We start from the raw sequence: 55,224 nt of genomic DNA on the forward strand, positions 1-55,224 counted from the left end.
TAGACGGCCGTGGCCGCCGAGTTGAGGCGCTGCCCGAGCGCGCGCATGTTCAGCCCTTCGAGGCCCTCCTCGTCGAGGAGTTCGACGGCGGTCGTGACGATCTGGTCGCGGGTCAGCGTGGAGCGAGGCATGGGGTCACGATAGGGCGGCGCGGCCGCATTGCACAAAGTTCAAGAGACCACTTGCACATAGTTCAAGTCGGCCCCTACTGTTCTCGGTGTCGCCACTTGAACTAAGTGCAAGTGGCTCGGACCGACAGGAGCCCTCCCCGTGCAGACCCTCACTGCCCTCGCCGCGACCGCCCAGATCCTCGTCGCCGCCGCCTTCGTCAGCATCCCCGTCCTCCGCCACCGCTTCGGCGCCGCCGCCAAGGCCGCGGCCGTCGCCGAACTGGAGCGCCAGGGCGTCCGCCCCGCCGTCCTGGAGGAGAACCGCCTCCGCTTCGACGCGAGGGGCCACGAGTGGTGGGCGCCCGGCGCCTTCGCCGCCGCCTCCCTCACCGCCGCCGCGCTCAACCTGGCCGGGAGCCCCTGGGGAACCACCCTGACCTGGGTCTTCTCCTCGATCGCCTTCCTCGCCAACATCGCGATCCTGCAGAGCCAGGTCGGCGCGGTGACGTCCGTCCGGGCCGCCTTCCGGCGCAAGGGCGACCCCGAGCTGCTCCGGATCGACGTCCCCGCCTTCCTCGCGGCCGCCGAGGGCGCCTTCCCCGCCTGGACCCGCACCCTCCAGAACGTCCGCCACACCGTCGTCTTCGCCGGCTCGGCCCTCGCCCTGACCGCCGCCGCCCTCGTCTGAACCCCGCCCGCGAGCCGGGGTGCCCCCCGCCCCGGGGCCGAGGCGCCCCCCGCGTAGGCCGTTCCCTCGGACGGGTCGCCGGCACCGGCCCAGTAGACTCCGCGCTCTTGGTTCAGCGCACGCGGGGTGGGGGACGACGTGGCGGGTGGCGGCAACGGCTCCGGCAGAACTCGGCGTGTCGACTTCGGCGTGACGATGCTGTTCGGCGCGGTGTACGCCGGTGCGTTGTTCCTGGTCGTCACGGGCTTCTCCGTGGAGCCGGGTGGGTGCGGAGGGCGCTTCGCTGCCTCGTGCTCGGGCGAGACGTACTGGCGCCTCGGCGCCGGCTTCGGCCTCCTCGCGGTCGTGGCGCCTGTGCTGCACAAGGTCGTGCCGAGCGTCCCGTACGAGGAGGGTGTCGGCCGGGCGGCGACCGTCACCGCTCTGGTGGTGGGCGCAGCGGCCGGTATCGCCCTGACCGTGGCGATGGCCCGAGCGGTGGTCTGAGGCGCCGCCACCCGGGTCAGCGGGTGGCCGCGACAATCCGCTGGGCGGTCTCGGCGGGGGTGAGGTGCGTGGTGTCGACGACCTCGGCCTCGCTGTGCAGCCAGGTGCGGGCCGCCTCCGCGTACGGTTCGAGGTACTGGAGCCGGAACGGGGAGTCGGGGCCGATGACGGTGTCGCCCGCGATACGCGCGCGGAGGGTCTCCTGGTCGGCGTGGAGGACGAAGTGCCGGACCGGCACGGCATGCTGAGCGAGGCCCGAGGTGATCTCGCGCCAGTACTGCTCGACCAGGACAGTCATGGGCATCACCAGGGTCCCACCGGTGTAGTCCAGGACGCGCCGGGCGGTCTCGACCACGAGGGGCCGCCAGGGCGGCCAGTGCTGGAAGTTGTCCGTCGCGGGGAGCCCCGGCGAGATGTCCATGAGCGTCTCGCCGACCTTCTCGGCGTCGAACACCCGTGAGTCCGGGATCAGCCGCTGCACCAGTGCACTGGTCGTCGTCTTGCCCACGCCGTGGGTGCCGTTGAGCCATACGATCATGCGGCCGACGCTAGCGCCGCTCGGCGCACAGGCCCAGCGGCGGATGGCGGCCGGGCTGCTTGAGGCCCGTCCTGCGGCGGGGTCCGCTGGATCCGACCGGCCCAGCGGGCCCCGCCGGGGACCGGACCGAGCGGGCTCAGCCGGGGAACCCGTACTCCGTCAGCGCCTTCTCGATCCGGGCGCGGTGGTTCGCCTCCCAGTCGTCCAGGGACTCCGCCTCCTCCTTGGCCAGCTTCGTACGAGCCGCCGCGAGCACCTCCTCGCGCCGCCCGCCGGGTACGACGACGATCCCGTCCTCGTCGGCGACCACCTCGTCCTCGGGACGCACCAGCACGCCGCCGACCCGCACCGGCTCGCCCAGCGCGCCGATCCGCTCCTTCGTCCCCGGAATGGGAACGACCCCGCGCCCGTAGACCGGGAAGCCGGCCTCCCGCACCTCGCCGATGTCCCGGAGGACCCCGTCCAGGACGAAGGCCGCCACCCCGCGCCGCTGGGCGACCGCGCACACATTGCCCCCGGCCAGGGCGTACTCCACGTCACCGGACTCCACCACGACCACCGAGCCCGGCTCCGCCCGGTAGATCGCGGCATGCAGCATCAGGTTGTCCCCGGGCACGCACCGCACGGTGTACGCCGGCCCCGCGACCCGGGGCGCCCCCCACAGCGGCCGCACCCCGCCGTCCACCACCTGGGCCCGGCCCAGCAGATCGGCGAGGGTGGTGGTGGGAACGTCCTTGAATCCGTCGTTCATGATCTCCGCTTCCTCATTCCGTCGCGTCGCATTCCACTCGACCGCCCGAGCGTAGGGGGTGGCACGTGCCCGCCGCCCGCCACCGTGCACCTCCGGCCCGCCCGACGGCCAAGCCGCAGAGCCTCTGAGCTGCGGCGACGTACATATCGGCATGCGCCCCGGCAGGCCCGTCGGGCATCATCACGGGATGATCGGCAACCGGATCACCCATCGCACGGCGGACGGCGTCCGCGTCCCCGGCACCTGGCGCCACGCCTTCATCTGCAACGGCGGCTCCTACTTCCTCACCGACCTCTTCATCTACGCCGACGGTCTCATCGACTGCTGGGACCTCGTCACGCTCGACGAGTTCGAGAAGAAGCTCCGCAGCGGGTGGGTGGCCACCAGCCTTCCCGACGGCGGCATGGCGTCCGCGCACCGCCTGGCCTCGTGGACCTTCGACGGGCCGCAGACCTGGCTCACCCCGGAGCTGCTGCTCGCCGAGGTCCGCGACACCGTCGACGAGCTGAACGGCCGCCCCGATTCGACCGACCGCTGCCTGGCGGCGGTGGACGTGTTCCTCGCCGAGCGGACGGAGGAGAACCGGTCCGCGGCCAGGGCCGCCTATCTGGCCATCCCCGAGACGGTGCGTCACTACGCCCTCGGCGACATGGACCGCAAGGACCGGCCCCTGCAGGCCCTGGTGGCGGGCCCGGGCGGTCGCCTTCCCGGACGGCCCGACCAGAGCGTGTCACCGGAGGAGTACGACGCGGCCGTCGCGTACTTCGAGGAGCGCGACCGATGGCGTGCCGAAGCGCCCTCACGGGTGCCGGCGGACGGGGCGGAACACTCCTCCGCCCCCGCGCTGAAGCTGCCGGACACGTACCCGCAGCGCGCCCTCGAACGTCCCGACAAGCGGGCCCTGCGCAACGACTATCCTGCACCCATCGCCCTGGACGACGTCACCTACCCGTCGGTGGCGCACGCCTACTGGGCCCAGTCCGTCGCCGAACCGGAAGCGCGCAACGCGGTCGCCACCGCGGAGACCGGCGCCCACGCCCAGATGCTCGCGGCCGAGGCACCCCGCCGCGAGGGCTGGGAACGGACCCGCACGGCAGTCATGGCCCGCCTGCTGCGCGCCAAGTATGCGCAGCACGCCGACCTCGCCGAGGTCCTCCTGGCCACGGGTGACGCGACCCTGCTCTACGACGACGCGGACTCGGCCTACTGGGGTGACAACGGAGGCCAGGGCCGGAACTGGATGGGCCGCCTCCTGGAACTCGTCCGCTCCGAACTGCTCGCCGGCCGGGCACAGATCGGGCGGGGCCTTCCTACAGCCAGTCCTTCCGCTTGAACACCACGTACAGACTCGTGCACACCACTGCCATCAGCACCACCGCGAACGGGTAGCCGTACACCCAGTGCAGTTCCGGCATGTGATCGAAGTTCATGCCGTAGATCGTCCCCACGAGGGTGGGTGCGAACAGGATCGCGGCCCACGAGGAGATCTTCTTGATCTCCTCGTTCTGCTCGAAGCCCGCCTCCGCGAGCGCCCGCATCTCGGCGTTCTGCTGCTGGGTGACGAGCGTCGCGTTGACGGTGAGGATCTCGGTGAGGGCCTGCCGGAAGCCGTCGACGCGCTCGCTGGTGTGGGTGACGTGGTCCGCGACGTCCCGCAGGTGGCGCTGGAGCTCCTCGTCGGTGCCGTACTTGGCGAAGCCGGCCATCAGGTTGTGCAGCATGCCGACCAGCGGGCGGGTGGCGCGCTGGAACTCGACCATTTCGCGGGAGAGTTCGTAGATCCGGCGGGACACCTCGGGGTCGCCGCGGAACACCTCCGTCTCGATCTCGTCGACGTCGTTCTGCACCCCCTCCACCACCGGCGCGTAGCCGTCGACGACCGCGTCCAGGATGGCGTACAGCACCGCCTCCGGGCCCAGGGCGAGGAGTTCGGGGGCCTCCTCCATCCGGCGGCGCACGGCGGACAGGTCGGGCGCCGCTCCATGGCGGACCGTGATGAGGAAGTCCGGGCCGACGAACACGTGCAGCTCGCCGAAGTCCACCTCCTCCTGCGCGTCGAGATAGCGCGCGGCACGCAGGACGACGAAGAGCGTGTCGCCGTACCGCTCCAGCTTGGGGCGCTGGTGGGCCTCCATCGCGTCCTCGACGGCCAGCTCGTGCAGGTCGAACTCGGCCGCAAGGGAGAGCAGTTCCGCCTCCGAGGGGCGGTGCAGCCCTATCCACGCCATGCCGTCCGGCTCGGCGCGCAGCAGGCGGAACGTCTCGGCGAGGGTGCCCGGCGAGGAGACCTTCCGGCCGTCCCGGTACAGCGTCGCCCGCACCACGCTGCCCCCGTCCGGCGACACGGGCGGTGCGGGCTGCGGGGGCGGCACCGGGGGACCCGGCGGCGCGGTCGCGGGATCGTCGGCGCGCCGGCGCCGGTGGGGCCTCTTCGAGGGCAGGGTCATACGGGGGTCACCTCCCGGTCGAACCATATACGCACCGGTATGCACCGGCATGGCCGGACCGGATACGCTCGGAGGACAGCAGCTGTCCGCAAGGGCGCGTAGCGTGCCGGACATGGCCTCCCGGAACGAGCCCGTGCTCTCCACCCGCGCCCTCAACCGCGCCACCCTGGCACGCCAGCTCCTGCTGCGTCGTACCCCCATGGCGGCCGAACACGCCGTCGCCCACCTCGTCGGGCTCCAGGCGCAGAACACCAAACCGCCCTACTACGCCCTCGCCGCCCGCCTCGCGGATTTCCGGCCCGAGGAGCTGTCCGGCCTGATGGAGAGCCGCCGGGTCGCACGGATCGTCACCCTGCGCTCCACCATCCACACCCACACCGCCGACGACGTCCTCTCCCTGCGCCCGCTCGTCCAAGCGGCCCGCGACCGGGAGATCACGGTCTTCCGCAAGGGCCTGGACGGCGTCGACCTGGAACGGCTCGCCGCGCTCGCCCGCGACCTGGTCGAGGAGGCGCCCCGCACCCCCAAGGAGATCCGCGAGGCCCTGCTCGGCGAGTGGCCCGGCGCCGACCCGCTCGCCCTCTCCGTCGCCGCCCGGTGCCTGCTGCCCCTGGTCCAGGTCACGCCCCGGGGCCTGTGGGGGCGCGGCGGCCAGGTGGCCCTCACCACCGCCGAGACCTGGCTCGGCAGGTCCGCCGGGCCCGCGTCGCCCGACGAGACGGTCCTCCGCTACCTCGGCGCCTTCGGGCCCGCCTCCGTCAAGGACATGCAGACCTGGTCCGGGCTGACCCGGCAGCGCGAGGTCTTCGAACGGCTCCGGCCCCGGCTGCTCACCTTCCGGGACGAGCACGGCACCGAACTCTTCGACCTGCCCGACGCCCCCCGCCCCGACCCCGGCACTCCGGCGCCGCCCCGGCTGCTGCCCGAGTTCGACAACCTGCTGCTCTCGCACGCCGACCGCACCCGCGTCGTCCCGCCCGAGCACAAGGACCGCACCTGGAAGGGCAACCAGGCGTACCGCACCTTCCTCGTCGACGGCTTCCTCGCCGGCGTCTGGCACCTGGAGGAGACCCGGACGGCGGCCACCGTGACGCTCTCGCCGTTCGGCCGGCTCACCCGCGACCGGCGCGCCGCGCTGGAGGCCGAGGCCGCGAGCACCCTGGCCGGCCTGCTCCCGGGCAAGGCGCACGACGTACGGGTCGGAACCTTCTGACGCCCCGGCCCGGCTCCATTCAAGGCCCCGGGCCCGCGGGACCCGCCCCGGCCCGGCTCGATTCCAGGGGCTCCGTCAGTCCGCGCGTCCCGTCGCGGCCACCGTCACTCCCAGGCCGATCATCGCGAACCCGCCCGCGCCGCCCACCATCGCCAGCCGGCGGTCCGAGCGGGCGAACCAGCCGCGGGCCGCCGCCGCGCCCAGGCCCCACAGGGTGTCGGTCACCAGGCCGATGCAGATCGGCACCAGGCCCAGCAGCAGCATCTGCACCGCCACCCCGCCGGCGCCGTGGTCCACGAACTGGGGGAGCACCGCGGCGAAGAAGACGATGCCCTTGGGGTTGGTCACGCCCACGACGACACCGTCCAGCAGCGTGCGGAGGTCGCCCCGCGACGCGGCCGGGGGAGGCGCGGCCAGCAGCGCCGCCCGCATCTCCTTGCGGTGCCGGAACGCCTGCACCCCCAGGTACACCAGGTACGCCGCCCCGGCCAGCTTCACCGCCGTGAAGACGGCCACCGACCGCTCCACCACCGTCCCTACGCCCAGCGCCACGGCCACGACCAGGACGTACGAGCCGAGGACGTTGCCGAACACGGTCGCCATCGCCGTACGGCGGCCGTGCGCGAGGGCGCGGCCGATCACGAACAGCACGCTGGGGCCCGGGATCACGATCACGAGCAGGGACATCGCCGCGAAGGCCAGGACACGGTCCGCCGACACCATGGCGACACCCTACGCCGGGCCGCGGCCGCCCCGCCGGGTCCGCCCGAGGGCCGCGCCACCGGAGCCTCCGGGGCCTCACCGCGCTGCGGTCACCCCGCCGCCCCGCCCGAGGCGAGGCCCCGGGGCCTCACCACGCCGCACGCCGCCCGGCCGCCCCGCCCGAGGCGAGGCCCCGGGGCCTCACCGCAACAACCCCGCCGCCCCGCCCGAGGCGAGCCCCCCGGGGCCGCGCCACACGCAGCCCCCGGGCGCCTCACCGCAGCAGACCCGCCCGGCGCGCCGCCAGGACCGCTTCCAGCCGCGAGTGCGCGCCCAGCTTCCGCATCGCCGACCGCAGGTAGCCCTTCACCGTCTCGGGCCGCAGGCCCAGCCGCTCGGCCGCCGCCGCGTTGGTCGCGCCGGCCGCCACCGCCGCCAGCACGTCCACCTCGCGCGGCGCGAGCACCGTCCGCACCGGGGCCGGACCGTTCCGCTCGCCCCGCGCCTCCGCCAGCCGGGCGCACACCGCGAGCAGCTCCGCGCGCACCCCCGGGTCGGCGACGCGCGCCGCCAGGGCCCGCAGCTCGCCGTGCGCCTCCCGCACGGTCTCCCGTACCGCCTCGCAGGAGACCTGATCGTCCGCCACCGCGGTGAGCCGGTGCGCCTCGTCGCGAACCGCCAGCGCCTGCTCCACGTCCCGGGCCGCCGCCACCGCCGCGTCGAACACCCGGTCGCCCAGCGGCAACGGCTCGCGCAACGCGCCGTACAGCACTCCCCGTACCCGCCGGCGCACCACCACCGGCACCGCGAGCACCGACCGCAGGCCCTCCGCCGCCACCGGACCGTCGTACTCATGGCTGATGTGGCGGGCCTCCGGGTAGTCGGTGACCGCGCACGGCCGGGCCAGCGCGATCGCCCGGCCGCCCAGGCCGCTGCCCGTCCCGATCGCCAGCCCGCTCAGCGCGGCGGACCGGGCCCCGCTCAGTTCGGCGATCCGCATGCGCCGGCCGTCGTGCAGCAGGCCCCCGAAGACGATCGGCAGCCCCCCGCTCCTGCGCAGCCGCAGCAGCGCCGCGCGCATCTCCACACCTTCCGCGTGCTCGGGCACGTGCACCGCTCCTTCACCCCCGTTCGGGGGTAGTGAGACCTGGGTCACCGATTACACGATGACGGTGACGGGTCCCGCAACGAGGAGGACGTATGGCGGCGAGCGGCGCGACGCGCGAGTTCCGGGAGGCCCGGGACTTCCTGCTGCGGCACCGGGAGGACTACGAGGCGGCGTACGCGGGCTTCACCTGGCCCCGCCCCCGCCGGTTCAACTGGGCGCTCGATTGGTTCGACGTCATCGCCGAGGGCAACGACGCGACCGCGCTGCACATCGTTGAGGAGGACGGCACCGAGCAGCGGGTGAGCTTCGCCGCGATGCGCACCCGCTCCGACCGGGTCGCCACCTGGCTGCGCGGCCTCGGGGTGCGGCCGGGCGACCGGATCGTCGTCATGCTCGGCAACCAGACCGAGCTGTGGGAGACCGCCCTCGCGGCGATGAAGCTGCGGGCCGTGGTCATCCCCGCGACACCGCTGCTCGGCCCGGCCGACCTGGCGGACCGCGTCGCGCGCGGCGGGGCGCGGCATGTGATCGTACGCGCCGGGGACACCGGCAAGTTCGACGGCGTGCCCGGCGACTACACCCGTATCGCGGTCGGCGCGCGCGTGCCGCACTGGATCGCGTACGAGGACGCCGACGCGGCCTGCGTGCCCTTCGAGCCCGACGGCCCGACCCACGCCGACGACCCCCTGATGCTGTACTTCACCTCGGGCACCACCGCGCGCCCCAAACTCGTCGAGCACTCCCATGTCTCGTACCCCGTCGGCCACTTGGCGACGATGTACTGGATCGGCCTGCGCCCCGGCGACGTCCACCTCAACATCTCCTCGCCCGGCTGGGCCAAGCACGCCTGGTCCAACCTCTTCGCGCCCTGGAACGCCGAGGCGACCGTCTTCATCCACAACTACACGCGCTTCGACGCCGCCCGTCTGATGGCCGAGATGGACCGGCACGGCGTCACCAGCTTCTGCGCCCCGCCCACCGTGTGGCGCATGCTCATCCAGGCCGACCTGTCCGCGCTGCGCACCCCGCCGCGCGAGGTGGTGGCCGCGGGCGAGCCGCTGAACCCCGAGGTCATCGAGACCGTCCGGCGCGCGTGGGGCGTCACCGTCCGGGACGGCTTCGGGCAGACGGAGACCGCCGTCCAGGTCTCCAACAGCCCCGGCCAGCCGCTGCGGCCGGGCTCCATGGGCCGCCCGAGCCCCGGCTTCCGCATCGAGCTGCTCGACCCCGTGACCGGCGAACCGGGCGCCGGGGAGGGCGAGATCGCCGTCGACCTGTCGGACGCCCCGGTGGGCGTGATGACCGGCTACCACGGCGACCCGGCCCGTACCGCCGAGGCGATGGCCGGCGGCTACTACCGCACCGGCGACATCGGCACCCGGGGCGCCGACGGTCATGTGACCTATGTGGGCCGGTCCGACGACGTGTTCAAGGCGTCCGACTACAAGATCTCGCCCTTCGAGCTGGAGAGCGCGCTGCTGGAGCACGAGGCGGTGGCGGAGGCGGCGGTCGTCCGGCCCCCGACCCGGTCCGGCTCGCCGTGCCCAAGGCGTACGTCGTCCTCGCCGAGGGCTGGGAGCCGGGCCCGGACACGGCGAAGGTCCTGTTCGCGCACGCGCGCGCCGTCCTCGCGCCGTACCAGCGGATCCGGCGCATCGAGTTCGCCGACCTGCCCAAGACCGTGTCGGGCAAGATCCGCCGCGTCGAGCTGCGGGAACGCACCGCCGCCGGATCGACCGCCGAGTACACCGAAGGAGACCTCGCATGAGCCCCTCGTCCGGCAGCCCCGCGCCCTCGTCCGTGCCCGGCGGCCCCTCGTCCGGCAGCCCCTCGTCCGTGCCCGGCGGTCCCGAGCCGTACGGCCTTTCGTACGCGCACGGCACCGGCTCCACCGCCCTGCTCGGCGACACCGTCGGTGCAAACCTGGCCCGGACCGTGGCGCGCTTCCCCGGGCGGGACGCGCTCGTCGACGTCCCCTCGGGGCGGCGCTGGACCTACGCCGAGTTCGGCACCGCCGTGGAGCAACTGGCGCTCGGGCTGCTCGCGGCGGGCGTCGGCAAGGGCGACCGGGTCGGGATCTGGGCGGTGAACTGCCCTGAGTGGGTGCTCACCCAGTACGCCACGGCCCGCGCCGGCGCCGTCCTGGTGAACATCAACCCCGCCTATCGGGCCCACGAACTGCGGTACGTCCTCGACCAGGCGGGCGTCTCGCTGCTGATCGCCTCGCTCGCCCACAAGACCAGCGACTACCGGGCCCTGGTGGACCAGGTCCGCGCCGACTGCCCCCGCCTGCGGGCCGTGCACTACATCGGCGACCCGACCTGGGACGAGCTGACCGCCGGGGCCGCCCCCGCGGAGGCGCTGGCCGCCCGCGAGGCGGAGCTGTCCTGCGACGACCCCGTCAACATCCAGTACACCTCCGGCACCACCGGCTTCCCCAAGGGCGCCACCCTCACCCACCACAACATCCTCAACAACGGGTACTTCGTGGGAGAGACCCTCGGCTACACCGAGCAGGACCGGATCTGCCTGCCGGTGCCCTTCTACCACTGCTTCGGCATGGTCATGGGCAATCTCGCCGCCACCAGCCACGGCGCCGCCATGGTGATCCCGGCGCCCTCCTTCGAGCCCGCCGCCACCCTGCGGGCCGTCGAGCGGGAGCGGTGCACCTCGCTGTACGGCGTGCCGACGATGTTCATCGCGGAGCTGAACCTCCCGGACTTCGCCTCGTACGACCTCTCCTCGCTGCGCACCGGAATCATGGCCGGATCGCCCTGCCCGGTCGAGGTGATGAAACGGGTCGTCGCCGAGATGCACCTGGCGGAGGTGTCGATCTGCTACGGCATGACCGAGACCTCGCCCGTCTCCACCCAGACCCGGCGCGACGACGACCTGGAGCGCCGCACGGAGACGGTCGGGCGCGTCCTGCCGCACGTCGAGGTCAAGATCGTGGACCCCGCCACCGGGATCACCGTGCCACGAGGCGAGGCGGGGGAGCTGTGCACCCGCGGCTACGGCGTGATGCTCGGCTACTGGGACGAGCCGGAGAAGACCGCCGAGGCGATCGACGCGGGCCGCTGGATGCACACCGGAGACCTGGCGGTGATGCGCGAGGACGGGTACGTACAGATCGTCGGCCGTATCAAGGACATGATCATCCGGGGCGGGGAGAACGTCTACCCGCGCGAGATCGAGGAGTTCCTGTACGCCCACCCCAAGATCGCCGACGTACAGGTGGTGGGGGTGCCGGACGAGCGGTACGGGGAGGAGATCCTCGCTTGTGTGATCCCGCGCGACCCGGCCGACCCGCCGACGCTCGACGACCTCACCGCGTTCTGCCGCGAACGGCTGGCGCACTACAAGATCCCGCGCCGGATCGAGATCCTCGACTCCTTCCCGATGACCGTGAGCGGCAAGGTCCGCAAGGTGGAGCTGCGGGCGGCGTACGGGGGTTAGCGGCTACGTACGGGGGTTGGCGGCGGCGTACGGGGATTGGCGGACGCGCACGGGGGCGCGTGCCCCGCACGGATCCCGGCCTACGCGCCCCTGGCGACCAGCTCGTCGGCGGCACCGTTGAGGGGCTGGGGGACCCCGGTGAGGTCCATGACGAACAGCGGGACCCGCAGCCGGTCCGCGCGGGCGCGCGCCCGCTCCTCGTAACCGGCCAGCGAGAAGGACACGCTCGTCGCGGACTCGGCGAGACCGGTCAGCCACAGGCACTCGACGGCGCGCAGCGACGTGGGCCGGGTGGTCGGGTCGACCTGGGCGACCAGTCCGGGGCCGCGCAGGTCGACACCGGGCAGCGCGCCGGGCGCCGCCCCCGGTCCCGGGCCGGCGCCCGTACTCATGCCCATGCCCATGCCTGGGCCCATGCTGGTGCCCGCCCCTGTGCCCGCGCCCGGCTCGGCGGCTCCCGGGCGGTCCTCGGGCTGGACGACGTCGCGGAAGCCGAGCCACCGGAGGTAGCGGGCGGCGGTGGTGACCGCGTCGCGCGCGGTGCGGATGGTCACCGGCCGGAAGGACGGGCGCGGTACGGCTGCCGTGCGCGGCAGCGGAATGTGCGACGGCGCCGTGGAGATCCCTGTGGTGGCCGCCGTGGACCCGGGCGGCACGGAGGCCCGGCCCCCGGCGCCCCGGTCGCCGGCGCCCTGGTCGGTACCGGGCTGTTCGGCGCCGCCCTGGTCACCGGGGTGTTCGGCGCCGGGCTCGGCGGCGTACTCGGAGCCCCGCTCCTCAGATCCCCGCTCCTCGGCGCCCGGCTCAGCGCCCGACCCGGCCGGCGCCCGCGTGTCCGCCGAGCGCACGCCCGCCGGGCCCGCCGACAGCGGGGCGGTGGTCACCGGCCGTACCGGGACGCGCAGCACGGTGCCGCACGGGCACCCCAGTTCGGGCTGCGGCCACTGGTCCTGGCGCCCGCAGGCCCCGCAGCGCACGGTGACCCACTCGTCGGTCCAGGTGCGGTGGGTGACCGGCTCGGCGGGGGCGCCCCGGTGCAGCGGGGGGACGACCGGGGCGCCGCAGGGACACGGATAGACCGGCGGGGCGTAGCCGTGGGTGCGGCGGCAGGCCGGGCAGCGGACCGGGACGTTCTCTCCCACGTATGACCCCCTTCGTTCCGTCGTCCATCGTCCACCACGGGCGGGCCGTTGGGGAGTGCGTCGGGCCATCCCTTGACTGTGTCCTTCCCAGACCGTAGATTGCTTCCGTATAGTAGAACATTACTTCCGCATTACGGAATCGAAGCTCTCAGGTGGCGCGACAGAGCACGAATCCGCCGGCCGAAGCAGGAGCACCCCATGCCTCGTATGACCGCCGCCCGAGCGGCCGTTGAGATCCTCAAGCGCGAAGGCGTCACCAACGCGTTCGGTGTGCCGGGCGCGGCGATCAACCCCTTCTACAAGGCCCTCAAGGAGGGCGGCGGGATCAACCACACGCTCGCCCGCCACGTCGAGGGCGCCTCGCACATGGCGGAGGGCTACACCCGCGCCAAAGCCGGCAACATCGGTGTCTGCATCGGCACCTCCGGTCCGGCCGGCACCGACATGATCACCGGCCTGTACTCCGCGATCGCGGACTCGATCCCGATCCTGTGCATCACCGGCCAGGCCCCGGTCTCGAAGCTCCACAAGGAGGACTTCCAGGCCGTCGACATCGCGTCGATCGCCAAGCCGGTCACCAAGGCCGCGACCACCGTGCTGGAGGCCGCGCAGGTCCCCGGCGTCTTCCAGCAGGCGTTCCACCTGATGCGCTCCGGCCGTCCCGGCCCGGTCCTCATCGACCTGCCCATGGACGTCCAGCTCACCGAGATCGAGTTCGACCCCGACACCTACGAGCCGCTGCCGGTCTACAGGCCGGCCGCGACCCGCGCCCAGGCCGAGAAGGCCCTGAGCTTCCTGCTGGAGTCGGAGCGCCCGCTCATCGTGGCCGGCGGCGGCATCATCAACGCCGACGCCTCCGACCTGCTGGTCGAGTTCGCCGAGCTGACCAACATCCCGGTCATCTCCACCCTGATGGGCTGGGGCACCATCCCGGACGACCACGAGCTGGCCGCCGGCATGGTCGGCGTCCAGACCGCGCACCGCTACGGCAACGCGACCTTCCTGGAGTCGGACGTCGTCCTCGGCATCGGCAACCGCTGGGCCAACCGCCACACCGGCTACAACCTGGACGCCTACACCAAGGGCCGCAAGTTCGTCCACGTCGACATCGAGCCGACCCAGATCGGCAAGATCTTCGCGCCCGACTACGGCATCGCCTCCGACGCCAAGGTCGCGCTGGAGCTCTTCATCGAGGTCGCCAGGGACCTGAAGGCCGCGGGCAAGCTGCCCGACTTCTCCGCCTGGGCCGCCTCCGCGCAGGAGCGCAAGGGCACCCTCCAGCGCCGTACGCACTTCGACGACATCCCGATGAAGCCGCAGCGCGTGTACGAGGAGATGAACAGGGCGTTCGGCCCGGAGACCCGGTACGTCACCACCATCGGCCTCTCCCAGATCGCCGCCGCGCAGTTCCTGCACGTCTACAAGCCGCGCCACTGGATCAACTGCGGCCAGGCCGGCCCGCTCGGCTGGACCATCCCGGCCGCCATCGGTGCCGCCACCGCGGACCCGGAGACCCCGGTCGTCGCCCTCTCCGGCGACTACGACTTCCAGTTCATGATCGAGGAGCTGGCGGTCGCCGCCCAGCACAAGGTCCCCTACGTCCACGTCCTGGTGAACAACGCCTACCTGGGCCTCATCCGCCAGGCGCAGGGCGGCCTGGGCATCAACTTCGAGGTCAACCTCGAGTTCGAGAACATCAACACCCCGGAGATCGGCGTCTACGGCGTGGACCACGTCAAGGTCGCCGAGGGCCTGGGCGTCAAGGCGATCCGGGTCGAGGACCCCAGCAAGCTGGGCGAGGCGCTGGAGCAGGCCAAGAAGCTGGCCGTGGAGCACCAGGTCCCGGTCGTCGTCGAGGCCATCCTGGAGCGCATCACCAACATCGCGATGAGCAAGACGGTCGACATGAGCGACGTCACCGAGTTCGAGGAGCTCGCCACCGAGCCGGGGCACGCCCCGACGGCGATCCGCCCGCTCGTCTGACGCTCGAGGGTCCGTTCTTCGGTCCGTTTCTCGGTCCGTTCTGCGGTCCGTTTCTCGGTCCGTTCCTCGGTCCGAGGAAGGCCCCCGCCCGGGAGACCGGTGCGGGGGCCTTCGCCGTCGCGCGTACGGGCCGGGGCCGCGGCGCGCTCAGGACGACCAGCGCAGCGCCCGCAGCACCCGCCAGGACACCGCGGCGGAGCGGTCGGCCTTGATCTCCACCCGTAACACCTCCCGGCCGTCCAGGACGCCGTTACGGGTGACGGCGACGTTCAGCACGCCGTCGGGGCCGATGGTGCCGCAGTCGATCGGCAGGTCGTACGAGCGGTGCTTGGTGCTCAGGTTGTCGTCGTAGAACCGCACGGTGACGCGGGTCCCGGCCTGGCCCCGGACGGTGGCGTACGTCGTCGCGGAGTACGCGCAGGGCCCCTGGAGCAGCGCGGCGTCGTTCGCCATGGCCAGCTGCTTGTAGGTGTGGGGGACGAGGGTGGGGCCGCCCTCCTGGGTCTCGTTGATGACGGTCGGCATGGGATCCTCCTGTGACGTGCCGTTCGCCCGGGCGACGATGCCCGGGAAGACGACGTTCCTGAACTGCCGCACCCGCGCGTCCCCGGGGCAGGTCGTGCCGCCGCTCGACCAGGCCGCGTGCAGCCGGTGGTAGCCGTAGCCGGGGTCGGACGCGCTGCGGCAGATCCGCAGCGGAATCCCGTGCCGCTGGTGCAGCCACACCCCGAGCCGGATCAGCTGCTCGACCTGCTTCGCGGTCCACGGGTCGGTGTGCTGGAGGTTGGACGCGGTCTCGACGGACACCGCCCCGGTGCCGTCGGGGCGGCGATTGGCCTGGTAGTTGGCGTCCGCGCGGGTCTCGGTGCCGATGTACTGCCCGAGGTCGCCCTCGTACCCGAGCCCGAAGTGGGACTCCAGGTTCGAGCTGTCGCGCCAGTACTCGTACATCCGCCGCGCGGTCCAGGGAGCGGCGATGCTGTGCAGGATGAACTGTGTGGGCCGGATCGCCGGCTGGCCGTCCGACTCTGGCTGCAACTCCATCCGGGTCGCAGCGGGATACCACGCCATGGCCCCCCTTTCGGAGCTCCTCTGGGCGACGGGAGACAGGTTCGGAGGTGCACGTACAGTTCGGTGATACCCACCCTGTGTAACGGCCACCCATGCGCGCACCGGGGGATTCGTGGGTACCCGGACCTCATGGCTGAGGTAGTGGACGCGGACGAACTGCTCCGTCGCATCAGGGCCACCCGCGACTGGGCACGGCGGCAGGAGCAGCAGGCGCCGGACGAGATGTCGGCGGCGGCGTACGAGGCGGTGAGGAGGGCTCTGGACAAACTGATCGACCCCGCTTCCGGTTGACCGGCGCGGTCGGCACGGCCGGTGCGTGAACGGCCGGCCCCGTCCGGGCGCTGTTCCGGACGGGGCCGATCGGTCCGCAGCGCGCAGCAGCCGACAGCGCGAACAAGGACGTGTTCCACGGTAGGAGGCACCACTGACAATCGGGTGCCGCCGATGAGTTTCCGCGCCGGGCGGGGTCGTAGTCCGTAGATTGAGGAACAGCGCCGCGACCACACGGAGGACCCCCGATGCGTACGTTGATCAGCACCGCCTTCATCTCCCTCGACGGTGTGATGGAGGGCCCCGGCGGCGAGCCGGGCTACCGGAACACGGGGTGGACCTTCAAGGAGGTCGACTTCCTGCCCGAGGCGTACGAGATCAAGGGGCGGGAGCAGGCGGAGGCCACGGCCATGCTGCTGGGCCGGGCCAGCTACGAGGCGTTCAGCCGGGTGTGGCCGGCCATGGAGGACTTCGCCGGCTACCGGGCGATGCCGAAGTACGTCGTCTCCACCACGCTCACCGACGAGGAGCTGGTGACCGACTGGGGCGACACCACGATCCTGCGCTCGCTGGACGAGGTCGCCGCGCTGAAGCGCACCGAGGGCGGCCCCATCATCGTGCACGGCAGCGCCACGCTGAACCAGTCGCTGTCGGACGCCGGCCTGATCGACCGCTACCACCTGCTGGTCTTCCCGCTCCTCCTGGGCGCGGGCAAGCGGCTGTTCAGCGCCACGGACAAGGACACGCAGCGGCTGAAGCTGGTGGAGCACGAGACGTACGCCAACGGCCTGCAGAAGAACGTCTTCGACGTCGTCCACTGACGGCACGGCCGCCCGCGGCCCGGTGCCTATGCGGCCGCCGCGACGCCGAGTTCGGCGAGGAGGCCGCGGACGCGCCGCTCGATCTCGTCGCGGATCGGCCGGACCGCGGCGACCCCCTGGCCGGCCGGGTCCTCCAGCCGCCAGTCCAGGTACCGCTTGCCGGGAAAGTACGGGCAGGCGTCGCCGCAGCCCATGGTGATCACCACGTCCGACGACCGGACCGCCTCGGGCGTGAGGATCTTGGGGGTCTCGGCCGCGATGTCGATGCCCACCTCCCGCATGGCTTCGACGACGGCCGGGTTCACGGCGTCCGCCGGGGCGGATCCTGCCGAGCGGACCTCGACCCGGTCCGAGCCGAGGCGGGTGAGGAAGGCGGCGGCCATCTGCGAGCGCCCGGCGTTGTGCACACAGACGAACAGCACGGACGGAACGGCGGATGTGCTCATAGGGTCGGGGCACCTTCTTCTCGGGGGCGGGCGGGGGCGGTGCGAGGGGCTTCGAGGGCCTCGTCCTCCACCACCCGGGCCGGGCGGCCGAAGCAGGCCGCGACCAGGCCCAGGCCGACCACGGCACCGGCCGACTGGGCTGCCAGGAAGGGCAGTACGGAGGTGGGGGCGATACCGGCGAAGCTGTCGGTGAACGCCCGGCCGATCGTCACGGCGGGGTTGGCGAAGCTGGTGGAGGAGGTGAACCAGTACGCGGCGCCGATGTAGGAGGCGACCAGCGCGGGTGCCAGGTGCGCCCGGCCCGCCCGCGCCAGGCCGAAGACCAGCCAGACCAGGCCGGCGGTGGCCACCACCTCGGCCAGCCACAGGTGGGCGGCGAACCGGTCGTGCGTGGAGAAGCGGACGAGAGGTCCGCCGAACATGGCGTCGGCCAGGACCGCGCCGCTGACGGCCCCGGCCACCTGCGCCGGGACGTACGCCGCGACATTGCGCAGGGCGGTGCCGTCGCCGGCCCGGCGGCCCGTGCACCACGCGGCGAGGGTGACCACCGGGTTGAGGTGCGCCCCCGACACCTGGCCGAGCAGCGCCACGAGCGTCCCGAGCCCGAAGACGGTGGCCAGGGAGTTCGCCAGCAGTTGCGTCCCGGCGTCGCGGGTCAGCTCGGTGGCCTGGATGCCGGAGCCGACCACCACCGTGACCAGTGCGGCCGTGCCCAGGCCCTCGGCCACCGCCCGGCGCCCCAGCGGCGCGGGGCCGGTCACGCCGGCACCTGCGAGGGTGCCGGCGGGGCCTGGAGCAGCGCGGAAAGCCGCGCGAGGGCCTCGGGAAGCACCCAGTAGTACACCCACGTCCCGCGCCGCTCCGACTCCACCAGCCCGGCGTCCCGCAGCACCTTCAGGTGGTGGGAGATCGTCGGCTGGGAGACGTCGAACGGGCCGGTCAGGTCGCACACACACGCTTCCCCGCCCTCGTGCGAGGCGATCAGGGACAGCAGTCGCAGCCGGACCGGGTCCGACAGCGCCTTGAACATCCGCGACAGCTCGGCGGCCGTCTCCTCGCCCAGTGGCTCGCGGACCATCGGAGCACAGCACACCGCGTCGTCCGGGCCGGGCAGCCGTGGACCAGCTTGTTTCGACATGGCTCTATGTTGACAGCCATCTAATCCGGTGGCAATGTCGACCATATCGACAACCGTCGATACAGACTGTTTCCGGAGTCGATGCAGCTGTTACCGGAAGGGAGACCGCCATGTCCCGCGTTCAGCTCGCCCTGCGCGTCGCCGACCTCGAAGCCTCGATCGCCTTCTACTCCACGCTCTTCGGGGCCGGGCCGGCGAAGCGCCGTGAGGGATATGCCAACTTCGCGATCACCGAGCCTCCGCTCAAGCTGGTGCTCGTCGAAGGTGAAGCGGGCGACGACACCCGCCTTGACCATCTCGGCGTCGAGGTCGCCTCCACCGCGGAGGTGACCGCCGCCGCCACCCGCCTGAAGGGGGCGGGTCTCGCCACCTCCGAGGAGAACGACACCTCCTGCTGCTATGCCCTGCAGGACAAGGTGTGGGTCCACGGTCCGGGCAAGGAGCCCTGGGAGGTGTACGTCGTCAAGGCCGAAGCCGACACGCTGGGCAAGGCCGGCACCGCGGCGGGCGCCGGGCACGGCGTCGCCGGCGCGGAGGCAGCCGTGGGCTGCCGCTGCGGTGGCTGATGTGCGCGGGCACAGGGAAGAGCGCGGAGTTGCGGGACCGTAAACCGCAACTCCGCGCTCTCGCTCTGGGGTTGTCGCCGCGCTTCGCGCGGCTGGTGACCGTCCGACGGCGCGAGGCTGGCGCGACAGGACGTTCGCGCCGCCGGACGGGTGCTTGGGGGAGGTGGGAGTTGGGACCGCGGCGGCGGCGACGGAGTTCCGGCCGGCCTTCCTTCAGGTCAAGAAGGGGGCCGGGACTCCTCACCACCGCACTGGCACGCCACCGCCGCGGTCCTCACGCTGTCCGTACCGTTGGCCACCCCTCATCCGGGCCCGCGGTGCGGACTGCGTACGGCTGCCGACCTCCCGTCAGGAGCCGTACGCGGTCTGGGTATCGCCGGGTCTCAGTCCTCGCGCAGGGCGCGGACGGCCTCCTCGACGCGCTTGCCGTAGTCCGGGTCGGCGGCGTGGAAGTGGGCGAGGTTCTTCTCGACGACGTCGTCGCGGGAGACCTGGGACAGGCCGCCGGCGATGTTGGCGACGAGGCGGGACTTTTCCTCCTCCGACATCAGCCGGTACAGCTCACCGGCCTGGAAGAAGTCGTCGTCCTTGACGTGCAGCGGGGCGGCGTGGGTGCCGGTGTAGCCCGCGACGGCGATCGGGGCGGACAGCGCCGCGTCGGTCTGCGCCGGGCCGGAGTACGAGTTGGGCTCGTAGTTCTTGTCGTGGCGCGAGCCGTAGCGGGTGGCCATCAGACCGTCCCGGCCGTAGTTGTCGGCCACGGTGGCCCGGGGGGCGTTCACCGGCAGCTGGGTGTGGTTCACACCGAGGCGGTAGCGGTGGGCGTCCGCGTAGGCGAAGAGGCGGCCCTGGAGCATCTTGTCCGGGGACGGGCCGATGCCGGGAACGAAGTTGTTCGGCGAGAAGGCGGCCTGCTCGACCTCGGCGAAGACGTTGTCCGGGTTGCGGTCGAGGACCAGGCGGCCCACGCGCTGGAGCGGGTAGTCCGCGTGCGGCCACACCTTGGTGAGGTCGAACGGGTTGAAGCGGTAGTCCGCCGCCTCGGCCGCCGGCATGATCTGCACGTACAGGGTCCACGAGGGGTTCACACCGCGCTCGATGGCCTGGAGCAGGTCGGTCTGGTGCGAGTTGGCGTCCTTGCCGACCACCTCGGCGGCCTGCTCGGCCGACAGGCAGCGGATGCCCTGGTTCGTCTTGAAGTGGTACTTGACGAAGAAGGACTCGCCCGTCTCGTTGGTCCACTGGTAGGTGTGCGAGCCGTAGCCGTTCATGTGGCGGTACGAGGCCGGGATGCCGCGGTCGCCCATCAGCCAGGTGACCTGGTGGGTGGCCTCGGGGGAGTGGGCCCAGAAGTCCCAGACGTTGTCCGGCTCCTGCTTGCCGGTGAACGGGTCGCGCTTCTGCGAGTGGATGAAGTCGGGGAACTTGATCGGGTCCTTGATGAAGAACACCGGGGTGTTGTTGCCGACGAGGTCGTAGTTGCCCTCCTCGGTGTAGAACTTCACCGCGAAGCCGCGGGGGTCCCGCACCGCGTCGGCGCCGCCGAGCGAGTCGGCCACGGTCGAGAAGCGGAGGAACAGCTCCGTGCGCCTGCCGACCTCGCCCAGGAAGTTCGCCTTGGTGTAGGCGGTGACGTCGTCGGTGACCTCGAAGTAGCCGTACGCACCGGATCCACGGGCGTGCACCACACGCTCCGGGATGCGCTCACGGTTGAAGCGGGCGAGCTTCTCCAGCAGGTGCTGGTCCTGGAGGAGGAGCGGGCCACCGACGCCGGCGGTGGCGGAGTTCTGGTTGTCGGCGACGGGGGCGCCGGACTCGGTCGTAAGCACGCGCTTCGACATCGTGACCTTCCGATACGTACGGGGCTGCTGGCGGTGCGAGGAGCGTAAGTACGCCTCCGAGCTCACGTCAACAGTTTGTTGAAAGTGAAGAAGGGGTGTTCCGGGCGGCGCCGCCGCCTGGGCGCGACAGGACAGGTGTCAGCGACGACGCCGCCCGGAAATCTGGGGAGCCGGAAGGCTCAGACCTGCGAGCCGGAGAGACGCTCGACGGCGCGCAGCAGGGCGGAGTGGTCCAGGCCGCCGTCGCCCTGCGCGCGCAGGGAGGCGACCAGCTGGGCGACCACGGCGCCCACGGGCAGGGCGGCGCCGACGTTGCGGGCGGCGTCGGTCACGATGCCCATGTCCTTGTGGTGCAGGTCGATCCGGAAGCCGGGGGCGAAGTCCCGGTTCAGGAAGTTGTCCTTCTTGCGGGTCAGGACGGTGGAGCCGGCCAGACCGCCGTTGAGGACGTCCAGGGCGGCGGTGAGGTCCACGCCGGACTTCTCCAGGAAGACCACGGCCTCGGCGCACGCCTGGATGTTGACCGCGACGATCAGCTGGTTGGCGGCCTTCACCGTCTGGCCGGAGCCGTGCGGGCCGCACAGGACGATGGTCTTGCCCAGCGCCTCGAGGATCGGCTTGGCGGTGTCGAAGTCGGCCTGCTCGCCACCGACCATGATCGACAGTACCGCCTCGATGGCACCCGCCTCACCGCCGGACACCGGGGCGTCCAGCACGCGGACGCCCTTGTCGGCCGCGGCCTTCGCCAGGTCGACGGAGGTCTGCGGGGTGATCGAGGACATGTCGATCAGCAGGGCACCCTGCTTCACGTTCTCGAGGATGCCCTCGGGGCCGTACGCGATGGCCTCGACCTGCGGGGACGCGGGGACCATGGTGATGACCACGTCCGCGTCGGCGACGGCCTCGGCGATCGACTTCGCGGCCGTGCCGCCGGCCTTCGCCAGCCGGTCCAGCTTGTCCTGCTCCAGCGTGTAGCCGGTGACCGAGTAGCCGGCCTTCAGCAGGTTCTCGGACATGGGCGAGCCCATGATGCCGAGACCGATCCAGGCGATCTTCGGGAGCGTGCTCATGAGGGTACCTCTCTCAAAACTGTTGTACGTGAGGTCAGTTGGCCGCGCGCTGCGGCCGCGGGAGCCACTCGAAGCTCTCCGCGCTCGGGCGGTCGCCGGCCTTGTACTCCAGGCCGACCCAGCCCTCGTAACCGGCCTTCTTCAGGAGGTCGAGGAGACCGGCGAGGTCGAGGTCGCCGGTGCCCGGCGCGCCGCGGCCCGGGTTGTCGGCGATCTGGACGTGGCCCGTCTTGGCGGTGTACTTCTCGATGACCTCGGGGAGGTCCTCGCCGTTCATCGACAGGTGGTACAGGTCCAGCAGGAACTTGGCGTTGCCAAGGCCCGTGGCCGCGTTGACCTTGTCGACGACCTCGATGGCGGCCGGGGCGCTGACCAGCGGGTAGCGCGGCGACTCCGGCTTGTTGAGCGCCTCGATCAGCAGGATGGCACCGATCCGGTCGGCCGCACGGGCCGCCAGGACCAGGTTCTCCAGGGCGAGCTCGTCCTGGGCGGCCGGGTCGACGCCGTCGACGCGGTTGCCGTACAGGGCGTTGAGCGCCTTGCAGCCGACGGAGGCGGCGAAGCCGGCGGCCACCTCGATGTTGGCGCGGAAGCGGTCCGACTCCTCACCGGGGACGGACAGGGCGCCGCGGTCGGGGCCGGGCAGCTGCCCCGCGTAGAAGTTCAGGCCGACCAGCTGGGTGCCGGCGTCCTCCAGAGCCTTCTTCAGGGCGTCGAGCTCGCTCTGGTCGGGCGTCGGCGTCTCGATCCAGGGCCACCACAGCTCGACCGCGGTGAAGCCGGCCGCGGCGGCGGCCGCGGGGCGCTCCAGGAGCGGGAGCTCGGTGAAGAGGATCGACAGGTTCACATTGAAGCGCTGGTCCGTGTATCCCATGAGGGGTTCGGCGCTCCTTCCGTATTGCGGAAGTTCGTTTCTGCTTAACGGAAGATTGCCTGCCGTGGGTGAGGGCTGTCAAGAGCGCCCCGCAAAAAAGGCGCGGTCCGGGCGATGCCCCGAAACCGGCACCCCGCGCTTGTACGCCGCTACAGGCGCCGCCCGCCCCCGCACCCCCGTGACCTGCTCCCCGGCCCGCCGCGACGGTCCGTCGCACGGCGCCACCGCCATTGCATACCGTGGGGGCATGCAGCGACTGAGAGTGGAGTTCACGACAGAACCCTTCGACCTGGACGAGGCCCCCGCCCACGCGGTGGTGGCCCGCGAGGTCATCCAGGCGGCCGACCTGGACGCCGTGGACGTGGGGCCGTTCGGCAACACGGCCGAGGGCGGCGCCGACGCGGTCCTCACCGCCGTCGACGCCCTCCTCCGGCAGACCCTGGGCGCCGGGGCCACCCGGGTGTCGCTGCAGGTGAACGTGGTGGGCGACGCCGGGGAGCCCGGGGGAGCCGGGGCGGCCGGGAGGGACGACCAGTGACCGAGCCCGGAGATCACCCCCTGGTCGCCGCGGTGAAGCCGCTGGTGGACGCGATGGGCGGCCGGCTGCTGGGGCCGGAGCAGGCCACGGCCGACGACGTCGTCCTCGCCTGGGAGGGCGAGGACGTCCTCGCCGTACGACTGCCCCAGCTCGCCGACTCGCTGGACCACATCCTGGCCGCGATGGAGCGCCGGCACGGCAGACCGCTGGCCGAACTCGACCGCAAGACCAAACAGGCCGTCGTCCGTACCCTGGAGGCACGTGGGGCCTTCTCCGTCCGGCACGGGGTGGAGACGGTGGCCGGGGCCCTCGGGGTCAGCCGCTTCACCGTCTACAACTACTTGAACAGGGAGAACGCCGCGAAGAGTGAGTGAATGAGCACCCTGCGCAGTCGGCCGCCGTCCGGATACCGGGACGGCGGCTTTTGTGTCACCGAAGTTTCAACAAAGTGTTGACGTCGCGTCGGGCAAGGGCGTTAGCTATCCGCAGCCCGTCCACAGCACAGGAAAACAGCCACGGAGGCTCCCGTGACTTCGAGTACGACACCGGGCCTCACCCGGTTCAACACCTCCGCGGACAGCGACGCGCTCGCAGCCCTGCACGAGGTGTGTGCCAGCTCGGCGTGGGGGAGCAAACTGCTCGCCCAGCGCCCGTACGCCACCACCGAGGCCCTCCTTCTCGCCAGCGACGCCGCCATGGCCGAGCTGACGGCCCAGGACCTGGCCGAGGCGATGGCGGGCCACCCGCCGATCGGCCGCCCGAAGCCCGGCGACCCGACCTCCTCCCGCGAACAGAGCGGAATGGCCGGCGCCTCCGAGGAGCTCAAGGCGGAGATGCTCGAACTGAACCTGGCCTACCAGGAGAAGTTCGGCCACGTCTTCCTCATCTGCGCCACCGGCAGGACCGGCGAGCAGATGCGCGACGCGGTCCGCACCCGGATCGACCACACGCCCGAGCAGGAGCGGGAGATCGTCCGCACCGAACTGGGCAAGATCAACCGCATCCGGCTGACCCGTCTCGCAGAGGAAGAGAGCGCCGCATGAGCACCGAGACCACCGCGTCGGTGTCCACGCACATCCTGGACACCAGCATCGGCCGCCCCGCCGAGGGCGTCTCCATCAGCCTGTCGGCCCGCAGTGGCGCCGGCGCGGACTGGGTGGCGCTCGGCGGCTCGGCGACCGACGCGGACGGGCGTTGCAAGGACCTGCCGGCCCTGCCGGAAGGCACCACCCACGTACGCCTCGACTTCGAGACCGAGGCGTACTTCACGGGTTCCATCAACACAGTGAAGCAAGCCGAGGCGCAGCAGGACGCCCCCCGCGTAAGGGACAGCGGCGCGTTCTTCCCGGAGGTGGCGATCACGTTCGCCGTCGTCCCGGGCGAGCACTACCACGTACCGCTGCTGCTCAACCCGTTCGGCTACTCCGTTTACCGAGGGAGCTAGCAGACATGCCCACGATTCTCGGCCAGAACCAGTACGGCAAAGCAGAGAACCGCGTCGTCAAGATCACGCGGGACGGCGACACCCACCACATCAAGGACCTCAACGTCTCGGTCGCCCTCTCCGGCGACATGAGCGACGTCCACCTCTCCGGCTCGAACGCCAACTGCCTGCCGACCGACACCACCAAGAACACGGTGTACGCGTTCGCCAAGGAGTACGGCATAGAGTCCGCCGAGCAGTTCGGCATCCACCTCGCCCGTCACTTCGTGACGTCGCAGGAGCCGATCCACCGGGCGCGCATCCGCATCGAGGAGTACTCCTGGGAGCGCATCGAGACCTCCGACGCCAACTCCAAGTTCATCGGCGCCGACGAGGTCAAGCACTCCTTCGTCCGCAAGGGCCAGGAGACCCGCGTCTCCGAGATCACCTACGACGGTGAGCAGTGGCAGGTCATCTCGGGCCTGAAGGACCTCGTCGTGATGAACTCCACCAACTCGGAGTTCTGGGGGTACGTGAAGGACAAGTACACGACCCTCCAGGAGGCGTACGACCGCATCCTGGCCACCCAGGTCTCCGGCCGCTGGCGGTTCAACTGGACCGACGACGAGCAGAAGATGCCCAACTGGGAGAAGTCGTACGAGCAGGTCAAGAAGCACATGCTGCACGCCTTCGCCGAGACCTACTCCCTCTCGCTCCAGCAGACGCTGTACCAGATGGGCTCGCGCATCATCAACAACCGCTCGGAGATCGACGAGGTGCGCTTCTCCCTGCCGAACAAGCACCACTTCCTGGTCGACCTCGAGCCCTTCGGGCTGAAGAACGACAACGAGGTCTACTTCGCGGCCGACCGCCCCTACGGCCTCATCGAGGCCACCATCCTCCGGGACGGTGTGGAGCCGCGGATCCCGGTCGACATGACCAACCTCTGATTGCCAGGCCGATGACCGCCCCGTCCCGCCCGCAGCGGGCGGGGCGGCACCGGGCCGGAGGGAACAGCAATGGCACAGCCTGCAATGGGGCCGGCAGCAGACGGCCCGTGTTCCACCCCACCGGAGAAGATCCCCTGCCACCCGGTGGACGAGAAGCTCCCCCTCTCGCGGCTCGTCCCCGCCGCGCTCCAGCACATCGCCGCCATGTACGCGGGCGTCGTCACCCCTCCGCTCATCATCGGCCAGGCCGTCGGCCTGGACGCGGCCGGGATGACCCGGCTGATCGCCGCGAGCCTGCTCATCGCCGGCCTCGCCACCATCCTCCAGACCATCGGCGTCACCAACGTCGCCGGAAACCGGCTGCCGTTCGTCAACGCCGCCTCCTCCGCCGGCATCGCGCCGATGCTCGCCATCGCCGAGACCAGCGCCCCGGGCCGCCAACTGCCCGCCATCTACGGCGCGGTGATGGTCGCCGGAGTCTTCTGCCTCGCCGTCGGGCCGTTCTTCGGCCGGCTCCTGCGCTTCTTCCCGCCCCTGGTCACCGGCGTCGTCATCACCCTCATCGGGGTGACCCTGATGCCCGTACCCGTCGGGTGGGCGCAGGGCGGCGACAAGACCGCCGCCGACTTCGGCGCCATGAAGTACCTCGCGCTCGCCGCCTTCACGCTCGTCGTCATCCTGCTCTTCCAGCGCTTCGGCAAGGGCTTCCTCAGGCAGATCGCCCTGCTGCTCGGCCTGTTCATCGGCACCCTCGCCGCGATCCCCTTCGGCATGGCCGACTTCGCGGCGCTGAAGGAGGCCCCGGTCGCGGCCCTGCCGTCGCCCTTCGCCTTCGGCACCCCCGAGTTCCAGCCCGCCGCGATCCTCTCGCTGTGCATCGTGATGCTGGTCCTGATGACCGAGTCCAGCGCCGGCATGCTCGCCCTCGGCGAGATCTGCGAACGCCGCACCGACGGCCGCACCATCACCCGCGGCCTGCGCACCGACGGCATCGCCACCCTGATCGGCCCCGTCTTCGGCGGCTTCCCCACCTCCGCGTTCGCCCAGAACGTCGGCGTGGTCTCGCTGACCCGGGTACGCAGCCGCTATGTCGTCGCCGTCGCCGGCGGGGCCCTCCTGGTCCTCGGCGCCTTCCCGGTGCTCGGCGCCGTCGTCTCGCTCGTCCCCATGCCGGTCCTCGGCGGCGCGGGTATCGTGCTGTTCGGCTCGATCGCGGTCAGCGGCATCCGTACGCTCTCCGAGGCCGGCCTGGACGACAGCTCCAACATCATCCTGGTGGCCGTCGCGCTCGGAGCGGGCATCATCCCGCTCGCCGCTCCCACCTTCTACGCGGAGTTCCCGGCCTGGGCACAGACCGTGCTCGGCTCCGGCATCAGCGCCGGGGCGCTCGTCGCGGTCCTGCTCAACCTGTTCTTCCACCATCTCGGCACCCGGAGCCGTCATGCGGCCCCGGCACTCAAATCCTCCTAGGGTCCTGCCGTGCCCTCCCGCCGGACCACCTCCGGAGGGATCCCCGCCACAAGAAGAAGAAGGAAGCACCATGGCACCTTCGGCAGCCCAGAGCGCCCCCCGGCGCATCGTGATCGAGAACTGCGCGATCGCGACCGTCGACGCCCATGACACCGAGTACGCCTCGGGTCACCTCGTCATCGCGGACAACAGGATCGAGTCGATCGGAGCAGGCAAGGCCCCCGAGGGCCTCGAGAACGTCGAACGGCGCATCGACGCCACCGGCCACCTCGTCACCCCCGGCCTGATCAATACGCACCACCACTTCTACCAGTGGATCACCCGCGGCCTCGCCACCGACCACAACCTGTTCAACTGGCTCGTCGCCCTCTACCCGACGTGGGCGCGGATCGACGAGCCGATGGCGTACTCGGCGGCCCAGGGCTCGCTGGCCATGATGGCCCGCGGCGGCGTCACCACCGCCATGGACCACCACTACGTCTTCCCCAAGGACTCCGGCGACCTGTCCGGCGCGATCATCAAGGCCGCGTCCGAGATGGGCGTCCGCTTCACCCTCGCCCGCGGCTCCATGGACCGCAGCGAGAAGGACGGCGGCCTGCCGCCGGACTTCGCCGTCGAGACCCTCGAAGGCGCGCTCGCCGCCACCGAGGAGACCGTCAAGAAGCACCACGACGCCTCCTTCGACGCCATGACCCAGGTCGCCGTCGCGCCCTGCTCGCCCTTCTCCGTCTCCACCGAACTGCTCAAGCAGGGTGCCGAGCTGGCCCGCCGCCTCGGCGTCCGCCTCCACACCCACGGCTCGGAGACCGTCGAGGAGGAGCAGTTCTGCAAGGAACTGTTCGGCATGGGCCCGACCGACTACTTCGAGTCGACCGGCTGGCTCGGCGAGGACGTGTGGATGGCGCACTGCGTCCACATGAACGACTCCGACATCGAGGCGTTCGCCCGTACGAAGACCGGTGTCGCCCACTGCCCCTCGTCCAACGCGCGCCTCGCCGCCGGCATCGCCCGCGTACCGGACATGCTGAAGGCCGGCGTCCCCGTCGGCCTCGGCGTCGACGGCACCGCCTCCAACGAGTCCGGCGAGCTGCACACCGAGCTGCGCAACGCCCTGCTGATCAACCGCCTCAACCCGGTCCACCGCGAGGCGGCCCTGAACGCCCGCCAGGCCCTGCGCCTGGGCACCCACGGCGGCGCCCAGGTCCTCGGCCGGGCCGACCAGGTGGGCTCCCTGGAGGCGGGCAAGCTCGCCGACCTGGTGCTCTGGAAGCTGGACACGCTCGCCCACGCCTCCATCGCCGACCCGGTGACCGCGCTGGTCTTCGGCGCGGCGGCCCCGGTCACCGCCAGCTTCGTCAACGGCAAGCAGATCGTGGAGAACAACCGCCTGCTCACCGTGGACGAGGACGCCATCGCGCGTTCCACCCGGGACGAGGCCCAGCGCCTCGCCCGTATCTCCGCCCAGGGCTGACCGGCCCCGGGCGCGCATCGCCGCCCGCGCCACGCGCGCGGGTGGGCGATCCACGAAGTCCGGTCGAGGGGGACGGCCCTCGACCGGTCGCCGTGGACCCGAGCGGGGTCCACGGCAGCCGCACCGGGGGGTGCCGTACCGCAATGAGGTACGCGCCCCCCGGGACGGTGAAGGGTGCCGGATCCGCCGTCGGCACACCCCCCGGGCGCAACACCTGCAACACCTCCATGAAACCCACGTCCCCATGCACGTGTAACCGACCGGAGGAACCCACGTGGCCGCCAAGCCCAGGTTTCGCAACGACGCAGACGCCACCGAGCCCACCGGCGCGGAGGACGGCCCGGAGAACCGGAAGCACCCGGTCGACGAGACGCTCCCGCCCCTGAAGATGTTCACCAGCGGCCTCCAGCACGTGGCCGCGATGTACGCGGGCGTGGTGGCCCCGCCCCTGATCGTCGGAGCCGCCGTAGGGCTCTCCGGTACCGAACTCACCTTCCTGACCGGCGCGAGCCTCTTCACCGCCGGCCTCGCCACCTTCCTCCAGACCCTCGGCGTCTGGAAGATCGGCGCGCGACTCCCGTTCGTCAACGGTGTCACCTTCGCCGGTGTCGCCCCCATGCTGGCCATCGTCGACACCACCGACAACAAGGCCGACGCCCTCCCCGTCATCTTCGGGGCGATCATCGTCGCCGGTCTGCTGGGTTTCATCGCCGCCCCGTACTTCAGTAAGCTGGTCCGCTTCTTCCCGCCGGTCGTCACCGGCACCGTCATCACCCTGATAGGCATCTCGCTGCTGCCGGTCGCCTTCGGCTGGGCCCAGGGCCCCAACCCGGCGGCGGACGACTACGGGTCGACCACCTATCTGACCCTCGCGGCCATCACCCTGGTCCTGGTCCTGGTGCTGCGGCGCTTCACCCGGGGCTTCGTCAAGCAGATCGCCGTGCTCATCGGCCTGGTGCTGGGCACCCTCATCGCCATCCCGTTCGGCGTCACCGACTTCAGCCCGGTCACCGAGGCGGACATCGTCGGCTTCCCGACGCCCTTCCACTTCGGCGCCCCGCAGTTCGCCCTCGCCGCGATCATCTCGATGTGCGTGGTGATGCTGGTGTCGATGACCGAGTCGACCGCCGACATGCTGGCGCTGGGCGAGATCGTGGAGCGGCCGGCCGACGAGAAGACCATCGCGGGCGGCCTGCGCGCCGACACCCTCGGCTCCGCCCTCAGCCCGCTGTTCAACGGCTTCATGTGCAGCGCCTTCGCCCAGAACATCGGCCTGGTCGCCATGACGAGGATCCGCAGCCGGTTCGTCGTCGCGGCCGGCGGCGGCTTCCTGGTCCTGATGGGCCTGTCCCCGGTCGCCGCCTCGTTGATCTCGGTCGTACCGCGCCCGGTGCTGGGCGGCGCGGGCGTCGTCCTCTTCGGCTCGGTCGCGGCCAGCGGCATCCAGACCCTGGTCAAGGCGGGCCTGGAGAAGGACAACAACGTCCTGATCGTGGCGGTCTCGCTGGCCGTGGGCATCATCCCCATCACGGCGCCGGAGTTCTACCACGCCTTCCCGGAGACCGCGAAGATCATCCTGGACTCCGGGATCTCCACCGGCTGCGTCGCCGCCGTCCTGCTCAACTTCGTCTTCAACCACCTCGGCAACGGCGGCCGGGACGCCGACGAGGTGACCGCACCGATGGAACCGGGCGAGGAGATCTCCGAGACCCGCGCCGCCAAGACGGCCCCCGTCCACTGACGGCTCCGCCCCCGGTGTGAAGGGCGTGCACGGCACCCACGGGTGCCGTGCACGCCCTTTTCCGCGACGATGGCGGCTCCGGGGCAGGGCCCCGGGACGATCGTGCCCGGGCACCCGGCGAGCGAGACAGGAGAGGGCACATGCGGCACACAGCACGGCTGTTGGCGGTGGCGATGGCGGTACTGACCGGGGCGACGGCCTGCGGCGGCGGCACGGACGCGGGACCGCAGGGGACACCGGGCAAGGAACCGGGCAAGCAACCGGGCACGCAACGGGGCACGCAACCGGTGGAGCAGAGCGGGCCGTTACGGCTGACGACGCCGGACACCCTGGCCGGCGGCCGCTACACCCGCGAGACCGACGCGGCCGGCCCGGACCCCACCCTGGCGGAAGTGATGGCCGCTCAGGTGGAGGACGCACGCCCCGCCTTCGGCGCCTACCGGCGCGAGGGCGACGTCCTCCTCACGGTCACCGGCGTCCACGGCACCGTCCCGGCGCCCGCCCGGGCGCGCGCCCGGCTCGACGAGGTGCTCGACGAGCGGGACGGCGCGCGGACGCTGATCGCCCCCCGGACGATCGTGCCCCCCGGCACGGACCAGCCCGTGGTCTGCCGGGTGGTGGAGCGCCACCACCAGAGCCTCGAAGTCGACCTCGTCGCCCCCTCGTGCACCTGGGCCGACGCCTGGACGGTCGCCGAGGTCAGCAGGACCCTGCCGCCGGACACCGCGCCGACCGACGTGGACCTCGACGCCTTCGCCGCCGAGACGGCCGCGGTACGCCGCGAGGTGCGCCGACCCTGAGAGCGCGGGGGCGGCGGCGGTCCGCCCCCGGGGCCGCGCTCCGGGGGCGGCGCGGCCCCTTCGCCGACGCCGTAGACGGGGGTGGCGGCTATCCCATGGGCGGAGCGATGTCGGCGCGGGCGACGAAGTGGTCCAGCTTCTCGGCACCGCCGTCGGGCAGGCCGGCCACCGCTGTCTCCGGAAGGGCAGCGATCACGGCGCGTAGCTGTGCTGCGAGGTCCGGAATCAGCGCCCAGGCCGCGACCGGTGTGTCCACCGCGGCAAGCAGCAGGTCCCCCTCGTAGAAGTAGGCGTCAAGCATCGGCTCCTGGAGCAGCAGGCGTACCGCGAGCGGAAGAACATGGGTCGGCGCCACCTGCTGCGTGAGGAGGGTGCGCAGATCCGCAGGGGTGAATGCGCCCAGGGGGATCCGCCGCAACTCGTGCACTCTGCGCGCCAGACGGGTCGCGTCAGCACCCGGAGGTGCCCAGCGAGGCGGGTCCAGTTCGTCGAGCGTGCGGTCGAGGTGCAGCAGGCGGTTCATGGAGTGCATTGTCGCGAGGGGCAACCAGCTGTGCGAGCCGGCGTCCATGGGGCTCACGGCAGACCGGCCACGGCTCGTCGGCCGGCCACAGCATCGGCCCGCCGACATGGCTCTCACGCACCCCGGGCCGCCCCGGCCTGGGGTGCAGGCGCGTGGTCCGGCCCCGGTACGCGGCGAGTCCCGGGAACACCGCCTCGGCGGGCACGGGCCGGGTCGGCGTGTTCTTGTCATGTGCAGACGGTACGCGGACGAGGAAACGCTGCGCGCGTGGATTCGGCGCCCCGGGGCCGGCGGGCGGTGCGGGAACCGGCCGGGCGGTGCCCTCAGGTGTCGAGGCCCTCCTGCGGGCGGGAGAACAGCACCCGTGCGTTGTCGTTCAATCCCGCGAAGCCGTCGACCAGTTGGGCCGCCACGCGCCAGGTGGGCGTGGCGTCCAGGAGCCAGGTGTGCCAGGCGAGGCCCGTGTACTCGTCGCTGAACGCGCTGCCCGGGGGCAGCCGGCGCAGGAAGAACGACAGCCGCGTCCGGCACGTCCAGCGGCCGTCCTCGGCGCGCTCCGGGGGCGAGAGCTGATGGATCGTGTGCCGCTCGTCGAAGAAGACCGACCGGGCCGCCAGGAACTCGCGCAGGCCGTCGGGCCCCTCCCACAGGTGGCCGTCCGTGAAGCCGGTGCGGAAGTCCGGGGTGAGGATCTCCCGCAGCATCACGTCCGCCTCCGCGTGCGCCTGGAGCAGCGCGAAGTAGCGCTCGATGGTGTCCCACACGGCGGCCTCGGTCGCCCCGCTCATGGCTGCCCCTCACGGGTACGCGGTCGTTTCCCCCTCCAGGGTGCGCCCCGGGCCCCGGGGCCGCACCCCGGCCCGGGTCACCCGGCGGGCCCCCGCCACGCCATCAGGTTGCTGAACATCTCCGCCTGCTCGATCGCGTCGTCCCGGGCGTGATGGGTGTGGCGGCGCCGGGACAGCAGCTCGGGCGGCATCGCCCGCTTGGCCACCGCCCGGAGCGGCACCCCCGCCTTGCTCGCGTACATCGTCTTCATGTCCATGCAGCCCGCGTGCCCGAACGGGCTCCCACCCGTGAAGCGCACCAGGTACCAGTACAGAAACATCCAGTCGTACGGTGCCGGGTAGCCGCACATCACCGGCTGCGCGTCCCCGGCGACCCGGCGCACCCAGGCGGTGAACTCGCCCATGGCGCGCTCCGGCGCGGCACCGCCGGCGAGCAGCCGGGCCCGGTCGAGCCCGCTCACCTCCAGCGCCTCCGGCACGAACTGCTCCGAGATCGGCCGCAGCTCACGGTAGAAGGTGTCCGCCTCGGGGTCGGCCGCGGTGTACCCCTCCGCGTCCTGCCGGCCGGCCACGGCGGCACCGAGGCTCAGCATCGAGTACGGCCCCGGGACGGGACCGTCGGCCTCGATGTCGACGGAGATGTACAGACTGGGTCGGATACGGCGTGCCATGGGTCGTGAGCATGGCAGACGGCCCGCCTCCGATCACCCGGATTTCCCGCCGCCCGCCGCCGGGGCCCAGTCCGGCCGCCGCCCGCTCAGGCCGATCACCCGGTCGAGCAGCGGCGCCCCTTCCGGAACCGGCACCGGCGGACCGAACGGACCGCGCTGCTCCGGGTCGTCCGCGGTCGGGGCCAGCATGGCGTACGACGCCTCCAGCGACGCCTCGTCCGGCGCGTACTCCTGGCCCGTCGCCCGCGCCAGGTCCCAGCCGTGGATCAGCACCTCGTTCAGCGCGACCAGGCCCGCCACCTCGCCCTGCAGGGTCACCCCGCCCGCCCGGGTGGTGCCCTCCCACGCCTCCGGAGCCGCCCAGGCACCGGCGAGCCCCTCCAGCAGCCGGGGGAGCGCGACGCGCCAGTCCTCCGGCAGCGGCACCGGCCCGGCGGCCTCCGGGTCCGTGTCGGTCGCCGGCCCGAAGTCCTTGCGCGCGGCGGCCCGGAACGCCACCGCCAGCCCCGCCAGGTGCCCCAGCAGCTCGCGCACCGTATAGCCGGGGCACGGCGTCGGGCCGCCGAGCCGGTCGTCGCCCACACCGTCCAGCAGGCGTGCCACCCGGCGCGTGGCGGGTCCGAGATCGAGCATGGCCGTCTCCCTCTGTGTGTCCATGCCGGGGCAGACCGCCGGCGCCCCGGAAACTCATCGTCGCCCCTCACCGCGCCCGCCGCGCGCACTCCGCCGCCAGGCGCGGGTACGCCCGGGCGATCGCCCCGTACACCCGCCTCCTCAGCAGCCGCTCGGCCTCCGCCCTGCCGGTGGACCCGAACAGCCCGTCCAAAAGGCGGTCGTACCGGCTCAGCAGGTGCTCCAGATAGTCGACCTGCCACCGCACCAGCGCCTCCGCGCTCACCGCCCCGGGCGCCGGCCCGCCCGTCCCGGGCGCGTCCGCCCCCGGCCCCCGCGCACCGGAACCCGGCCCCTGCGCCCCGGAACCCGGCCCCTGTGCCCCGGGCCCCGGCCCGGCCCCGGATCCCGGCCCCTCCGCAGCCGACCCCGACCCCGACTCCGCCTCCGGGGCCGACAGCCGTCTGTGCCTGATCGCCCGCCGCTCCAGCTCCGCCCGCGGCAGCACCGGGAGCCGGATCGGCTCCGCCCGCAGCGCCGCGAGCACCGCCAGCCGCCGGCGCTCCGCCCCCGCCCGCGCCGCCGCCGCGCTCCGGCCCGCCGCCCCGGCACAGGCGGCGAACTCCGGCGTCCGCTCCACCGCCTCCACCCGCGCCAGCAGATACAGCCGCACCGGCGCGACCGACCACCGCCGCGGGTCCCGGCCCTGCACGTCCGGCTCACCCAGCAGCTGCCGCACCATCGCGTCCGTCCAACCGCGCTGCCGGAGCCCGGCGAACGACAGATACGTCAAACGCTCGCTCATGGTCCCCCCTCGATCGTCACGGAGAGTGACAACTCCAGTGAAGCCCACCCCACTGACAATCGACCTCCGGGACCGCCGCCCACCGCCCCGTCGCCTGAACGGCCCCCTCCACCCGCGCGCGAGCGGCACCGACCCCGGCGCGGCCCATACGCTCCCCGAGTGACCGTGATCCGTACACCAGTCGTGAACACCGGACTCGCCGCCTTCCTGGACCGGGCGAACGCGGAACGCGCGGCCCGCGGGGACGCGCCCCTCCCCGCGCGGACGGCGGACGCCGTCCTCACCCTGCTCGCCCTGCGCGGCGCCGACCGCCGCACCGGGGTGCCCGAGCCGACGAGCCGCGCGCTGAGCCCCCTGCTCCACGAGGACCTGCCCACCCTGTTCTGGGGCACCGACGAGGAGCTGGCGGCCGTGCCCGCCGTCCTCGCCGCGCTCGCCGACCACGCCCGGGCGTCCGGCAGGCTCAACGCCAAGCGGCACGCCCGCCTCCTCGCCGCCGTCGACGCGGCCCTCCCGGACCACCGCCGCGCCATGGCCGACCCGTGGAACCTCACCTGGCACCGCTGGTACGCCTCTCTGCTGCGCGCCGACGCCGTCGACGCCGACGACCCCGCCGCCGTACGGGCCTGGCTCGCCGCGCACGAGGGCCGTCCGCGCGCCGAGCGGCCCGCGCTCCCGGCGCCCCTGCACCGCTCCGACGTCGCCGCGCGCACCTTCGGCGTCCGCGCCCGCCTCGGCGAGCTGCTGCTGGGCGCGTTCGCCCGGGACGTGGAGGCGCCCTCCCCGGCCGGCCCGCTGCTGCCCGGCCCGCCCCTGGACGCCGACCGCCCCGACGAGGAACTCCCCGCCGAACTGGACCGGATCGCCACCGCGCTCAGCGACCGCTGGACGGCCGCCGGGCTCGGCGACGCGCTCACCGGGCCCGACGGCCCGTACGCGGTGCTGGCGCCCACCCCCGAGTCGATCCCCCACTTCGCGCTCGCCGACCGGCTGCTGGGTGAGCACCTCGACTACTACGGCGACCCCGCGCGCCCGCTGCCCCCGCCGGCCGCCCTGCCCGCCCCGGAGGCCGTCCGCGCGCTGCTGCCCGCCGCCCCGCTGCCCGCCGCGCTGGCCACCGGCTCCGCCACCGTCCCGCGCGAACTGGCCGAACGCTGCTTCCCCCCGTCCGCCGCCGCCGTCTGGGCCGACGGCACCCCCGCCGAACTCACCGAACTGGCCGCCGACATCCTCGCGGGCGTCGTGGACGACATCGGCGCCGGCGCCGACTCCCCGGCCGGGTCCCTCGCCGGGGCCGACACCGAGGACGCCCAGGACGCGGCCCACCTGCTGTACGCGCTCTACGAGCGGGGCGGCACCCCCGACTCCGTGGTGCGCAAGGCCGCCGAACGCTCCGGCCTCCCGGTCGCGCCCGGCCTGGAGGACGCGCCCGTGGAGGTGGACCGCGACGCGGCGGCGGAGCCGGGCCTGCCGTACGAGATGCCCGGTGCCGACCGGCTGCCCGGCCTCCTCGGCGTACCGCTGCCCGGCGAGGACGAGCGCGCCCGGCTCGCCGCGCACGCCCGGTCGCTGGCCGACGTCGTCGACCGGCTGGCCGCGACGGGGTGCGTGTTCCGGGCGGGCGACGCGTACGGCCTCACGCCGCTCGGCTGCGCGGTGCTGCGGCATCTGCTGGCCGCCGGGCACGTCGCCGCCCCCGACGACGAGGAGGTCTCCGAGTGGGAGGCCGCCCGGGTGGTCACCGCCGTGTCCGACTGGCCCGAGCACATCGCCGTGGCCACCCTCACCCGCTGGACGGCCGGCCTGGGCGCACCCGCCTGGGGCGAACTGCTCGCCGCCGCCGAGGAGATCAGGGCCGCGGACTTCGACCGAGTCGACCCCGCCGCCGTGTTCGCCCGCTTCGCCCTCGCCGACGTCCCGGGCGAGGCGCTGCGCGCCGCGCTCACCCACCCGGTCACCGGCGCCCACGCGCACTGGCTCCTGACCGGCCTGGGGGAGGCGACGGACGTGGACGCCGCCCGGGTCCCGGACTCCGCCCGGGCGGCCCTGGCCCTGGAGACCCTCGACGCGGCCCGCAAGGCGGACCTCCGCGCGGCCGAGGAAGCCACCCCGGCCGCCCGCGCGCAGGAAGCCGCCCGCGCCGAGGAAGCCGCCCGCGCGCAGGAGGCCGCCCGCGCCGAGGAAGCCACCCCCGAAGCCCCACCCGGCCCCGGCCCCGCCGGGGAAGCCGCCCCCGCCGCTCCCGCCCCGGCACTGCCCGACGCCTTCGACGCGGCGGCCTCGGTCTGGCCGGGTGGCGCGCCCGCCCTCGTACCGGCCCTCGCCGACGCCGACCCGCCCACCGCCCGGAAGGTCCTCAGCGGCCTCGCCGAGAGCCACCCCGACCCGGCGGTCGCGTCCCTCGCGGCGCGCACCGTGCGGCGGGCGCTGGCGGCCCGGCGGGCCCGGGCGGCGAAACGGGCCCGGACCGCCGAACGGGCCCGGTCGTCGTCCGGTGCCCGGCGCACCAAGGGGACGCGGAAACAGGGGCGTTGATCGCGTCCGGACCCTTGCTGCGGCCACCGGTGCTGTGCGATACAGGTCTGGACCAATCCCCCCACCGCTCGTGGAGGCCGCCGTGCGACGCCCCCTCACCGCCGCCGCGTTGACCGTATCCGCCGCCCTGCTGCTCACCGCGTGCTCGGGCGGCGGTGGCGGGGGCGGTGGGGGAGCGGACGGCGAAGGGGGGCCGGACATCGTGCGCCCCACCACCCCCACCGGGGTCACCGCACAGGCCGGCAGCGCCACGTCGGTCCACGTGATGTGGGAGCGCTCGACCGACGACCGGGCCGTCACCGCCTACGACGTCCTCCACGCCGGGCGGCGCGTGGCGACCGTCCCGGCCTCGCGCCACATGGTGGACGTCGAGCGGCTGGCGCCCTCCACCCCCTACCGCTTCACCGTCCGCGCCCGGGACGCGGCGGGCAACCTCTCCGCACCCAGCGCCGAGGCGCCGGTCACCACGCCCCCGGCCGTCCCCGACGACCGCACGCCCCCCACCCGCCCGGCCGCCCTGCGCGGCACGGCCGACGGCAGCCGGGCGGTGACCCTCACCTGGTCGCGCGCCACCGACGCCACGGCGGTCACCGCGTACGACATCCACCAGGGCGGTGTACGGGTGCACAGCGTGCCCGGCACCACGACCACCACCCGGCTCACCACCCTGCGCCCCGGCACGCGCTACACCTTCACCGTCCGGGCCCGCGACGCCGCCGACAACGTCTCGCCCGACAGCCCCCCGGCGACCCTCACCACCGCCGACGCGCCCGCGGGCGGACCGGCCACCGCCCCCACCGGCCTCACGGCCACGGCCCGCAAGGGCGCCGTCTCCCTGACCTGGACCCCGCCGGACACCGGCGCGCCGGTGAAGGAGCACCAGCTCTACCTGGACGGCGCCTTCGCCACCACCATCGTCTGGGGCGCCGCGCCGCCCCCGGGCAGGGCGGCGTACACCTTCACCGTCACCGACCCGCCCGGCACGCGCCACACCGTCAAGCTCCGCGCGAGGCTCCCCGACGGCACCTGGGGGGACTTCTCCGCCGAACGGACCGTCACCGTCCCCTGACAGCGGCTCCTGAGAGTGGCCGGGCAGGCCCTCGCCCGGGCGGAGAGGCGCGCCGGCAAGCACCCGTGAAGCCCCCGGGCGTGACTCCGCCCCCCGGCGCGGTGCGGCGCAGGGGGGCGGAACGGTGTGCGGGGGAGGGGCGTCAGCCGACGAGCTGCTCGTAGGCGGGCAGCGTGAGGAAGTCGGCGTAGTCCTCGTCCAGCGAGACCTTCAGGAGCAGGTCGTGGGCCTGCTGCCAGCGGCCGGCGGTGAACGCCTCGTCGCCGATCTCGGCGCGGATGGCGGCCAGTTCCTCCGCGGCGACCTTGCGGGCCAGCTCGGCGGTGGCCTTCTCGCCGTTCTCGAAGACGACACCGGCGTTGATCCACTGCCAGATCTGCGAGCGGGAGATCTCGGCGGTCGCCGCGTCCTCCATCAGGTTGAAGATGGCGACGGCGCCCAGGCCCCGCAGCCACGCCTCGATGTAGCGGATGCCGACCTGGACGGCGTTGCGCAGGCCGTCGTAGGTGGGCTTCGCGTCCAGCGAGTCGATCGCGATGAGGTCACCGGCCGCCACGGAGACGTCCTCGCGCAGGCGGTCCTTCTGATTGGGCTTCTCGCCGAGGACGGCGTCGAAGGAGGCCATCGCGATCGGCACCAGGTCGGGGTGGGCGACCCAGGAGCCGTCGAAGCCGTCGCCCGCCTCGCGGTCCTTGTCGGCCTTGACCTTCTCGAACGCGACCTTGTTGACCTCGGCGTCCTTGCGGGACGGGATGAAGGCCGCCATGCCGCCGATCGCGTGCGCGCCGCGCTTGTGGCAGGTGCGGACCAGCAGTTCGGTGTACGCGCGCATGAACGGCGCCGTCATCGTCACCGCGTTGCGGTCCGGGAGGACGAACTTCTGCCCGCCGTCACGGAAGTTCTTGACGATGGAGAAGAGGTAGTCCCAGCGGCCCGCGTTGAGGCCCGCCGCGTGGTCGCGCAGCTCGTAGAGGATCTCCTCCATCTCGTACGCGGCCGTGATCGTCTCGATCAGCACGGTGGCGCGGACGGTGCCCTGCGGGATGCCGACGTAGTCCTGGGCGAAGACGAAGATCTCGTTCCAGAGGCGGGCCTCCAGGTGGGACTCCGTCTTCGGGAGGTAGAAGTACGGGCCCTTGCCGAGGTCGATCAGCCGCTGCGCGTTGTGGAAGAAGTACAGGCCGAAGTCGACCAGCGCGCCGGGGACCGGGCGGCCGTCGAAGCGCAGGTGGCGCTCCTCCAGGTGCCAGCCGCGGGGGCGCATGACGACCGTCGCCAGCTCCTCGGCGGGCTTGAGGGCGTACGACTTGCCGGTGCGCGGATCGGTGAAGTCGATCCTGCGCTCGTAGGCGTCGATCAGGTTGAGCTGGCCGAGGACGACGTTCTCCCAGGTGGGGGCGGACGCGTCTTCGAAGTCTGCGAGCCAGACCTTGGCGCCCGAGTTCAAGGCGTTGATGGTCATCTTGCGGTCGGTCGGGCCGGTGATCTCGACGCGACGGTCGTTCAGCGCGGCCGGGGCCGGCGCGACCTTCCAGCTGTCGTCCTCGCGGAGCTGTGCGGTCTCCGGGAGGAAGTCGAGGGTGCTGGTGCGGGCGATCTCGGCGCGGCGCTCGGCGCGGCGGGCGAGGAGCTCGTCACGCCGCGGCGTGAAGCGCCGGTGCAGCTCGGCCACGAAGGCCAGGGCCGCTTCGGTGAGGACCTCGTCCTGCCGGGGCAGGGGCTCGGCTTCGACGATGGCCAGCGGGGACGGCGCTGGTGCGGACATGAGCTGTCACTTCCTTCAGCGGGGACGGGACACGGCGCCGTTCCGCAGCCGCCGGGCGTGCGCACACGGCACTGAGTGCCGAGGGGGCCGAGATACGGTCACGGGCGCCTTCTGACGTTCGGGTGCTTCTGATCAGTGGATACTAGTTTCCTCATGGTGGAAGTTCAATGGTTGTTTGATGTCGAGATTCTCTGAGTCGACAGAACATGGCGCTGAGTGCCACGCCGTTCACTCCAGGTGCCCCAGGTCGGCCACCGTGTCGATGTCGTACGCCTCGGCGACGTCCCCGCACTCCACCAGGACGATCGACGCCTCGTGGCGCCTCAGATAGGCGCGTGCCCCGCGGTCCCCCTCCGCACTCCGCGCCACGTCCGCCCAGCGGCCGGCCCCCAGCAGCACCGGATGGCCCCGCTTCCCGTCGTACGCCGCCGACGCCAGGGCGTCGCGGGAGCGGTACGCGGCGGCCACCCGCCGCACCGCCTCGGGCCCGATCCCGGGCTGGTCCACCAGCGACACCACCGCCGCGTCCGCGCCGGAACCCTCCAGCGAGGCGAGGCCCGCGCGCAGCGACGAGCCCATGCCGCCCTCCCAGTCCGGGTTGTCCACCAGGACGCAGCCGGCCAGCGCGGCGCGCTCCCGTACGGCGCCGGCGGCGGCGCCCAGCACCACGTGCACCGGGTCGCAGCCGCCCGCCCGCAGGACCTCCACCGCGTGCTCGACCAGGGGCCGCCCGCGGTGCTCCAGCAGCGCCTTCGGCCGGCCGCCGAGCCGCCGCCCGCCGCCCGCCGCGAGGAGCAACCCGGCGACCCGCGCCCCCTCCGCCCGTCCGTCCGCCCGTCCGTCCGCCGGTCCGTCTGTCGTCGTATGTCCCATGTGGAGTGCATACCGTACGCACGGGTGTCCGCGCGCGGGTGAAGAGGAGCCTCCGCCTTGGATAGGGTGCGGGTCCGGGACCGGAGCGTTCAGCGCCGGCCGCGGCACAGTGCGAAGTCCGAGACGGGGGACATGGGTTGATGAGTGGTGGTCCGGCACACCAGGGCACGGTCTTCCAGCCGCTCGAGGACGACGATCCGCGCGCGGTGGCCGGTTACCGGCTCGCCGCCCGGCTCGGCGCCGGCGGCATGGGCAAGGTGTACCTCTCGTACACCCCGGGCGGCCGGCCGGTCGCCATCAAGGTGATCCGCCCCGACTTCGCCGAGGACGCCGAGTTCCGGCGGCGGTTCGCCCAGGAGGTGCAGGCCGCCCAGCGGGTCCAGGGCCTCTACACCGCGCCCGTCATCGACTCCGACACGGACGCCCGCCGGCCCTGGCTCGCCACCGCGTACGTCCCCGGCCCCTCCCTCGCCGACGCGGTGCAGGCCCACGGCGGGCTGCCCGTGGACACCGTCCTCCTCCTGGTCGCCGGGATCGCCGAGGCGCTCCAGGTCATCCACGGCGCCGGCATCGTGCACCGGGACCTCAAGCCGGCGAACGTCCTGCTCGCCGCCGACGGGCCGCGCGTCATCGACTTCGGCATCGCCCGCGCCGCCGACGCCACCTCGCTGACCGGCAGCGGCGTCACCATCGGCACCCCGTCGTTCATGTCGCCCGAGCAGGCGGCGGGCCGCCCGGTCACCGCCGCCACGGACATCTTCGCGCTCGGCCAGGTCACGGCGTACGCGGCCCTCGGCAGCCCGGCGTTCGGCGAGGGCACCTCGCACGGCGTGCTGTACCGGATCGTGCACGAGGAGCCCCGGCTCGACGGGCTCCCCGACCGGCTGCGCGAACTGGTGACCCGCTGCCTCGCCAAGGACCCCGCCGAACGGCCCTCCGTCGGCGAGATCCTGACCCTGTGCCAGGCCGCCAGCGACCAGACCGCGCTGCGCCGCCCCGAGGAGTGGCTGCCCGGCGCCGTCGCCGCGGACATCACCACCCGCGCCGCCGCGCCCGCCCCGGCCGCGGCCACCACGCCCCCGCCGCCCGCCCAGCCCCCGGCCGCGCCCGCCGCCCCGGCCCCGCAGGACGCGCCGCCCGCCCCGGCGTACACCCCGCCCCCGGCCGCCACCGCACCCACCCCGCCCCCGGCGCAGCCGCCGGTCACCCACGCCCCCACGGCGCACGCCGCACCGGCCACCCCGCCGCCCGGCTTCGGGCCGCCGCCCACCCAGCCGCACACCCACGCCTCGGCGCCCGCCCCCGGCTACGGCTACCCCCAGACCCACCCCGCCCCGTACCCGAACCAGGCCGCCGCCCCGGCCCCGGGCCCCGGCGCGGCCACCGCCCCGACCGCGACCGGCGCGCCCGCCGCGCCCCGGAAGAAGACGAAGCGCAACGTCCTGCTCGCCCTCGCCGCCGCCCTGCTGGTCGCCGGGCTCGCGGGCGGCGGGGTGTACGTCCTGATGGCCTCCGACGGCGGCAAGGGCGACCGCGCGGCGAGCGACGGCGGCACCACGGGCGACCCCACGCCCCAGGACCAGGCCACCCCCGACACCCCGACCGGCGACTCCGGCCCCTCGGCCGGCACCCCGTCGGACGGCGCCCCCTCGTCCGGTACGCCGTCCTCCCAGCAGCCCCCGCAGCCCGTCGCCGACCCGGAGCCGGTCGCCTACCAGGGCATCGACCTCACCGACGGCTACCACCTGACCCTGGCGGACGACCCCGTCAAGCCGCTCGCCGGCGACGCCAACGTGGACGTCGCGTACGACTGGAACCTGGAGAAGATCCACGTCGACGACGGCCGCCTCATCCTGCTGCGCACCGGCCAGAAGGGCGACCTGGACACCTGCCGTACCGAGACCCGCTATGCCGACCGGGTCGACCTGGACGCACTCTCCAAGGGCTCCCAGCTCTGTGTCCTGACCAACGGCGGGCACGTCGGCCTCGTGACCTACCAGGGCAAGTCCCCGGAGTCCGACCCCAGCCACTACGTCACCCTCGACGTGACCGTGTGGCGCGGCGCGATCGCCCCGGAAGCCACCTCCTGAGTTTCGTCCGAGGAGTGGCGCTCCCCGCCCGTCATGGCGTTAAGTACAGGGACGGGCGCACAACGTAGTGCGTGCAAGGGGTGGGAGAGCTGTTGTTGCGAAGCGTGGAGCAGCGGCGCGCGGCCGAGGGCGGCGGCGAGGACCCGAGGGTGGCGGAGCTGCGGGCCGCCGTCGCCCGTCTCCGCCGTGAACTGGCCATTCATCCGGTGGACTTCGCCGACCGGGGCATCGCGGAGGACGAACTGGCCGCCCTGGCCGCGATGATCCTCGCCGGACCTCCCGAAGTCCGGCGGCTGCGCCGCTCGTTACTGCTGATCGCCGGGGCCGTCGGCTCGGTCAGCGCCCTGGCTCCCGCGCTCACCGACGTCCGGCACGCGGTGGAGGGCTTCGGCGACCGCCCGCGCTGAGGGCGGCCGTCCGCTGGCCGGGGCGGGGCGGGCGGCCCAGCATGAGGGGGAGGGGCCCGAGGGGCCCCGTACCACCACCACGCTGGAGGGACCGTGCCGACGCTCCGCATCGAACACGAGATCACGGACTACGAGGTCTGGAAGAACGCCTTCGACCGGTTCGGCGACTTCCGCCGGCAGGGCGGGGTGCTGCGCTACCGCGTCCAGCGCCCGCTGGACGACGCCCGGCGCATCGTGATCGACCTGGACTTCGAGACCGCCGACCGGGCGGAGACGTTCCTCGACGCCCTCCGGACGAAGGTGTGGTCCTCCCGCGAGGCGGCTCCCGCCCTGGTGGGCACGCCGACGGCGGTCATCGTGGACCTGGTCGAGGAGGGCCGCCCCAACGGCTGACGGCCGCCACCGCCGTACGAGGCGGTGCCCCCGGCCGAGACGCGCGCTCCGGGGCCCGAGGCGCCAAACGGCTCGGCACGGCCCCACGCGGCCCACACGGCGCAAGCGGTCCAAGGCGCCCAACGGCTTGAGACCGCCCCGAGCGGCCCGAGGCGTCAAACGGCCCGAGGCGTCAAGCGGCCCCGGGTCCCGCCCCTCCGGGGGCGAGGCCCCCGCCCGTCCTCAGCTCTGGCCGTTGTTGGCGGCTGCCGTGTTCGCCAGCGCCGTCGACAGCTCCTTCGCGATGCCCTGGAGGATCGGCACGATCCGCTCCGTCGCGGTCTCCGTGACCCGGCCCGCCGGGCCCGAGATGGAGATGGCCGCGGCGGTGGGGGAGTCGGGCACCGAGACCGCGATGCAGCGCACCCCGATCTCCTGCTCGCTGTCGTCCAGCGCATACCCCGCCGACCGGACCTGCTCCAGCGCGTCCAGGAAGCCGTCCGGGGTGGTGATCGTCTTCTCCGTCGCGGCGGGCATCCCGGTGCGCGCGAGCAGCGCCCGTACCTCCTCCGGCGGGGTGTGGGCCAGCAGCGCCTTGCCCACACCGGTGGAGTGCGGCAGCACCCGCCGACCGACCTCGGTGAACATGCGCATGGAGTGCTTGGACGGCACCTGCGCCACGTACACGATCTCGTCGCCGTCCAGCAGCGCCATGTTGGCGGTCTCGCCGGTCTCCTCGACGAGCCGGGCGAGATAGGGGCGGGCCCAGGTGCCCAGCAGGCGGGCGGCGGACTCGCCGAGGCGGATGAGCCGGGGGCCCAGGGCGTACCGGCGGTTGGGCTGCTGGCGCACATAGCCGCAGGCGACCAGCGTGCGCATCAGGCGGTGGATGGTGGGCAGCGGCAGCCCGCTGCTGGAGGAGAGCTCGCTCAGCCCGACCTCGCCCCCGGCGTCGGCCATCCGCTCCAGGAGGTCGAAGGCACGCTCCAGGGACTGGACGCCGCCGGTCGCGGCTGCGGGTTTGGCGGCGTCGGTGGTGCTGGCGCTGGACGTCGGCACGTCAACGGTCCTTTCGAGGCGGAGTGGCAAATCAGCAGCCTACCGGGCCCTTCCGCCCGGCACATCGCCCGCGGTGGGCCGTCTTCGCCGGTCAGGCGCTGTTTGTCCGGGTGTCCCCGCGCTCCCGCGCGGGTCCGCCCGGCCCACTCATGTGGGGAGCTACGTTCTCCTTCATGAAATTGGGTTTCCACTTCATGGAAACATCCAAGACGCCCGGTCGCCACCCGGCGACCGTCCGGGGGACTCTTGACGAGGGGAGATCGGCGGTGAAGACTCCTTCAACAGTTCGTTGAAATCGGTGGATCCCCTATCGGCTGTCGGTGGACCCCATCGGCGGATCCCCATCGGTGGATCCCCATCGGGGGACCCCCTTCGATACGGAACTCCGACACGGAAGGTGAAGTGGACGGGAACGTGGACCTGAACGGCAACCCGCAGCAGGCAGCAGGCACGGACGTGACGCTCGTCCTGCGCTCGACGCGCGTCATCACCCCCGAGGGCACCCGCCCCGCCTCCGTCGCCGTCGCGGGCGAGCGGATCGCGGCGGTGCTGCCCCACGACGCCGAGGTACCGGCCGGCGCCCGGCTGGAGGACGTCGGCGACCACGTCGTCCTGCCCGGCCTCGTCGACACGCACGTCCATGTGAACGACCCCGGCCGCACCGAGTGGGAGGGCTTCTGGACCGCCACCCGCGCGGCGGCGGCCGGCGGCATCACCACGCTGGTGGACATGCCGCTCAACTCCCTGCCCCCCACCACCACGGTGGACAACCTGCGCACCAAGCAGGACGTGGCCCGCTCCAAGGCCCACATCGACGTCGGCTTCTGGGGCGGCGCCCTGCCCGACAACGTCAAGGACCTGCGGCCCCTGCACGACGCGGGCGTCTACGGCTTCAAGTGCTTCCTGTCGCCCTCCGGCGTGGACGAGTTCCCGCAGCTCGACCAGGACCAGCTGGCCACCTCGCTCGCCGAGATCGCCGGCTTCGGCGGCCTGATGATCGTGCACGCCGAGGACCCGCACCACCTCGACGCCGCCCCGCAGAAGAGCTCGCCCAAGTACGCCGACTTCCTCGCCTCCCGGCCCCGCGACGCCGAGAACACCGCGATCGCCAACCTCATCGACCAGGCCAGGCGCCTGGACGCGCGCGTGCACGTGCTGCACCTCTCCTCCAGCGACGCGCTGCCGATGATCGCCGCCGCCCGCCGCGAGGGCGTGAAGATCACCGTCGAGAGCTGCCCGCACTTCCTCACCCTCACCGCCGAGGAGATCCCGGACGGGGCCACCGAGTTCAAGTGCTGCCCGCCCATCCGCGAGGCGGTCAACCAGGACGCGCTGTGGGAGGGGCTCGCCGACGGCACCATCGACTGCATCGTCTCCGACCACTCGCCGTCCACCGCGGACCTGAAGACCCCCGACTTCTCCACCGCCTGGGGCGGCATCTCCTCGCTCCAGCTCGGGCTGCCCGCCATCTGGACCGAGGCCCGCCGCCGGGGCCGCACCCTGGAGGACGTCGTCCGCTGGATGTCGACCGCCCCCGCGCGCCTCGCCGGCCTCGACCGCAAGGGCGCCATCGAGCCGGGCCGGGACGCCGACTTCGCGGTCCTCGCCCCCGACGAGACCTTCACCGTCGACCCCGCCGAACTCCACCACCGCAACCGGGTCACCGCCTACGCCGGGAAGACCCTGCACGGCGTCGTGAAGTCCACCTGGCTGCGGGGCGTCCGCATCGCCGACAACGGCACCCTGGCCGAGCCGACGGGCCGGCTGCTCGAAAGGAACAAGTGACCCCGTGACCGGTATACCCTCCTTCACCGGCGACGCCAGCCCCTACGGCGGCGGTGACCCGTACGCCGACTACCGCACCGCCGACCTCCCCTTCACGGACCTGGTCGATCTGGCCGACCGCCGCCTCGGCGCGGGCGTCATCGCCGCCAACGACGAGTTCTTCGCCGAGCGCGAGAACATGCTCAAGCCCGAGCCGGCCGAGTTCGACCCCGAGCACTTCGGCCACAAGGGCAAGATCATGGACGGCTGGGAGACCCGCCGCCGCCGCGGGGTCTCCGCCACCCAGCCGCACCCCACCGACGAGGACCACGACTGGGCGCTCGTCCGGCTCGGCGCCCCCGGCGTCGTACGCGGCATCGTCGTGGACACCGCCCACTTCCGCGGCAACTACCCGCAGGCCGTGTCCGTCGAGGGCACCTCGGTCGCCGGCTCGCCCTCGCCCGAGGACCTGCTCGCCGACGGCGTGGAGTGGACGACGCTCGTCCCGCGCACCGCCATCGGCGGCCACGCGGCGAACGGCTTCGCCGTCGACGCCGGGCGCCGCTTCACGCACCTGCGCGTCAAGCAGCACCCCGACGGCGGCATCGCCCGGCTGCGCGTGTACGGCGAGGTCGCCCCCGACCCGGCCTGGCTCGGCGTGCTCGGCACCTTCGACGTGGCCGCCCTGGAGAACGGCGGGCTCGTCGAGGACGCCTCCGACCGTTTCTACTCGCCGGCCACCAACACCATCCAGCCCGGCCGCTCCCGCAAGATGGACGACGGCTGGGAGACCCGCCGCCGCCGCGACAAGGGCAACGACTGGATCCGCTACCGGCTCGTGGAGCAGTCCGCGATCCGCGCGGTCGAGATCGACACCGCGTACCTCAAGGGCAACAGCGCCGGCTGGGCCGCCCTGTCGGTCCGGGACGGCGAGGACGGCGACTGGACCGAGGTGCTGCCCCGCACCCGCCTCCAGCCCGACACCAACCACCGGTTCGTGCTGCCGGAGCCCGCGGTCGGCACCCACGTGCGCATCGACATCTACCCCGACGGCGGCATCTCCCGCCTCCGCCTGTTCGGCTCGCTCACGGACGAGGGCGCCAAGCGCCTCACCGCCCGCCACGAGGAGCTGAGCTAGCCCCTCCCGACCCGGGCGGTACGACACCCGCCCGTGCCGCGCGCGGGGCGCACCGGAAGGACAGCACCGGTGCGCCCCCGCGCCCTGCGGCGGCCGCGCCCTCCCGGGGCGCCCGGCCCGCCGGACCCCCGGCCGGGGGTCGCCGTCCCGATCCCGGGCCCGCGCACCGATGAGCAAGGCGCCCCGGAACGGTCGTTACTGGTGAGAACCGGAAAACAGCGACCGTACGGAACCGGAGGCACGGCCATGGCCAGGCTCACCATCACCACCTTCACGTCCCTCGACGGCGTGATGCAGGCACCCGGCGGCCCCGACGAGGACCGCACCGGCGGCTTCCGCCACGGCGGCTGGACCGTCCCCTTCGCGGACGACGACTTCGGCGCGTTCATGACCGAGGTCTTCTCCCGGGTCGACGCCTTCCTGCTGGGCCGCAGGACGTACGAGATCTTCGCCGGGTACTGGCCGAAGGTCACCGACGAGAACGACCCCATCGCGGGCCCGCTCAACACCCGGCCCAAGTACGTGGTGTCCCGGACCCTCGGCGCGGCGGACTGGAACAACACCACCGTCCTCACCGGCGACCTCGCCGAGGAGGTCGGCCGCCTCAAGCAGGAGCGCACCGGAGGCGAGCTGCAGGTCCACGGCAGCGGACGGCTCGCCCAGAGCCTGCTGGAGCTGGGCCTGGCCGACGAGCTGAACCTGCTGGTCTTCCCGGTCTTCCTCGGCGCCGGCCGCCGCCTCTTCCCGGACGGCGGCACCCCGACCGCCTTCGCCCTCACCGGCCACCGCACCACGTCCACCGGCGTCACCATCCAGACCTACCGCCCCACCGGACCCGCGCGGTTCGGCAGCTACGAAGCCGGCGAGTGACCCGGCCCGGGCACCTACCGCGCCCGGCCCAGCCGGTCGCCGGTCATCAGCACGGCGAACCCGGCCACCGCGACCAGGACGTGGGCGAACAGCTCCCGCCCCTGGAAGAGGCCGACGCTCTCGGTCAGGTGCCGGGTGAAGCCCAGCAGACGGAACCGCCCACCGGTCAGCTCGTGCAGCACCCCGCCCGCCCCGATGAGCAGCATCAGCGACCCGGCGAACTCCAGAATCCTTCGCATACCGCAGAGCGTCGGGCCGCCGGCCGCCCCACCGCATCGGACCTCCGGCCCGCGCCCGCCGCCGGAAGTACCGGCCCGGCGCGACTTTGGTAGCGGATCCCCGCTCCCGGGCCGCGACCCCGCGCCCGGCCGCATAGCTTTGTCGACATGACGCGTACGGAGTACCCCTGGCTGCTGCCCTCGGACCTGGCCGGCCCCGGGCTGCCCGGCGACGCGGGGTCCCCCGGCGGCCCCGGGGCCCCCGAGGGCGGCCGGGGCCGCGGCGCGGTGCGCCGGCGCCGTACCGTGCGGGACTGGGTCGTGGACACCGTCGCCTTCGTCTTCGCCGGCTTCTTCGGCCTGCTCGCCGCCGACGCCGCCGCCAGGTTCGGCAACTCCGAGGCGGCCGTCCTCGCCGACCAGCTCCTCGGCGCCGCCGCCTGCTGCGCGATCTGGCTGCGCCGCCGCAGCCCCGTGGCCGTGGCCGTCGCCCTCTCCCTGCTCAGCGCGGTGGCACCGGCGGCCGTCGGCGCCCTGATGGTCGCCCTCTTCGGGCTCGCCGTCCGCGTCCCCTTCCGGCGCCTCGCCCAGGTCACCGTCCTGGCGATGGTGTGCGGCACGGTCCAGGCCCTCGTCCGGCCCGACCCGACCCTCCACCCCCTCGCCTCGATCGCCATCGGCCTGGTGCTGATCCTGCTGGTCACCGGCTGGGGCATGCTCGTCCGCTCCAGCCGGCAGCTGGTCGTCGCCCTGCGCGAACGCGCCGACCGCGCCGAGGCCGAGGCGGAACTCCGCGCCGAGCAGGCCCAGCGCGCCGCCCGCGAGGCCATCGCCCGCGAGATGCACGACGTCCTCGCCCACCGCCTCACCCTGCTCAGCGTCCACGCCGGCGCGCTGGAGTTCCGCCCCGACGCGCCCCCGCCCGAGGTCGCCCGCGCGGCCGGGGTGATCCGCGACAGCGCCCACGAGGCACTCCAGGACCTCCGCGAGATCATCGGCGTGCTGCGCGCCCCCGGCGAGCACGAGGACGCCCACCGGCCGCAGCCCACCCTCGCCACCCTCGGCGCCCTGGTCGCCGAGTCCCGGGCGGCCGGCATGGCCGTCACCCTCGACGACGGCGTCGGCGACCCGGAGTCCGTCCCCGCCGCCACCGGCCGCACCGTCTACCGCATCGCCCAGGAGGGCCTGACCAACGCCCGCAAGCACGCCCCCGGCACTGAGGTCACCCTCACCCTCCGCGGCAGCCCCGGCGAGGGGCTCACCCTCACCGTCGCCAACTCCGCCCCCACCGGCCCCGTCCCGCACGTGCCCGGCTCCGGCCAGGGGCTCATCGGGCTGACCGAACGCGCCACCCTCGCCGGCGGCAGGCTGAGCCACGGACCGGTGCCCGGCGGCGGATTCGCGCTCCGGGCCTGGCTACCGTGGCCCTCATGACCATCCGGCTGCTCGTCGTCGACGACGACCCCCTCGTCCGCGCGGGACTCACCCTCATGCTCGGCGGGGCCGAGGACATCCGGATCGTCGGGGAGGGCGCCGACGGCGCCGACGTGCCCGCGCTGGTGAGCGAGACCGCCCCCGACGTCGTCCTGATGGACATCCGCATGCCCCGCGTCGACGGCCTCACCGCCACCGAACGCCTCCGCGCCCGCCCCGGCGCCCCCGAGGTCGTCGTGCTCACCACCTTCCACGCCGACGAGCAGGTGCTGCGCGCCCTGCGGGCGGGCGCCGCGGGCACACCCCGCCCGACCGGATCGTGGAGTCCGTACGCCGTGTGGCGGCCGGCGACCCGGTCCTGTCCCCGGCCGTCACCCGGCAGCTGATGGCCCATGTGGCGTCGTCCCCGGAGCGGTCCGGCACCGGCCGGCGCGCCACGGCCGCCGCGCGCCTGGCGGTGCTCGCCGACCGCGAGCGGGAGGTGGCCCTCGCGGTCGGCCGGGGCCTGTCCAACGCCGAGATCGCCGCGGCCCTCTACATGGGCCTGCCGACCGTCAAGACGCACGTCTCCCGCGTCCTGTCCCGGCTCGGCCTCAACAACCGGGTGCAGATCGCCCTGCTGGTCCACGACGCGGGCCTCCTCGACGGCGAGAGCACCGAGGACGACGGGCGCTAGACCCCCGCGCCGACCCCCACCGCGTCGTCGATCTCGTCCAGCCGCACCGGGCGCCGCTCGCGCCGCGACCGTTCGCACGCCTCCGCCACCCGCAGGGCCCGCAGCGCCTCGCGGCCGTCGCAGGGGTTGGCCAGCTCCCCGCGCGTCACGCGCACGAAGGCGTCCAGCTCCGCCTCGTACGCCGGGGCGAACCGCTCCAGGAAACCGGGCCAGGGGTTGCCGGCCGGGGGAGGGCCGAGCGGCTCGGTGGACGTGAGCGGCGTGCGGTCGCCGAGGCCCACCGCGATCTGGTCGCGCTCGCCCGCCAGCTCCATCCGTACGTCGTAGCCGGCGCCGTTGCAGCGGGTGGCCGTGGCCGTGGCGAGGGTGCCGTCGTCCAGGGTGAGGAGCGCGGCGGCCGTGTCGACGTCGCCCGCCTCGCGGAACATCGCGGGCCCGCCGTCCGCGCCCGTCGCGTACACCTCGGTGATCTCCCGGCCGGTGACCCAGCGCAGGATGTCGAAGTCGTGGACCAGGCAGTCGCGGTAGAGCCCGCCGGAGAGCGGGAGGTACGCGGCGGGCGGCGGCGCCGGGTCGGAGGTGATGGCCCGCACGGTGTGCAGCCGGCCCAGGCGCCCGGCGTGCACGGCGTCCCGGGCGGCCCGGTAGCCGGCGTCGAAGCGGCGCATGAAGCCCAGTTGGAGCTGGGTGCCGGCCTCCTCGACCGCCCGGAGCGCGGCCAGGGTGCCGGGCAGGTCGAGGGCGATGGGCTTCTCGCAGAAGGCGGGCAGCCCCGCGCGGGCGGCGCGGGCGATGAGGCCGGCGTGGGACGAAGTCGCCGAGGTGATGACGAGCGCGTCCACCCCGTGGGCGAGGACGTCGTCCACGGCCGGCGCGGCCGTGGCGCCGGTGAGCGCGGCGACCTGGGCCGCCCGGCCGGGGTCGGCGTCGGCCACCACCAGGGCCTCCACCTCCGGATGGCGGCTGAGCACGCCCGCGTGGAAGCCGCCGATGCGGCCCGTTCCGATGAGTCCGATGCGCATGGCCCCCAAGGTGGTGCCGCCACCCGCCCCTGTCAAGCATTTGTCCGGACAACAGGACTTCACGACTTCCCGTCATCATTCCCGGTGGATAGGCTCGGCCCGTGCCCAAGGAGACCCGAGCAGCCAGAGAAGACACCGGTTCCCGGACCGGTTCCGGCGCCCGCCTGCCGCTGAGCGTGGACCGCACCAGCCCGGTCCCGCTCTACTTCCAGCTCTCCCAGCAGCTCGAGGCGGCCATCGAGTGCGGGACGCTCACCCCCGGCAGCCTCCTGGGCAACGAGATCGAGCTGGCCGGCCGGCTCGGCCTGTCCCGGCCGACCGTCCGCCAGGCCATCCAGGCGCTCGTCGACAAGGGCCTGCTGGTCCGGCGCCGGGGCGTGGGCACCCAGGTGGTGCACAGCCAGGTCCGCCGCCCGCTGGAGCTGAGCAGCCTGTACGACGACCTCGAAGCGGCCGGCCAGCGCCCGGCCACCACCGTGCTGGCCCACCGCGTCGAGCCCGCGCCCGCCGAGGTCGCCGCCGCCCTCGGCGTACCGGAGGGCACCGACGTCCGGTACGTGGAGCGCCTCCGCCTCGCCCACGACGAACCGGTGGCCCGGCTGCGCAACCACCTCCCGCTCGGGCTGCTCGACCTGGACGGCGAGGTGCTGGAGCGCAGTGGCCTGTACCGGCTGATGCGCGGCGCCGGCATCACCCTCCACAGCGCCCGCCAGAAGGTCGGCGCCCGCGCGGCGACCGCCCAGGAGGCGGACCTGCTCACCGAGGCCGAGGGCGCCCCGCTGCTGACGATGGAGCGCACCACCTTCGACGACACCGGCCGCGCGGTCGAGTTCGGCTCCCACATCTACCGCGCCTCGCGCTACGCCTTCGAGTTCCAGCTCCTGGTCCGTCCGTAGGCGGCGGCCCCGGTCACGGTCCGGTGGCCGCGCGGGCCTCCAGGCGGCGGTGGACCAGCACCACCAGGACCGAGGCGCCGGCGATGACGGCGCCGCCGACGCGCAGGATGGCGTCGTACGCGGCCTCCGGGCCGGTCTCCGGGGTGAGCGCGGTGATCGCCGCCGCCGCGGCGGCCAGGGCGATGGCGCCCAGGGTGACCAGCGCGGTGAGCACCACGCCCGACGCCTCGCCGGCCCGGGCGGGCGGGACGACCGCTTGCGTGGCCACGCTGGAGAAGGTCCAGCCCAGGCCGAGCCCGAGGGCGCACCAGGTGAAGACCGGCAGGTAGAGCCACCAGGCCCACACCAGGCTCAGGCCGATCATGCCGGTGCCCGCCACGGCCCCGGCGAGCGCCATCACCGTGGTCGCCCGCAGCCGCGTGGACAGCCAGGCGCCGAGCGGCCCGGAGCACGCCACCATCAGCGCCGGGGCGAGGAACACGGTGCCCGCCAGCAGCGCGGACAGCCCGCGGGTCTGCTGGAGCTGGAGGGTGGCCAGGAACACCGTGACGGCGTAGCCCATGTTGCACACCGACCCCATGACCGTGACCAGGTCGAAGGAGACGTTGCGGAACAGCCGGAAGTCGACCAGCGGATGGGCGCAGGTGCGCTCGCGCCGCACGAAGGCGGCCCCGGCCAGCACCGCCACCGCGTACAGCACCAGGGTGCGCGGGTGGTCCCAGCCCCAGGCGCTGCCCCGCTCCACCGCGAGGGTCAGCGCGGCCAGGCTCGCCACCACGGCCAGGCAGCCCGGCAGGTCGACCTGGCGCGGCGCGCTCTCGTCGCGGGAGTCGGGGACGTACCGCACCGCGATCAGCAGCGCGAGGGCGCTCAGCGGGGCCAGCAGCCAGAAGATCCACCGCCAGCCGGGGCCGTCGGTGAACCCGCCGCCGACGAACGGCCCGAGAGCGGTGCCCACATTGGCGAGTGCGAACACCGCCCCGAGCGCCCGCGCCCGGGTGGCCTCGGGGAAGGTGTTGCTGATGACGGAGACCGACACGGGGAAGACCAGGGCCGCCCCGGCGCCCTGCACCACCCGCGCCACCACCAGGACGCCCAGCGTGGGGGCGAGCGCGCAGCCCACCGAGGCGGCGGCGAACAGCCCGATGCCGGTCAGCAGCACCGGGCGGCGGCCGAGCAGGTCGCCCAGCCGGCCGCCCACGATGAAGAGGCAGCCCACGGCCAGCATGTAGGACGACAGCGTCCACTGGGCGGCGGTGACCGTCACGCCCAGCTCCCGGGCGATGCCGGGGATGGCGAGGTTCAGCGCGAAGAAGTCCACCTGGATGGCGAACAGGGCGATGGCGACCGCCGCGAAGGCGCCCGCCCCCCGCCGCGAGGACGCCGGTGGAGCCGGCACGGACGTCGATCCCATGGACCCAGCAGACCCCGGGCCCCGCCCGCCCGCCACCGGACCGCCCACCCCGGTGACCGGCGGCCGGCGGGCGGCCGCGCGTCAGAATGTTCGGACAAACCATTGACGCGGCTCTCCCGGCCCCGTAGAAACGCACCAGCCCGCCCGGCCGGGCGGCGCCCGGCGGAGCTCCCGCGGCCCACGGCACCCGAGGAAACCGGGGCACATCACCATGACCCATACTTGGCCAGTCGTACGACAACAGCAGAAACAGCAGGCCCAGCGGCACAGACAGCGGCAGGGGCAACGAGCCCGCTTGGAGGAGCACGGCGTCGTGGCAAGGGAACGGACAGGGGTACGCGCGCTGCGCGCGGTGCTGGCGGCGGTGCTCGGGGTGACCCTCGCGGGCGCCCTCGCCGGGTGCAGTGCCACGGGTGGCAAGCGTGCGGAGGACGCCCGGAAGTCGGCCGCGGCGCAGGGGCGTGCGGCGGTGGACACCCCGCGGTGGACGTTCGCGATGGTGACGCACTCGGGGGACGGCGACACGTTCTGGGACATCGTGCAGAACGGCGCCAAGCAGGCCGCGGTGAAGGACAACATCAACTTCCTGTACGCGCACAGCGACGAGGGGCAGCAGCAGGCCCAGCTGGTCGACTCCTATGTCGACAAGAAGGTCGACGGGCTGATCGTGACGCTGGCGAAGCCGGACGCGATGAAGGCGGCCGTGGCCCGCGCGGTGAAGGCGGGCATCCCGGTGATCACGGTGAACTCCGGCGCCCAGCAGTCCAAGGCGTTCGGGGCGCTCACCCACATCGGGCAGGACGAGACCATCGCGGGTGAGGCGGTCGGCGACGAGCTGGACGAGCGGGGCCGGAAGAAGGCCCTGTGCGTCCTGCACGAGCAGGGCAATGTGGGCCATGAGCAGCGGTGCGGCGGGGTGAAGAAGACCTTCGGCGGCCAGGTGCAGAACCTGTATGTGGACGGCACCAACATGCCCGACGTCCAGGCGTCGATCGAGGCGAAGCTGCAGACCGACCCGTCCATCGACTCCGTGGTGACCCTCGGCGCGCCGTTCGCCGACGCGGCGGTGCAGGCGAAGAAGTCGGCCGGCTCGAAGGCGGAGATCGACA

Annotated in this window: 54 protein-coding genes and 2 pseudogenes (2 of these 56 only partly in view); 31 read left to right on the top strand and 25 right to left on the bottom strand. The window is 73.2% G+C overall.

Annotated features, from left to right (window positions below):
• On the bottom strand, nt 1-131 hold the beginning of the coding sequence (locus ACF08D_RS02320; protein WP_392220608.1) for a TetR/AcrR family transcriptional regulator C-terminal domain-containing protein. The gene continues 553 nt to the left of window position 1, outside the view; the window shows 131 of its 684 coding nt (coding positions 1-131); it begins with the start codon at nt 129-131; the stop codon falls past the left edge of the window.
• Nucleotides 132-270: 139 nt separating this feature from the next.
• Between ACF08D_RS02320 and ACF08D_RS02325 the strand changes: the two genes are divergently transcribed.
• The gene (locus ACF08D_RS02325; protein ID WP_392220609.1) at nt 271-798 is read left to right on the top strand and encodes a hypothetical protein; all 528 of its coding nucleotides are present in this window, start codon (nt 271-273) and stop codon (nt 796-798) included.
• A gap of 126 nt (nt 799-924) precedes the next feature.
• Nucleotides 925-1,284, top strand: a complete 360-nt coding sequence (locus ACF08D_RS02330; RefSeq protein WP_392220610.1) for a hypothetical protein — start codon at nt 925-927, stop codon at nt 1,282-1,284.
• Nucleotides 1,285-1,300: 16 nt separating this feature from the next.
• Here the strand turns inward: ACF08D_RS02330 and ACF08D_RS02335 are convergent, their stop codons facing one another.
• Nucleotides 1,301-1,822: an AAA family ATPase gene (locus ACF08D_RS02335; RefSeq protein ID WP_392220611.1), complete on the bottom strand. Its 522-nt coding sequence runs from the start codon at nt 1,820-1,822 to the stop codon at nt 1,301-1,303.
• Between the two features lie 136 nt (nt 1,823-1,958).
• Nucleotides 1,959-2,573, bottom strand: a complete 615-nt coding sequence (locus ACF08D_RS02340) for an RraA family protein (RefSeq protein ID WP_392220612.1) — start codon at nt 2,571-2,573, stop codon at nt 1,959-1,961.
• Between the two features lie 187 nt (nt 2,574-2,760).
• Here ACF08D_RS02340 and ACF08D_RS02345 point away from each other — a divergent pair, with 187 nt between their 5' ends.
• Entirely contained in the window at nt 2,761-3,906 is a 1,146-nt protein-coding gene (locus tag ACF08D_RS02345) for an NADAR domain-containing protein (RefSeq protein WP_392220613.1), read from the top strand.
• On the opposite strand, the gene ACF08D_RS02350 is transcribed toward ACF08D_RS02345, so the two are convergent.
• Nucleotides 3,884-5,020, bottom strand: a complete 1,137-nt coding sequence (locus tag ACF08D_RS02350; protein WP_392220614.1) for a magnesium and cobalt transport protein CorA — start codon at nt 5,018-5,020, stop codon at nt 3,884-3,886. The genes ACF08D_RS02345 and ACF08D_RS02350 overlap by 23 nt on opposite strands.
• A 112-nt stretch (nt 5,021-5,132) precedes the next feature.
• Here ACF08D_RS02350 and ACF08D_RS02355 point away from each other — a divergent pair, with 112 nt between their 5' ends.
• Nucleotides 5,133-6,233: a winged helix DNA-binding domain-containing protein gene (locus tag ACF08D_RS02355; protein ID WP_392220615.1), complete on the top strand. Its 1,101-nt coding sequence runs from the start codon at nt 5,133-5,135 to the stop codon at nt 6,231-6,233.
• Between the two features lie 75 nt (nt 6,234-6,308).
• Here the strand turns inward: ACF08D_RS02355 and ACF08D_RS02360 are convergent, their stop codons facing one another.
• Nucleotides 6,309-6,956: a LysE family translocator gene (locus ACF08D_RS02360; protein WP_392220616.1), complete on the bottom strand. Its 648-nt coding sequence runs from the start codon at nt 6,954-6,956 to the stop codon at nt 6,309-6,311.
• A 253-nt stretch (nt 6,957-7,209) separates the two neighbouring features.
• A complete protein-coding gene (locus tag ACF08D_RS02365; RefSeq protein ID WP_392220617.1) occupies nt 7,210-8,043 on the bottom strand; it encodes a response regulator transcription factor in 834 nt (277 codons plus the stop codon).
• A gap of 92 nt (nt 8,044-8,135) precedes the next feature.
• On the opposite strand from ACF08D_RS02365, the pseudogene ACF08D_RS02370 reads away from it, so the two are divergent.
• Nucleotides 8,136-9,811, top strand: a pseudogene (locus ACF08D_RS02370) (AMP-binding protein).
• A 68-nt stretch (nt 9,812-9,879) separates the two neighbouring features.
• A complete protein-coding gene (locus tag ACF08D_RS02375; protein ID WP_392221188.1) occupies nt 9,880-11,499 on the top strand; it encodes an AMP-binding protein in 1,620 nt (539 codons plus the stop codon).
• A gap of 80 nt (nt 11,500-11,579) precedes the next feature.
• Here ACF08D_RS02375 and ACF08D_RS02380 read toward each other — a convergent pair whose 3' ends face one another.
• Entirely contained in the window at nt 11,580-12,641 is a 1,062-nt protein-coding gene (locus tag ACF08D_RS02380; RefSeq protein WP_392220618.1) for a hypothetical protein, read from the bottom strand.
• A 207-nt stretch (nt 12,642-12,848) separates the two neighbouring features.
• On the opposite strand from ACF08D_RS02380, the gene gcl reads away from it, so the two are divergent.
• Nucleotides 12,849-14,624, top strand: a complete 1,776-nt coding sequence (gcl, locus tag ACF08D_RS02385; protein ID WP_392221189.1) for a glyoxylate carboligase — start codon at nt 12,849-12,851, stop codon at nt 14,622-14,624.
• Nucleotides 14,625-14,771: 147 nt separating this feature from the next.
• On the opposite strand, the gene ACF08D_RS02390 is transcribed toward gcl, so the two are convergent.
• Nucleotides 14,772-15,668 (bottom strand): N-acetylmuramoyl-L-alanine amidase, encoded by an 897-nt coding sequence (locus ACF08D_RS02390; RefSeq protein WP_392220619.1) that lies wholly within the window; start codon nt 15,666-15,668, stop codon nt 14,772-14,774.
• Nucleotides 15,669-15,824: 156 nt separating this feature from the next.
• Here ACF08D_RS02390 and ACF08D_RS02395 point away from each other — a divergent pair, with 156 nt between their 5' ends.
• Both ACF08D_RS02395 and ACF08D_RS02400 read left to right on the top strand, forming a co-directional pair.
• On the top strand, nt 15,825-15,986 hold the full coding sequence (locus tag ACF08D_RS02395) for a hypothetical protein (protein ID WP_392220620.1): 162 nt from the start codon (nt 15,825-15,827) through the stop codon (nt 15,984-15,986).
• Between the two features lie 227 nt (nt 15,987-16,213).
• Nucleotides 16,214-16,786: a dihydrofolate reductase family protein gene (locus tag ACF08D_RS02400; RefSeq protein WP_392220621.1), complete on the top strand. Its 573-nt coding sequence runs from the start codon at nt 16,214-16,216 to the stop codon at nt 16,784-16,786.
• A 26-nt stretch (nt 16,787-16,812) separates the two neighbouring features.
• On the opposite strand, the gene ACF08D_RS02405 is transcribed toward ACF08D_RS02400, so the two are convergent.
• From ACF08D_RS02405 to ACF08D_RS02415, 3 genes are read right to left on the bottom strand one after another with little or no spacing between them, the layout of a single operon-like run.
• On the bottom strand, nt 16,813-17,232 hold the full coding sequence (locus ACF08D_RS02405) for an arsenate reductase ArsC (RefSeq protein WP_392220622.1): 420 nt from the start codon (nt 17,230-17,232) through the stop codon (nt 16,813-16,815).
• On the bottom strand, nt 17,229-17,993 hold the full coding sequence (locus ACF08D_RS02410) for an aquaporin (protein WP_392220623.1): 765 nt from the start codon (nt 17,991-17,993) through the stop codon (nt 17,229-17,231). Before ACF08D_RS02410 ends, ACF08D_RS02405 begins: the two co-directional genes overlap by 4 nt.
• A complete protein-coding gene (locus ACF08D_RS02415) occupies nt 17,990-18,370 on the bottom strand; it encodes an ArsR/SmtB family transcription factor (RefSeq protein WP_392220624.1) in 381 nt (126 codons plus the stop codon). Before ACF08D_RS02415 ends, ACF08D_RS02410 begins: the two co-directional genes overlap by 4 nt.
• A gap of 110 nt (nt 18,371-18,480) precedes the next feature.
• Here ACF08D_RS02415 and ACF08D_RS02420 point away from each other — a divergent pair, with 110 nt between their 5' ends.
• Nucleotides 18,481-18,936, top strand: coding sequence for an ArsI/CadI family heavy metal resistance metalloenzyme (locus tag ACF08D_RS02420; RefSeq protein ID WP_392220625.1), 456 nt, complete (start codon nt 18,481-18,483; stop codon nt 18,934-18,936).
• A gap of 383 nt (nt 18,937-19,319) precedes the next feature.
• Here the strand turns inward: ACF08D_RS02420 and ACF08D_RS02425 are convergent, their stop codons facing one another.
• The 3 genes from ACF08D_RS02425 to ACF08D_RS02435 all read right to left on the bottom strand — a co-directional run bounded on the left by ACF08D_RS02425 (nt 19,320) and on the right by ACF08D_RS02435 (nt 22,721).
• Nucleotides 19,320-20,777, bottom strand: a complete 1,458-nt coding sequence (locus ACF08D_RS02425; RefSeq protein ID WP_392220626.1) for a catalase — start codon at nt 20,775-20,777, stop codon at nt 19,320-19,322.
• A 179-nt stretch (nt 20,778-20,956) separates the two neighbouring features.
• Entirely contained in the window at nt 20,957-21,847 is an 891-nt protein-coding gene (locus tag ACF08D_RS02430) for a 2-hydroxy-3-oxopropionate reductase (RefSeq protein ID WP_392220627.1), read from the bottom strand.
• 34 nt (nt 21,848-21,881) lie between these two features.
• Nucleotides 21,882-22,721, bottom strand: coding sequence for a TIM barrel protein (locus ACF08D_RS02435; RefSeq protein WP_392220628.1), 840 nt, complete (start codon nt 22,719-22,721; stop codon nt 21,882-21,884).
• Nucleotides 22,722-22,968: 247 nt separating this feature from the next.
• On the opposite strand from ACF08D_RS02435, the gene ACF08D_RS02440 reads away from it, so the two are divergent.
• From ACF08D_RS02440 to ACF08D_RS02480, 9 genes are all read left to right on the top strand, one after another.
• Nucleotides 22,969-23,259, top strand: a complete 291-nt coding sequence (locus ACF08D_RS02440; protein ID WP_392220629.1) for a hypothetical protein — start codon at nt 22,969-22,971, stop codon at nt 23,257-23,259.
• The gene (locus ACF08D_RS02445; protein WP_392220630.1) at nt 23,256-23,633 is read left to right on the top strand and encodes a helix-turn-helix domain-containing protein; all 378 of its coding nucleotides are present in this window, start codon (nt 23,256-23,258) and stop codon (nt 23,631-23,633) included. The genes ACF08D_RS02440 and ACF08D_RS02445 overlap by 4 nt, the downstream gene beginning before the upstream one ends.
• Nucleotides 23,634-23,786: 153 nt before the next feature.
• The gene (gene uraD / locus ACF08D_RS02450; RefSeq protein ID WP_392220631.1) at nt 23,787-24,302 is read left to right on the top strand and encodes a 2-oxo-4-hydroxy-4-carboxy-5-ureidoimidazoline decarboxylase; all 516 of its coding nucleotides are present in this window, start codon (nt 23,787-23,789) and stop codon (nt 24,300-24,302) included.
• Nucleotides 24,299-24,703, top strand: coding sequence for a hydroxyisourate hydrolase (gene uraH / locus ACF08D_RS02455; RefSeq protein WP_392220632.1), 405 nt, complete (start codon nt 24,299-24,301; stop codon nt 24,701-24,703). Before uraD ends, uraH begins: the two co-directional genes overlap by 4 nt.
• Before the next feature lie 5 nt (nt 24,704-24,708).
• Nucleotides 24,709-25,632, top strand: a complete 924-nt coding sequence (pucL, locus tag ACF08D_RS02460; RefSeq protein ID WP_392220633.1) for a factor-independent urate hydroxylase — start codon at nt 24,709-24,711, stop codon at nt 25,630-25,632.
• Between the two features lie 69 nt (nt 25,633-25,701).
• The gene (locus ACF08D_RS02465; RefSeq protein WP_392220634.1) at nt 25,702-27,102 is read left to right on the top strand and encodes a nucleobase:cation symporter-2 family protein; all 1,401 of its coding nucleotides are present in this window, start codon (nt 25,702-25,704) and stop codon (nt 27,100-27,102) included.
• A gap of 70 nt (nt 27,103-27,172) precedes the next feature.
• On the top strand, nt 27,173-28,573 hold the full coding sequence (locus tag ACF08D_RS02470; RefSeq protein WP_392220635.1) for an 8-oxoguanine deaminase: 1,401 nt from the start codon (nt 27,173-27,175) through the stop codon (nt 28,571-28,573).
• A gap of 274 nt (nt 28,574-28,847) precedes the next feature.
• Nucleotides 28,848-30,314, top strand: a complete 1,467-nt coding sequence (locus tag ACF08D_RS02475; protein ID WP_392220636.1) for a nucleobase:cation symporter-2 family protein — start codon at nt 28,848-28,850, stop codon at nt 30,312-30,314.
• A gap of 140 nt (nt 30,315-30,454) precedes the next feature.
• Entirely contained in the window at nt 30,455-31,114 is a 660-nt protein-coding gene (locus ACF08D_RS02480; RefSeq protein WP_392220637.1) for a hypothetical protein, read from the top strand.
• A gap of 88 nt (nt 31,115-31,202) precedes the next feature.
• Here ACF08D_RS02480 and ACF08D_RS02485 read toward each other — a convergent pair whose 3' ends face one another.
• The 5 genes from ACF08D_RS02485 to ACF08D_RS02505 form a co-directional block, all read right to left on the bottom strand.
• Nucleotides 31,203-31,637 (bottom strand): contact-dependent growth inhibition system immunity protein, encoded by a 435-nt coding sequence (locus ACF08D_RS02485; RefSeq protein ID WP_392220638.1) that lies wholly within the window; start codon nt 31,635-31,637, stop codon nt 31,203-31,205.
• Between the two features lie 323 nt (nt 31,638-31,960).
• Nucleotides 31,961-32,425, bottom strand: a complete 465-nt coding sequence (locus ACF08D_RS02490) for a hypothetical protein (RefSeq protein ID WP_392220639.1) — start codon at nt 32,423-32,425, stop codon at nt 31,961-31,963.
• Between the two features lie 77 nt (nt 32,426-32,502).
• Complete coding sequence (locus ACF08D_RS02495; RefSeq protein WP_392220640.1) at nt 32,503-33,096, bottom strand: exonuclease; 594 nt, start codon at nt 33,094-33,096, stop codon at nt 32,503-32,505.
• A 33-nt stretch (nt 33,097-33,129) separates the two neighbouring features.
• On the bottom strand, nt 33,130-33,729 hold the full coding sequence (locus ACF08D_RS02500; protein ID WP_392220641.1) for a TIGR03086 family metal-binding protein: 600 nt from the start codon (nt 33,727-33,729) through the stop codon (nt 33,130-33,132).
• A 67-nt stretch (nt 33,730-33,796) separates the two neighbouring features.
• Nucleotides 33,797-34,513 (bottom strand): hypothetical protein, encoded by a 717-nt coding sequence (locus ACF08D_RS02505; RefSeq protein ID WP_392220642.1) that lies wholly within the window; start codon nt 34,511-34,513, stop codon nt 33,797-33,799.
• A 159-nt stretch (nt 34,514-34,672) separates the two neighbouring features.
• On the opposite strand from ACF08D_RS02505, the gene ACF08D_RS02510 reads away from it, so the two are divergent.
• Together ACF08D_RS02510 and ACF08D_RS02515 are read left to right on the top strand one after the other, a co-directional pair.
• Nucleotides 34,673-37,048 (top strand): hypothetical protein, encoded by a 2,376-nt coding sequence (locus ACF08D_RS02510; protein WP_392220643.1) that lies wholly within the window; start codon nt 34,673-34,675, stop codon nt 37,046-37,048.
• Nucleotides 37,049-37,130: 82 nt separating this feature from the next.
• Nucleotides 37,131-38,117: a fibronectin type III domain-containing protein gene (locus tag ACF08D_RS02515; RefSeq protein WP_392220644.1), complete on the top strand. Its 987-nt coding sequence runs from the start codon at nt 37,131-37,133 to the stop codon at nt 38,115-38,117.
• 142 nt (nt 38,118-38,259) lie between these two features.
• Here the strand turns inward: ACF08D_RS02515 and aceB are convergent, their stop codons facing one another.
• Both aceB and ACF08D_RS02525 read right to left on the bottom strand, forming a co-directional pair.
• Nucleotides 38,260-39,882: a malate synthase A gene (gene aceB, locus ACF08D_RS02520; RefSeq protein WP_392220645.1), complete on the bottom strand. Its 1,623-nt coding sequence runs from the start codon at nt 39,880-39,882 to the stop codon at nt 38,260-38,262.
• Nucleotides 39,883-40,110: 228 nt separating this feature from the next.
• Complete coding sequence (locus ACF08D_RS02525; protein WP_392220646.1) at nt 40,111-40,755, bottom strand: NTP transferase domain-containing protein; 645 nt, start codon at nt 40,753-40,755, stop codon at nt 40,111-40,113.
• Between the two features lie 140 nt (nt 40,756-40,895).
• Here ACF08D_RS02525 and ACF08D_RS02530 point away from each other — a divergent pair, with 140 nt between their 5' ends.
• From ACF08D_RS02530 to ACF08D_RS02540, 3 genes are all read left to right on the top strand, one after another.
• Nucleotides 40,896-42,845: a serine/threonine-protein kinase gene (locus ACF08D_RS02530; protein WP_392220647.1), complete on the top strand. Its 1,950-nt coding sequence runs from the start codon at nt 40,896-40,898 to the stop codon at nt 42,843-42,845.
• A gap of 92 nt (nt 42,846-42,937) precedes the next feature.
• Nucleotides 42,938-43,252, top strand: a complete 315-nt coding sequence (locus tag ACF08D_RS02535; protein WP_392220648.1) for a DUF5955 family protein — start codon at nt 42,938-42,940, stop codon at nt 43,250-43,252.
• 93 nt (nt 43,253-43,345) lie between these two features.
• Nucleotides 43,346-43,645 carry a hypothetical protein gene (locus ACF08D_RS02540; RefSeq protein WP_392220649.1) on the top strand — a complete coding sequence of 100 codons (300 nt, stop codon included), beginning with the start codon at nt 43,346-43,348 and terminating at the stop codon, nt 43,643-43,645.
• A 222-nt stretch (nt 43,646-43,867) separates the two neighbouring features.
• On the opposite strand, the gene ACF08D_RS02545 is transcribed toward ACF08D_RS02540, so the two are convergent.
• Nucleotides 43,868-44,683, bottom strand: a complete 816-nt coding sequence (locus tag ACF08D_RS02545) for an IclR family transcriptional regulator (RefSeq protein ID WP_392220650.1) — start codon at nt 44,681-44,683, stop codon at nt 43,868-43,870.
• A 402-nt stretch (nt 44,684-45,085) separates the two neighbouring features.
• On the opposite strand from ACF08D_RS02545, the gene allB reads away from it, so the two are divergent.
• The 3 genes from allB to ACF08D_RS02560 all read left to right on the top strand — a co-directional run bounded on the left by allB (nt 45,086) and on the right by ACF08D_RS02560 (nt 48,455).
• Entirely contained in the window at nt 45,086-46,468 is a 1,383-nt protein-coding gene (gene allB, locus ACF08D_RS02550; RefSeq protein WP_392220651.1) for an allantoinase AllB, read from the top strand.
• A gap of 4 nt (nt 46,469-46,472) precedes the next feature.
• On the top strand, nt 46,473-47,585 hold the full coding sequence (gene alc / locus ACF08D_RS02555) for an allantoicase (protein WP_392220652.1): 1,113 nt from the start codon (nt 46,473-46,475) through the stop codon (nt 47,583-47,585).
• A 246-nt stretch (nt 47,586-47,831) separates the two neighbouring features.
• The gene (locus tag ACF08D_RS02560) at nt 47,832-48,455 is read left to right on the top strand and encodes a dihydrofolate reductase family protein (protein ID WP_392220653.1); all 624 of its coding nucleotides are present in this window, start codon (nt 47,832-47,834) and stop codon (nt 48,453-48,455) included.
• A 14-nt stretch (nt 48,456-48,469) separates the two neighbouring features.
• Here ACF08D_RS02560 and ACF08D_RS02565 read toward each other — a convergent pair whose 3' ends face one another.
• Nucleotides 48,470-48,694 (bottom strand): hypothetical protein, encoded by a 225-nt coding sequence (locus ACF08D_RS02565; RefSeq protein ID WP_392220654.1) that lies wholly within the window; start codon nt 48,692-48,694, stop codon nt 48,470-48,472.
• 147 nt (nt 48,695-48,841) lie between these two features.
• On the opposite strand from ACF08D_RS02565, the gene ACF08D_RS02570 reads away from it, so the two are divergent.
• The gene (locus ACF08D_RS02570; RefSeq protein WP_392220655.1) at nt 48,842-50,107 is read left to right on the top strand and encodes a sensor histidine kinase; all 1,266 of its coding nucleotides are present in this window, start codon (nt 48,842-48,844) and stop codon (nt 50,105-50,107) included.
• A pseudogene (locus ACF08D_RS02575) lies at nt 50,104-50,783 on the top strand (response regulator). Before ACF08D_RS02570 ends, ACF08D_RS02575 begins: the two are co-directional and overlap by 4 nt.
• Here the strand turns inward: ACF08D_RS02575 and ACF08D_RS02580 are convergent.
• Complete coding sequence (locus ACF08D_RS02580; RefSeq protein ID WP_392220656.1) at nt 50,780-51,805, bottom strand: Gfo/Idh/MocA family oxidoreductase; 1,026 nt, start codon at nt 51,803-51,805, stop codon at nt 50,780-50,782. The pseudogene ACF08D_RS02575 and the gene ACF08D_RS02580 sit on opposite strands and share 4 nt — an antisense overlap.
• Before the next feature lie 176 nt (nt 51,806-51,981).
• Here ACF08D_RS02580 and ACF08D_RS02585 point away from each other — a divergent pair, with 176 nt between their 5' ends.
• A complete protein-coding gene (locus ACF08D_RS02585; RefSeq protein ID WP_392221190.1) occupies nt 51,982-52,701 on the top strand; it encodes a GntR family transcriptional regulator in 720 nt (239 codons plus the stop codon).
• 13 nt (nt 52,702-52,714) lie between these two features.
• Here ACF08D_RS02585 and ACF08D_RS02590 read toward each other — a convergent pair whose 3' ends face one another.
• Nucleotides 52,715-54,115 (bottom strand): MFS transporter, encoded by a 1,401-nt coding sequence (locus ACF08D_RS02590; protein WP_392220657.1) that lies wholly within the window; start codon nt 54,113-54,115, stop codon nt 52,715-52,717.
• Between the two features lie 313 nt (nt 54,116-54,428).
• On the opposite strand from ACF08D_RS02590, the gene ACF08D_RS02595 reads away from it, so the two are divergent.
• Nucleotides 54,429-55,224: the 5' portion of a sugar ABC transporter substrate-binding protein gene (locus ACF08D_RS02595; protein WP_392220658.1), read on the top strand. The gene runs 230 nt beyond the window's last position; 796 of the gene's 1,026 nt are visible here — the first part of the coding sequence; its start codon is at nt 54,429-54,431; the stop codon falls past the right edge of the window.

The sequence above is a fragment of the Streptomyces sp. NPDC015131 genome, from assembly GCF_043079975.1.
GTDB lineage: Bacteria > Actinomycetota > Actinomycetes > Streptomycetales > Streptomycetaceae > Streptomyces.

Coding starts and splice junctions, on each gene's coding strand:
- ACF08D_RS02335 (WP_392220611.1), bottom strand. CDS start 1,822: ATGATCGTATGGCTCAACGGCACCCACGGCGTGGGCAAGACGACGACC.
- ACF08D_RS02340 (WP_392220612.1), bottom strand. CDS start 2,573: ATGAACGACGGATTCAAGGACGTTCCCACCACCACCCTCGCCGATCTG.
- ACF08D_RS02345 (WP_392220613.1), top strand. CDS start 2,761: ATGATCGGCAACCGGATCACCCATCGCACGGCGGACGGCGTCCGCGTC.
- ACF08D_RS02350 (WP_392220614.1), bottom strand. CDS start 5,020: ATGACCCTGCCCTCGAAGAGGCCCCACCGGCGCCGGCGCGCCGACGAT.
- ACF08D_RS02355 (WP_392220615.1), top strand. CDS start 5,133: ATGGCCTCCCGGAACGAGCCCGTGCTCTCCACCCGCGCCCTCAACCGC.
- ACF08D_RS02360 (WP_392220616.1), bottom strand. CDS start 6,956: ATGGTGTCGGCGGACCGTGTCCTGGCCTTCGCGGCGATGTCCCTGCTC.
- gcl (WP_392221189.1), top strand. CDS start 12,849: ATGACCGCCGCCCGAGCGGCCGTTGAGATCCTCAAGCGCGAAGGCGTC.
- ACF08D_RS02390 (WP_392220619.1), bottom strand. CDS start 15,668: ATGGAGTTGCAGCCAGAGTCGGACGGCCAGCCGGCGATCCGGCCCACA.
- ACF08D_RS02395 (WP_392220620.1), top strand. CDS start 15,825: ATGGCTGAGGTAGTGGACGCGGACGAACTGCTCCGTCGCATCAGGGCC.
- ACF08D_RS02400 (WP_392220621.1), top strand. CDS start 16,214: ATGCGTACGTTGATCAGCACCGCCTTCATCTCCCTCGACGGTGTGATG.
- ACF08D_RS02405 (WP_392220622.1), bottom strand. CDS start 17,232: ATGAGCACATCCGCCGTTCCGTCCGTGCTGTTCGTCTGTGTGCACAAC.
- ACF08D_RS02415 (WP_392220624.1), bottom strand. CDS start 18,370: ATGTCGAAACAAGCTGGTCCACGGCTGCCCGGCCCGGACGACGCGGTG.
- ACF08D_RS02420 (WP_392220625.1), top strand. CDS start 18,481: ATGTCCCGCGTTCAGCTCGCCCTGCGCGTCGCCGACCTCGAAGCCTCG.
- ACF08D_RS02425 (WP_392220626.1), bottom strand. CDS start 20,777: ATGTCGAAGCGCGTGCTTACGACCGAGTCCGGCGCCCCCGTCGCCGAC.
- ACF08D_RS02430 (WP_392220627.1), bottom strand. CDS start 21,847: ATGAGCACGCTCCCGAAGATCGCCTGGATCGGTCTCGGCATCATGGGC.
- ACF08D_RS02435 (WP_392220628.1), bottom strand. CDS start 22,721: ATGGGATACACGGACCAGCGCTTCAATGTGAACCTGTCGATCCTCTTC.
- ACF08D_RS02440 (WP_392220629.1), top strand. CDS start 22,969: ATGCAGCGACTGAGAGTGGAGTTCACGACAGAACCCTTCGACCTGGAC.
- uraH (WP_392220632.1), top strand. CDS start 24,299: ATGAGCACCGAGACCACCGCGTCGGTGTCCACGCACATCCTGGACACC.
- pucL (WP_392220633.1), top strand. CDS start 24,709: ATGCCCACGATTCTCGGCCAGAACCAGTACGGCAAAGCAGAGAACCGC.
- ACF08D_RS02465 (WP_392220634.1), top strand. CDS start 25,702: ATGGCACAGCCTGCAATGGGGCCGGCAGCAGACGGCCCGTGTTCCACC.
- ACF08D_RS02470 (WP_392220635.1), top strand. CDS start 27,173: ATGGCACCTTCGGCAGCCCAGAGCGCCCCCCGGCGCATCGTGATCGAG.
- ACF08D_RS02480 (WP_392220637.1), top strand. CDS start 30,455: ATGCGGCACACAGCACGGCTGTTGGCGGTGGCGATGGCGGTACTGACC.
- ACF08D_RS02485 (WP_392220638.1), bottom strand. CDS start 31,637: ATGAACCGCCTGCTGCACCTCGACCGCACGCTCGACGAACTGGACCCG.
- ACF08D_RS02490 (WP_392220639.1), bottom strand. CDS start 32,425: ATGAGCGGGGCGACCGAGGCCGCCGTGTGGGACACCATCGAGCGCTAC.
- ACF08D_RS02495 (WP_392220640.1), bottom strand. CDS start 33,096: ATGGCACGCCGTATCCGACCCAGTCTGTACATCTCCGTCGACATCGAG.
- ACF08D_RS02500 (WP_392220641.1), bottom strand. CDS start 33,729: ATGCTCGATCTCGGACCCGCCACGCGCCGGGTGGCACGCCTGCTGGAC.
- ACF08D_RS02505 (WP_392220642.1), bottom strand. CDS start 34,513: ATGAGCGAGCGTTTGACGTATCTGTCGTTCGCCGGGCTCCGGCAGCGC.
- aceB (WP_392220645.1), bottom strand. CDS start 39,882: ATGTCCGCACCAGCGCCGTCCCCGCTGGCCATCGTCGAAGCCGAGCCC.
- ACF08D_RS02525 (WP_392220646.1), bottom strand. CDS start 40,755: ATGGGACATACGACGACAGACGGACCGGCGGACGGACGGGCGGACGGA.
- ACF08D_RS02530 (WP_392220647.1), top strand. CDS start 40,896: ATGAGTGGTGGTCCGGCACACCAGGGCACGGTCTTCCAGCCGCTCGAG.
- ACF08D_RS02560 (WP_392220653.1), top strand. CDS start 47,832: ATGGCCAGGCTCACCATCACCACCTTCACGTCCCTCGACGGCGTGATG.
- ACF08D_RS02565 (WP_392220654.1), bottom strand. CDS start 48,694: ATGCGAAGGATTCTGGAGTTCGCCGGGTCGCTGATGCTGCTCATCGGG.
- ACF08D_RS02570 (WP_392220655.1), top strand. CDS start 48,842: ATGACGCGTACGGAGTACCCCTGGCTGCTGCCCTCGGACCTGGCCGGC.
- ACF08D_RS02580 (WP_392220656.1), bottom strand. CDS start 51,805: ATGCGCATCGGACTCATCGGAACGGGCCGCATCGGCGGCTTCCACGCG.
- ACF08D_RS02590 (WP_392220657.1), bottom strand. CDS start 54,115: ATGGGATCGACGTCCGTGCCGGCTCCACCGGCGTCCTCGCGGCGGGGG.